This is a genomic window from Celeribacter indicus, assembly GCF_000819565.1.
GTDB lineage: Bacteria > Pseudomonadota > Alphaproteobacteria > Rhodobacterales > Rhodobacteraceae > Celeribacter > Celeribacter indicus.
This window is the reverse complement of the sequence record NZ_CP004393.1, coordinates 1,600,474-1,656,746: the sequence shown is the minus strand read 5'-3', so window position 1 is coordinate 1,656,746 and position 56,273 is coordinate 1,600,474. Positions and strand designations below refer to the sequence as shown.

Genomic DNA, 56,273 nt, shown 5'->3' with positions numbered 1-56,273 from the left:
GATACGGCGGCGGCGCTGGCCGCAGGCTGTCCGGTCGTGGTCAAAGGCCATGGGGCACACCCCGGCACCGCGGAGATCGTCGCTGAGGCAATCCACGCCGCAATCGCCAAATGCGCCATGCCGAAAGGCGTGTTCTCCCTCGTGCAGGGCGGCGACCGCAGCGTCGGACAGGCGCTCGTGCAGCACCCGCTGATCAAGGCGGTGGGCTTTACGGGCTCGCTTGCGGGAGGGCGTGCCCTTTTCGACCTCTGCGCGCAGCGCCCCGAGCCCATTCCGTTTTTCGGCGAACTCGGCTCCGTCAACCCGATGTTCATGCTGCCCGAGGCGGTTGCCGCGCGCGGCAAGGATCTCGGGCGCAGCTGGGCGGCATCCCTTTCCATGGGCGCGGGACAATTCTGCACCAATCCTGGCATCGCGGTGGTGATCGGCGGGACTGATGCCGACGCATTCGTCGAGGCCGCCCGCGCGGCGCTGTCCGAGCAGGGACCGCAGGTCATGCTGACCGACGGCATCGCCGAGGCCTATAGCGCTGGCGCGAAAGCGATCGGCGCGCAATCGGGCGTTCAGGATCTGCTCACCTCAATGTGCGACCGTCGCGAGGCCAGACCGTTCCTGTTCAAGGTCGCAGCCCCCGACTGGCTCGGCAACCACGCGCTTTCCGAGGAGGTGTTCGGCCCGCTCGGACTCGTGGTCGTCGCGAAGGACGCAGCCGAGATGGGCCGCGTGGCGCGCAGCTTCGATGGTCAGCTCACTGCAACGCTGCACATGGAGGCGGGCGATACCGACCTGGCGCGCCGCCTGCTGCCTGTCCTTGAACGCAAAGCCGGCCGCGTGCTCGCCAATGGCTTCCCGACCGGCGTGGAGGTCTGCGACAGCATGGTCCATGGCGGGCCTTATCCCGCGTCGACGAACTTCGGGGCAACCTCGGTCGGCACCCTTTCCATCCGCAGATTCCTGCGCCCAGTGTGCTACCAGAACCTCCCCGACGGCGTGCTGCCGGATGATCTGGTACAGCTTTGAGGACCGCGGCCGCTTAGACGTCCCGCGATCTCCGTACTGCCCATGATAGCACCGCTGGTTCTCCTGCTGCGACCTTTTCAGCGACAGGAGACCAAAGGGCATGAGGGAGGGATCATCGTCACCGGCGGCACGCTCGACAAGGGTCACGATATGCAAGGGGGGCTGGGCTTTGCGCCGTCCGGCGCAAGTCATATCCCCCCGGCTCCTCGAGCAGGCCCGGTGCTTTTTCGCAACCGACCGAGTGAGGCCGCCTGCCCGACGGCACGAGTTCACGCGGTCGCACATCTATGGGTGGCGACGGGACCTGAAGAAGCGGGGCCTGTGGGCTCCGGATCGCGGTGCGGACTTCCTGCCAGCCCAGGCAGAAGATCATCTTGTTGGCTTCGCCCGAGACAGTCGCAAACAGGCGGTCGAAATCGGCGCGGCTTTTCAAGATCTTTGCGACTCCGCGCTGCACAGGCACGGGCGGGTCTGCCGGATGATGGCACAAGGTCACCCCCGCTGCCGCGGCGACGGGAGAGACTTGTTCCAGAAAGGCGAAGGTGTCGGACCAGACTTCCTCCTCGCTGACCGGCGCGATTTCGGCCGGATCGGCCGTGCGGGCCACGGCCTCGCTGTATCGGACCATCTGCGCGCCACCGCGCCCTTCAACAACCGACGTTCTCCAATGGTTCAGCCCGAAGGGGCTCGCGATTGCCGGCCCGGCAAAGCCGCGCGAGCCTCCGCTATACTGGGGAATGCCGACTTCGCCCATGTTCAGGATGGATCGTTTCACGTTCTCGATGGCCTCTGCGTAACCGGGCTCACCCGGCCGCAGGCGAACGCGCCTGGCAAAATTGAGACCCATGATCGAATAGAGCCGCAGACCGTAGCTTTCGACCCACTGCTTGAGCGCTCTAAGGTCCTTGAGCTCGAAATAGTCTGTATGGCGCAACCCGGAGGCCGGGGACTCGTACCATGCCGGCTCGGCACCGTAATTCTTGTCCCACTCCTTGATCATGATGCCGAGATCGGTCACGCCGAGCTGGCGCAAGAACTTCATGTCCCGGTCGAGGTCAACGAAATCGAGATTGACGCGTTCAGCAACTCTCACGTCGCCTCTCCCGCCAAATGCTCGCCAAGCGTCCGAATGATCAGGTAGCCGGACCAGGCACCGGGATCCATGGTTCCGACGCTGCGATCCTGGAACCAGCGCGCCCGCCCGACCGACGAGGTCAGCGAAACCGTGGCGTCAGCTCCCTTCTTGGCCGCTTCAGCCGCATTCCGGGCGGCAGACGCGACGTCGGTGCATTCGGCACTGGATTTGAGGGTTTCCAGTGCGGGAGCAAGCGAATCCAGTATGGTTTTCTGGCCCGGCCTGGTTTTTCCACCAGCCGTCGGGCTACACCGAACCCCTGCTCCACGCGGCGCGGCGCCGCGTGAAACATGCCGCGTGACGGCGGGCAGACCAATATCAGGAAAAGGATCCGACATGCGCACGATCAAAAGCCTCGACATTCAGGACGCCCGCACGCTCATTGCAGGTGCGCGCCAAAAGGCCGCCGAAATCGGAGTTCCGATGTGTATCGCGATCACCGACGAAGGTGGCAATCTCGTTGCCTTTGAACGGATGGACGGCGGCAAGGTCACGTCGATCACGATCGCGATCGACAAGAGCTTCACAGCGTCCGGCGCGAAGAAGGCGACCCATGAGTACGGGACGGCCAGCCAGCCCGGCGCCCCTGCCTATGGAATTGCTGCCGCCATCGGCGGGCGCCTCATGGTCGTCGGCGGCGGACTTCCGGTCATCTTCGAGGAAGAGGTCATCGGAGGCATCGGTGTGTCGTCGGGCACGCCCGATCAGGACCGGGCGGTTGCGCAGGCGGGGATCGACGCCTTTCTTGCTGCCGTCGCGATTTAGGTCGTGGATCCCAGGGATTGATGTGGGGCATTCCATTCGCCGCCATGAAACATATGAAGCTCTGATGCAGGCTGAGGTGGTCAGTCGCGCTGCGCAGCAGTCAGGCTGACCATGACATCATCGCAGCCCCGCGCGAGCGTTTCCAGCATCATGTAACGACCGCGCCGGACGGTCCATTCCTCAATCTGCTCCATCAGGATCGCGCCCATCAATCCGCGGATCGAGGGCCTCGTTGGGGAAGATGCCGACGACATCTGCGCGCCGTCCGCGACCAGCCGCCACTGGGTCTTTGCCGCGGCGTAGTCCGGCTGGGCAAAGACCGTGGCGATGAAGGCCGAGACCACTCTCCGGCTGCTCTTGCCCGCATGGGCCAGAGCATTGCGCTGGAAATGCACCCGACAGCGCCGCCAGGTGGGGGACAGCACCCGCGCCGTGGCTGCTTTGATGCCCTCGATCACCAGTTTTACGCCAGAGAGGCCACGGCGAACGAGATCTCGCAGAAACTCCGTCCAGAACGGCACGGCCTCGGAAGCACCGATCGCCATCGAATCTTCCTGAAGAACGAGGCGGCGCGGCGAGCACACGCGCTTCTCGCCCCCAGTAAAGACGTGCTTCTCAAGATCGCAAACGATCTGATGGAGCGGCGAGATGGATGCCGCTGAACTTGCCCGCCGGCTCGCTGAAACGGTTTCCTCCCGGCGAAACCGTCTGTTCCCCATGGGTGGCGTTACACCGCCGCCACGCAGCTGGCGGATGCCGGCCTCGACAGACGCGACATCCAATCCGTCACAGGACGCAAAACGCTTGCAATGGGGCAGAAATATACTGCGCATGCCAGCCAGAACGCGGCGTCCAGGAGGGCGCAGATGGCTCGGGAACAGACCAAAAACATAACGGGAAAGTGCTAACAAAGTGCTAAACGCAGCCGAACCTCCGTCCAGAGCCGGCGCCGCGATGGCGATTTTTCCTTTAAGGTCAAAGTGGTGCGGGTGGAGGGACTTGAACCCCCACGCCTTGCGGCGCCAGAACCTAAATCTGGTGCGTCTACCAGTTTCGCCACACCCGCATCGGGTCCGTGGATAGCAAACGGGCAACGCCTGTGCCAGACGGAAAGTGTCGGTCACAAAAAATCCTACGCGTTAACCCGATCTTGCCATATTCTGCCGAAAATACTGAGGCAGACAGTCAGAGGCCCCGACATGACCGAGAACGGCAGCGGGCACGGGAAGGCGACGAGGTGCGGGCGCAGGGCGCCGGCGGCGTTTTCCGTGCAGGATATCCTTGCGAATTTCACCGGCGGCCTGCCCGTCGGGACCGAGGTGATGACCGCGGAGGGCTGCCTTCCGGTCGAATATCTCGAACCGGGGGATCGCGTGGTCACCCGCGGCGGGTTGCGCGTGCTGCGCGACATCGACACGCCCGCGCCGGGGCGGTTCAGGCTCGTTTTCGACCGCGCGGAGGTCGTCTATGCGGGCGGCATCCAGGTGATGAGCGACAGCGGCCTGCCCTTTGCCGCGTGAGCGGCCGCCTTTTGCGAGGGTGATGCGTGAAAATGCGCGCGAAGCCGGCCCGAGAAAGGGGCGTGCAGGCGCCGGGCGTGGCCAGGCGGGTGGGAGGCCACGCGCGGGGCGCCGGGCGGGACTGTGTTTTCGAGTATTTGGGGCAGCAAAAAGCCTGTGGCGGAGGGTCAGAGGCCGAGGGTGCGGAAGACGGTCGGCAATTCCTCGGGCAGGTCTTCGGCGATCAGGCCGGGGCCGAAGCTGTAGGCGGCTTCGACATGGAGCCAGGCGGCGGTTTCGGCGGCGTGATCCGGGGCGAAGCCGCGTGCGAGGAGGCCCGCGATCAGCCCCGCGAGCACATCGCCCGTGCCCGCCGTGGCGAGCCAGGGCGCGGCGCGGTCATAAACAGCGGCGTTGACGGAGCAGCGGCCATCGGGTGAGGCAATGACCGTATCGGAGCCCTTGAACAGCACCGGACAGCCCGCACGTCTGGCGGCGTCGCGCGTGGCGTCCACCTTGCTATAGGCCGGGCCTTTGGTTGGCGGCTCTGCGAGCCTGGCGGCGATGTCGGGGAACAGGCGCTCGAATTCGCCCGCATGGGGGGTGAGCACGCATCTGTCATGAAGGGCGGCAAAGGCGGTTTCGCCTTCCGCGAGTGCCGTGAGCGCGTCGGCGTCGAGCACCGTGGCGCGATGGGCGGCGAGCACACAGGGCAGGAATTCCCGCGCGCGGTCGATGCCGAAACCGGGGCCGAGGCAGAGCGCGGTGAGGCGTTGGTCGGCGAGCACGCGGGTAAGGGTTTCCGGCGTGTCGATTTCCCGGAGCATGATGGCGGTGAGCTGGGCGGCGACCTCGGTGACGGCCGCATGCGGTGTGCCGAGGGTGACGAGTCCCGCGCCGACGCGCAGAGCCGCGCGGGCCGCGAGACGGGCGGCGCCGGTTTTGCCGGAAAGACCGGAGAGGATCAGGGCGTGGCCGTGGGAATATTTGTGTTGATCTGCGCGTTTTCCGACGTCGGGGCGCAGCCCGTGCCCCCTCAGGACGGCGGCATCGACCTGCCGAACGGGCGGCGCGCCCGTGACGCCGCCCCACAGACCGATATCGGCCACGACGAGCTTGCCACATAGCTCCGGCCCCTCCCCCAGATACTGCCCGAGCTTGGCGCGGTGGAAGGTCACGGTGAGATCGGCGCCGAAACAAACGCCGCTGCGTTTCGTGGGGTCGGTCTCCTCCGCGCCCTGGGCCGAGAGAACCCGGCCGCTGTCGGCACAAAGGCCGCTCGGCACATCGACGGCGACGATCCTGTCGATATAGGGGGCGCGCGCCCCTGAGAATATGTTGTTGTATGCCTCCAGCACATAGGCGCCGAGCGCCTCGGCATGGTCGTCGTCGAAAGGCCGTGTGAGCCCGGTGCCGAACAGGGCATCCACGCAGAGATCCGCCTGAAGGAGGGGCTCGACCCAGGCGCCGGTCTTTCGAAGCTCGCTTACGGAGCCCAACTCCGCCCAGCGCCCGTAATTCACCGTCGCATCCGGCGGGAGCTTTGCCGGATCGCCATAGAGAAACACCTCCACCTCCCAGCCGCGTTGTTTCAGCAAACGCGCGATGACAAAGCCGTCGCCGCCGTTGTTGCCGGGACCGCAGAGGACAGTCGCCCTATGAGAAGAGCGGGCAAGTTCGGGCCATTCCTCGAAAACCGCGTCAACGACGCCCTGTCCTGCGCGCTCCATCAGGTCGAGCCCGGTGACCGCTCCGCGGTCGATCACGGCGCCTTCGATGGCGCGCATTTGGGCGCTGGTCAGCAATTCTGCCATGTCTTGCCTCTAAAGTTTTCATTTCGCCCCTTATCACGCCACTATGCACAAATTATAATCACATCGATGCGAATCCCGTGAGCGTTTCCGGCTGCGCCAGCCTAGCTGATTGTCGCCGGAAATGAGAAATGGTCTGACGGGTCGCGAACAGAGACTAGGGAGTCGAAGGTCCATGAAAAAGATCGAAGCGATCATCAAGCCCTTCAAGCTCGACGAAGTGAAAGAGGCATTGCAGGAAATCGGCGTGCAGGGTCTTTCCGTGGTCGAGGTGAAAGGGTTCGGGCGCCAGAAGGGGCACACGGAGCTGTACCGCGGCGCGGAATATGTCGTGGATTTCCTTCCGAAAGTGAAGATCGAGGTGGTGCTTGCCTCCGATCAGGTCGACGGCGCGATCGAGGCGATCATCGCCGCCGCGAAGACCGACAAGATCGGTGACGGCAAGATCTTCGTCTCGCCTGTCGAACAGGCGATCCGTATCCGCACGGGCGAGTCCGGGCTGGACGCGCTGTAAGGGACGGCGCGGGATCCGGGAAACCGCTGCCGCCCGCGCCGAAATCAAAACACTTAAATCAAAGGGACCAGGTCAGAAATGAGCATCCAAGACGTTCTCAAGACCATGAAAGACGAAGATGTCCAGTACGTCGACGTCCGCTTTACCGACCCGCGCGGTAAGTTGCAGCACGTGACGCTGCGCCACACCGAAGTGGATGAAGACTTCTTCGAGGAAGGCTTCATGTTCGACGGCTCGTCCATCGCCGGCTGGAAATCCATCGACCAGTCCGACATGAAACTGATCCCGGACCCGGACAGCGTCTATATCGACCCCTTCTATGCCGAAAAGACCCTCTGCGTGCATTGCACCGTGGTCGAGCCCGACACCGGCGAGGCCTATGACCGCGACCCGCGCGGCACCGCGCAGAAGGCCGAGGCCTATCTGAAGTCCTCCGGCATCGGCGATGCGTTCTACTGCGGCCCGGAAGCCGAATTCTTCCTGTTCGACGACGTCCGCTTCTCCGTCTCGATGAACAAGGTGTCCTATGAGGTGGACGCGCTCGACGCGGCCTGGAACTCGGACACCGAATACGAGATGGGCAACACCGGCCACCGTCCCGGCATCAAGGGCGGCTATTTCCCCGTGAACCCGATCGACGACGGCCAGGACATCCGCGGCGAGATGCTCTCCACCATGGCCAACATGGGCATGAAGGTGGACAAGCACCATCACGAGGTCGCCTCCTGCCAGCACGAGCTGGGCCTGATCTTCGGCACGCTGACCAAGCAGGCCGACGAGCTTCAGAAATACAAATACGTCATCCACAACGTCGCCCAGGCCTATGGCAAGTCCGCGACCTTCATGCCGAAGCCGATCGCGGGCGACAACGGCACCGGGATGCATGTGAACATGTCGATCTGGAAGGAGGGCAAGCCGCTCTTCGCCGGCGACAAATACGCCGACCTGTCCGACGAGGCGCTGTGGTTCATCGGCGGCATCCTGAAGCACGCCAAGGCGCTCAATGCCTTCACCAACCCCTCGACCAACTCCTACAAGCGGCTGATCCCCGGCTTCGAGGCGCCGGTGCTGCGCGCCTATTCCGCCCGCAACCGCTCCGGCTGCGTGCGTATCCCGTGGGCGGAATCGCCGAAGGCGAAACGCGTCGAGGCCCGCTTCCCGGACCCGTCCGCGAACCCCTACCTCTGCTTCGCAGCGCTGCTGATGGCCGGTCTCGACGGCATCAGGAACAAGATCGATCCGGGCCCCTCGTCCGACAAGGATCTCTACGACCTGCCGCCGGAAGAGCTCGCCCAGATCCCGACCGTCTGCGCCTCGCTGCGTGAAGCTCTCGAAGAGCTCGAGAAGGACATGGACTTCCTCACCGCCGGTGACGTGTTCACGAAGGACCAGATCGAGGGTTACATGGATCTCAAGTGGGAAGAGGTCTATGCCTACGAGCACACCCCGCACCCGGTCGAGTTCAAGCTCTACTACTCCTGCTGATCCGCAACGGTGCGACGACCTTGCGAAAGGGCTCCCTCGGGGGCCCTTTTTGCTGTCGCGGCAGGTTACGGCGCGGGAGGGGAGCGGCCGGCGCCAGGGCCTCTCCCCCGACGGCGGCACGGGCGGCGACAGGCTTCCGCCGGGTCAGGCCCCCTCGCGGCTGAACCGCGTCACGCTGAGATAGTCCTTGCGCGGGCCCCGCACCCGCCAGCGCGCGTGCCAGTCGGGCCAGAGCGAGAAGTCGTAGCGCACGTCATAGCGGTCGGGCGCGCAGTCATGCCCCGCCTCCGGCTGCGCCTCCTCCGGCGCGAAGCTGTGGAAATAGCCCCCGTCCGCGAAGAACACGTCGATCCGCCGCCCCTCTTCGCGCCAGAGATACCGCCGCGCCGCCTCGAAGGGACGCGCCGCGTCCGGCATGTGCAGGAGGCCGCGCTCCTCGACGTCGAGCCCCGTGCCGTCGGGGCGAAAGGCGCAGGTGCCGTACATCCGCGCGCGTCCTCCGCCCAGGTGGTCCTCGATCTCGCGCTCGAGGCGCCAGATCCCGCCGAAATCCGTCAAGCCGCGTGGCATCGCATCCCTTGTCCTGTCTGCCCTATTCCGTCCCGCCCGGCCCCGTCCCTGTGCCGCGGGCGGGAGCGGCCCGTGTCTCCGCCATCTCGTCGAGACGGCGGGCGGCCGCGCGCATCGTGTCGATCTCCCAGTCTTCCCAGACGCGGGCATGGATGTCGACCAGGGCCAGGACGCCGATCACGCGCCCCTCCGCATGATAGGGCATCCCGACATAGGAGGCGACCCCGCACCCGGTCACCGACACGCTGTCGCGCACGAGCGGATGGGCGAAGGCATCGTCGATGATCAGTTCGCGGTCCATCTCGACGACATGATGGCTGATCGTGTCGCCGGGCGCCACCTGCTCGCCGAAACTCCATCCGAGCGGGTTTCCCGTGCTCGCGAGAACCTCGATGACGTCCGGCCGCGCGCGCACGATCACCACCCCCGCGGGGGACAGCGCGGCATGGAGATCCCTCGCCAGTGCCACGAGGACCGGATCGGCGAAATCGAACATGGCGGTCCTCCCGGAGAGCCAGCCTCTCAAAGCTCCGAGATTAGCACAGCCGCCCCGTCGGAGAAACGGGTTTCCGCCCGGTGTGGCCCCCGGTTCCGGTCGTGCCGGGCTTGCTCTGGCGTCGCCCAGCGCGTATGAGGCGCGCGACATGTTTCCGTTTTGAAAGGTCCGCCGATGATCCCCCGCTACGCCCGCAAAGAGATGGTCGACATCTGGGAACCCGCCACGAAATTCCGGATCTGGTATGAGATCGAGGCCCATGCCTGCGACGCCCAGGCGAAGCTGGGCGTGATCCCGCAGGAAAACGCGGATGCGGTGTGGAAGGCGAAGGATGTCGAATTCGACGTGGCGCGGATCGACGAGATCGAGGCGGTGACGAAACATGACGTGATCGCCTTCCTCACCCATCTGGCCGAACATGTCGGCGCGGAGGAGGCGCGGTTCGTCCATCAGGGCATGACCAGCTCGGATGTCCTGGACACCACGTTCAACGTGCAGCTCGTGCGCGCCGCCGACATCCTTCTGGCCGACATGGACAAGGTTCTCGCCGCGCTGAAGACGCGCGCCTACGAGCACAAGGACACGGTGCGCATCGGCCGCTCGCACGGCATCCATGCCGAGCCGACCACGATGGGCCTGACCTTCGCGCGCTTCTACGCCGAGTTGGCCCGCGGCAAGGCACGGCTCGAAGCCGCCCGCGCGGAGGTGGCGACGGGCGCGATCTCCGGCGCGGTCGGCACGTTTGCCAATATCGACCCGGCGGTCGAGGAACATGTCTGCGAGAAGATGGACCTGCGCCCCGAGCCGATCAGCACGCAGGTCATCCCGCGCGACCGCCACGCGATGTTCTTCGCCACGCTGGGCGTGATCGCGTCGAGCATCGAGAACATCGCCATCGAGATCCGCCACATGCAGCGCACCGAGGTGCTCGAGGCCGAGGAATTCTTCTCGAAGGGCCAGAAGGGCAGTTCCGCCATGCCGCACAAGCGCAACCCGGTGCTGACCGAGAACCTGACCGGGCTCGCCCGTCTCGTGCGCATGGCCGTGGTGCCGGCGATGGAGAACGTGGCGCTCTGGCACGAGCGCGACATCTCCCACAGCTCGGTCGAACGCGGCATCGGCCCGGACACCACCGTGACGCTCGATTTCGCGCTGAACCGTCTGGCGGGCGTGATCGAGAAACTCGTGGTCTATCCCGAAAACATGCTGAAGAACATGAACAAGTTCAAGGGCCTGGTGATGTCCCAGCGGGTGCTGCTGGCCCTGACGCAGGCCGGCGTGTCGCGTGAGGACGCCTATCGGCTGGTGCAGCGCAATGCGATGAAGGTCTGGGAAGAGGGCAAGGATTTCCGCGAGGAATTGCTGGCCGACGCGGATGTGCGCCGCGCGCTCTCCGAGGCGGAGATCAACGAGAAATTCGATCTCGGCTACCACACGAAACATGTGGACACGATCTTCAGGCGGGTGTTCGGCGAATAAAGGCCGACAGGCGGCGTCCGGCCTCGGGACCGCTCAGGACCGCACCGATTCCGTGCTATGCTCTCCCGACAGCACATGCTTTCGGGAGAGTTTTCATGAAACGCATCATCGTTGCACTGGCCTGCCTCACCTCCTTCGCGTCCGCCGCCTCGGCCTATGACTGCCCCAGCCGGACCTCCGCCGCCTCCTGCGCGGACGGCTATGTCTGGGATGCCGACAAGGGCGCCTGCGTCGAGCAGGTCCTCGGATAACGCCGCGGCAGAGCGCTTTTTTCGCGCCGGCGGTCACCTTGCGTTAAGGCTCCTGCGCCATGCTGGGCCGGATCGCATGTGATTCACCGAAGGACCCCGGCGCGTGGACGGACAGCCGCAGTTTTCGCAGGAGCCCGGAGCGGCGGGAGAGGCCGGAGGAACCGGCTTTCCCGCCCGCCTGCCCCGCATGCCTGCGCGCCTGTCGAAAAAGGCGAAGGCGGCGATCATCGTCCGCCTTCTCGCCGCGCAGGAGGTGAAGCTGCCGCTCGCCACCTTTCCGGAGGAGATGCAGGTCGAGCTCGCCCACCAGATGACCGGCCTGCGCTATATCGACAAGGCCACGCTCGCCGCCGTGGTGGAGGAATTCCTGGCCGAGCTGGAGGCGATCGGCCTGTCCTTCCCCGGCGGCCTGGAGGGCGCGCTGAGCGTGCTCGACGGCACGATCTCCCCCACCACCGCCTCCCGGCTGCGCAAGAATGCCGGGGTCTCGCTGACCGGCGACCCCTGGGAGCGGGTCGCGGAGGTCGACGTGAGCCGGCTCCTGCCCATCCTCACCGAGGAAAGCGTGGAGATCGGCGCGGTGCTTCTGTCGAAGCTGAAGGTCGCGAAGGCCGCGCAGCTCATGTCGATGCTGCCGGGCGAACGCGCCCGCCGCGTCGCCTATGCGATTTCCCTCACCTCCGGCGTCTCTCCCGAGGTGGTGCAGCGCATCGGCATGTCCATCGCCGCCCGGCTCGAGGCCCAGCCGGCGCAGGCCTTTCCCGACGGCCCGCCCGAACGCGTCGGCGCGATCCTCAACTTTTCCTCCGCCACCACCCGCGACGGCGTGCTCGAGGGGCTCGCGCAGACCGACAGCGACTTTGCGGAGGAGGTGCGCCGCAACATCTTCACCTATGCCAACATCGCGACCCGCGTCGACCCGCGCGACATCTCGAAGATCGTGCGCGGGGTCGAGCAGGACGTGCTGATCCGGGCGCTCGCCGGCGCGCAGGGCGAGGCCGCGGCGGCGAGCGACTTCATCCTGTCGAACATGTCGAAACGCATGGCCGACAGCCTGCGCGAGGAGATCGAGGCGCTCGGCCAGGTGAAGGAGAGCGAGGCGGAGGAGGCGATGAACGCCGTGGTCGCCGTCGTGCGCGACCTCGAGACGCGCGGGGAACTCTTCCTGCTGACGGGGGAGGATTGATCGAGAGGATGCGGGGCAGGAGCGAGAGGATTGGCCGGGCGGACTCTCCGGGCCCACTGATCCCTCGAGGAGCGAGACCGGGCGGAAGGGCCCGACTGGAGATGGCGGAAAGGAAGGGCGGACAGGAGAGGAGTAACTGGCGACGGCTGACTTGCGACGAAGGATACCTGACTGGAAACGGCCGACCGGCGGCGGCTCTCAAGGGCGGTCGAGCGGGGAGGACCGACAGGGGACGGCTGAACAGGGCGAGTGGCCGAAGGCGACCGGCAGGGCACGACGACTGAAAAGGCTGAGGAGAGCACTGGACCGGAGAGAACCGACGGGAGACGACCGTCCGCGAGAGCCGGCCGGGAACCGGCCGACAACTGACCGGGCACGGCTGACCGGCGTCGATCAGCAGCGGACGTCCGACAGCGGCCAGCCGACCGGGGCGACTGGCCGGGCAGGACCGGCAGGGGGCGGCCGACTGGAAACGACGAACTGGGAAGACCGATTGGAGACTGCGGACCGGAGAGAACCGGCCGGAGACGAGCGTCCGCGAGAGCCGGTCGGGAACGTCTTACTGAAGCCGACTGACCGGGCACGGCTGACCGGCGACGATCAGCAGCGGACGTCCGACAGCGGCCAGCCGACCGGCGCGACTGGCCGGGCAGGACCGGCAGGGGACGGCCGACAGGGACGGTCGACTGAAAACGGCCAACAGAGCATGACCGACAAGGAAACAACCGACAGGAAGACAGCCGACCAACGACAGCCGACCGGCAACGGCAGACAGAGCGACAGCCGACGGAAGACAACCATCCCGCCACGCCCCCCCTGCAACACCCATCCGCCACAACGGGCAACCGGCGGCCACCCCGCGACAAGCGACTGCGAAAGCCGCACACCCCGCCCCGCGCGGCTGACCGTGGACAAGCCCTGTCGCCGCCAGTAGCGTCGCGCGATGACCGCCTTTGCCCGCCTTCCCGCCCAGACCCGCGGCATACTCTGTCTCGTCGCCGCGGTGACGGTGTTTTCGCTGATGGATGCCACCGCCAAGCTGCTGAGCGCCCATATCGACACGACCCAGATCCTCTGGGCGCGCTATGGCGGGCAGCTCGTGCTGCTCTCGGTTCTCTTCGCCCCGCGCCTGCCCCGGATCCTGCGCACCGACCACCCGCGCCTGCAAATCGCGCGGGGGCTGATGCAGCTCACCGCCGCCTTCTGCTTCTTCACCGCGCTGCGGGACCTCGGCCTTGCCGAGGCGACCGCCATCGCCGATCTGGCGCCGCTGCTCATCACGCTCGGAGCGGCCGTGTTCCTCGGCGAACGGGTCGGCCTGCGCCGGGTCGTCGGCATCCTGCTCGCCCTCGCCGGGGCGCTGATCGTGATCCGTCCCGGCAGTTCCGTCTTCTCCCCCGCCTCGCTCTGGCCGCTCGGCACCGCCGCGAGCCTCGCGGGCTACGCGCTCGCCACGCGCCATATCGGCCCGAAGGAAAGCCCCCTCACCGGGCTGATCTATTCCGGGCTGATCTGCACCGTGATCATGAGCGCCATCATTCCCTTCCGCTGGCTGCCGCCGCCGCCCGAGGCCATCGCCATGATGCTCGGGATCGGCTGCATCGGCGCGCTCGGCCAGTTCCTGATGCTGCGCGCCTATGCCATCGCGGAGGCCTCGGTGGTCGCGCCCTTCACCTATGCCGGGCTCCTCGCCGCCGCCGGATGGGGGCTTTTGCTGTTCGGACAGGTGCCCGATCGGCCGACGGTCCTTGGCGCCCTTGTGATCGTGACGGCGGGCCTCTATGTCTGGCATCGCGAACGGGTCGCGGGCAATCCGCCGCCCGTGCCACCGGGAGAGATGGGGCAACCATGAAGATCAGGCGCGGAGAGATCGAGGGGCCGCTCGGCCATTACCTTGAGGACCTCGCCGTGCGGGCGCTCCTGCGCCTCGCGCTCGCCCTGCCCTACGAGACGCGCGTGCGGATGATGGGATGGCTCGTGTCGCGCGTGATCGCGCCGCTCGCGGGCTATGACCGGCGGGTGCGCGACAACCTCGCCCATGTGATGCCCGAGCTGCCGGAGGCGGAGGTGCGGCGGCTGATGCGCGCGGTGGCCGACAACGCCGGACGCACCCTGATCGAGATCTATTCGGGCCGGGATTTCATCGCCCGGATGAAGGACGTGGAGTTCGACGGGCCGGGCGTGGCGGTGCTGCGCGAAGCCCGCGACACGCGCCGTCCGGTGATCCTCCTGACCGGGCACTTCGGCAATTACGACGTACCGCGCGCGGCGCTCATCGCCGATGGCTACGACGTCGGCTCGCTCTACAACCCCATGCGCAACCGCTTCTTCAACGCCCATTACGTCGCCGCGATCTCCAAGATCGGCCAGCCGATGTTCCCGCGCGGGCGCAAGGGCTATGCGCAACTGCTCAAGCACCTGAAATCGGGCGGCATGATCGGCTTTCTCGTCGATGTCTACATGCCCTCCGCCCCGATCCTGTCGTTCTTCGGCAAGCCCGCGCGCACCGCGCTCTCCGCCGCCGAGCTCGCGCTCAAGTACGACGCGCTGCTCGTGCCGATCTACGGGGTGCGCCAGCCCGACGGGCTGAGCTTCCGGGTGCAGGTCGAGGCGCCGGTGCCGCACGGCACGCCGGAGGAGATGACCCAGGCGCTCAACGACAGTCTCGAGGCGATCACCCGGCAGCACATGGAGCAATGGTTCTGGATCCACCGCCGCTGGAAACCGGAGCGGATCGCGAAGGCGCTCGCGCGCGAGGCGGCACGGGCGGAGGCGGAGGCGGCGGAGCTCGCGGCGGCCGAGGCGGAGATCGACCGCGACCGCGGCTGAGCCTGCGGGACCGGTGAGCCTGCGGGACCGGACCGGCGCCCGGCCGGCGGATCAGTCGGCGCGCACCGCCGCGACAATCGGCCCGACGCCCCCGGTCTGGAGGATGACCGCCGTACGGTCCTCTCCCGGCAGCTCGAGGCTTGCGGAAAACGGACCCTTGCCGTTCCAGTCGGCAATCGGCGCCCATTGGGTCACGATGTTGAAATAGTCGAGCACCCGCCCCGCATTCTCGCCGCGACCGATCTCCACCCGCTCATGCGGATCGAAGCGCACGAGGTGAAAGCGCAGGTTGCCGGGCAGAGGCCCCATCGGGATCGCCGTCACCACGAGCCGGCCGTCCTTGCGCTCGGCGCGCAGCGTGACCGGCGCGGCGGCGCCGTCGGCATGGGCGCGGATCAGGTCCGCGAGCCGCATCGGCTTCGTCCCCACGAGCGTCTCCTGCCCCTGCACGATCATCTGCGGCGTGTAGACGGTCCGCTTTCCCGCGGCATGGGCATAGGCTTTCTGGCGCTCGGTGAACTGCGGCTGCGCGAAGCCGTCGCGCCAGCCGATGTAATCCCAGTAGTCGACATGCAGCGACAGCGGCAGGACATCGTCGCGCGTCGCCAGTTCGGCGATCATCGCATCGGCGGGCGGGCAGGACGAGCAGCCCTGCGAGGTGAAGAGCTCGACGATGACCGGGCCGGTTGCGTGCCCCCTGGCGGGCGCCGCGGCATCCGCGGCAAGGCCCGCGGGCACGATCCCTGCACTCGTCGTCAGGATCAGCCCCGCCAGACCGCCTCGCCACGTCGTCAGCATACACCCCTCCGATGCCTGTTCCCGCTCCTGAATACCTCTCCCGAAACACCGGGGCCAATCAAGGTTTTGCGAGAAAGCGTTACACGTATGCGCCATTTTCGCACCGCCTGCGGGTCCGCCGGGGCCGCTTAAATCCGACTGTTTTTCTAGGATAAAAAGGGTTTTGCGGGGAATTCCGCCCGGCGGGCAAAAAATTGTGTGCAATGGTATACATATTTGCGCCTCCCCCCTTGAATGGACTCGGGCAATAGGTCAAAAGCGGGGCAGCGTAACCCTGTTCCTGATAAAGGGAGGCCATTCCCCATGACTGTTGTTGTCGGTCAAGATACCGCCAAGACCCGCCGCGAACTCTCCGTGAACGGAAAGACGTTCGCCTATTACTCGATCCCTGCCGCGCAGGAGGCGGGCTTCGGAGATTTCTCGAAGCTCCCCGCGTCTCTCAAGGTGGTGCTCGAAAACATCCTGCGTTTCGAGGATGACGGCTTCTCCGTGTCGACCGACGACATCAGGGCGTTCGGCGAATGGGCCGCGCAAGGGGGCAAGAACCCGCGCGAGATCGCCTATCGCCCGGCCCGCGTGCTGATGCAGGACTTCACCGGCGTGCCCGCCGTCGTCGACCTCGCCGCGATGCGCGACGGGATCAAGGCGCTCGGCGGCGACGCGAAGAAGATCAACCCGCTCGTGCCCGTCGATCTGGTGATCGACCACTCGGTGATGATCGACGAATTCGGCAATCCCCGCGCCTTCCAGATGAACGTGGACCGCGAATACGAGCGCAACATGGAGCGCTACCAGTTCCTCAAATGGGGCCAGACCGCGTTCGAGAACTTCCGCGTCGTGCCGCCGGGCACCGGCATCTGCCACCAGGTGAACCTCGAATACCTCGCCCAGACGGTCTGGACCGACACCGACCAGGACGGCGTCGAGCTGGCCTATCCCGACACGCTCGTCGGCACCGACAGCCATACCACCATGGTCAACGGCGCGGCCGTGCTCGGCTGGGGTGTCGGCGGGATCGAGGCGGAGGCGGCGATGCTCGGCCAGCCGATCTCCATGCTGATCCCCGAGGTCGTGGGCTTCAAGCTGACCGGCTCCATGATTGAGGGCACCACCGGCACCGACCTCGTGCTCAAGGTCGTCGAAATGCTCCGCAAGCACGGCGTCGTGGGCAAGTTCGTCGAATTCTACGGCGAGGGCCTCGACAACCTGCCGCTGGCGCAGCGCGCCACCATCGCCAACATGGCGCCCGAATACGGCGCGACCTGCGGCTTCTTCCCGATCGACGACGAGACCCTGCGCTACCTGCGCCAGACCGGCCGTGACGAGGACCGCATCGCGCTGGTCGAAGCCTATGCCAAGGAAAACGGCTTCTGGCGCGGCGCCGATTACGCGCCGATCTATTCCTCCACGCTCGAGCTCGACATGGGCGACATCGTGCCCGCGATCTCCGGCCCGAAACGGCCGCAGGACTATCTGCCGCTGACCCAGGCCGCCCCGGCCTTCATGAATGTCGTGAACGAGTATCGCGGCATCGACACCGGCGCGGCCGCCGAGGCGATGGAAGCCGAGGGCCCGACCCCGGCGGAGGACGAATGCAACGACCCGCGCAAGTCCCAACCGGTCAAGGGCCAGGACTACGCGCTGCGCGACGGCTCGGTGGTGATCGCCTCGATCACCTCCTGCACCAACACCTCGAACCCCTATGTGCTCATCGGCGCGGGTCTCGTGGCGCGCAAGGCGCGCGCCCTCGGCCTTGACCGCAAGCCCTGGGTCAAGACCTCCCTCGCCCCCGGCTCGCAGGTCGTGACCGAATATCTCGAGGCGGCGGGCCTTCAGGAGGATCTCGACGCCATCGGCTTCAACCTCGTGGGCTACGGCTGCACCACCTGCATCGGCAACTCCGGCCCGATCGCGCCGGAACTGTCCGAAGCCATCGCCGAGGGCGACCTGATCGCGACCTCGGTGCTCTCGGGCAACCGCAACTTCGAGGGCCGCATCTCTCCCGACGTGCGCGCCAACTACCTCGCTTCGCCGCCGCTCGTCGTGGCCTATGCGCTCGCCGGCGACATGAACATCGACCTGACCTCCGAACCGCTCGGACAGGACAGGGACGGCAAGGACGTCTTCCTCAAGGACATCTGGCCGACCGATGCCGAGATCGCGGAACTGGTCGACCGGGTCGTGACCCGCGAGGCCTTCCTCAAGAAATATGCGGATGTCTTCAAGGGCGACGAGAAATGGCAGGCCGTGGACGTCTCCGGCGGGGAAACCTATGACTGGCCGCCCGCCTCGACCTATATCCAGAACCCGCCCTATTTCCAGGGCATGTCCAGGGAGAAGGGCGAGATCCGCGATATCGAGAACGCCAAGGTGCTGCTGATCCTCGGCGACATGGTCACCACCGACCACATCTCCCCGGCCGGCTCCTTCAAGGAAAGCACGCCTGCGGGCCGGTATCTGGTCGAACGCCAGGTGCCCGTGCGCGAGTTCAACTCCTATGGCTCGCGCCGCGGCAACCACGAGGTGATGATGCGCGGCACCTTCGCCAACATCCGCATCCGCAACGAGATGCTGGACGGGGTCGAAGGCGGCTACACGAAGGGTCCGGACGGCCAACAGACCTCGGTCTACGACGCCTCGATGGCCTATCAGGATCAGGGCACCCCGCTCGTCGTCTTCGGCGGCGAACAATACGGTGCCGGCTCCTCGCGCGACTGGGCCGCGAAAGGCACGGCGCTCCTCGGCGTCAAGGCCGTGATCGCGGAGAATTTCGAACGGATCCACCGCTCCAACCTCGTCGGCATGGGCGTCATCCCGTTCGAATTCACCGACGGCGACACCCGCAAGTCGCTCGGCCTCACCGGCGACGAAACGGTGACGATCACCGGGCTCGACACGGTCAAGCCGCTCGAGGTCGTGGAGTGCCACATCACCTATGGCGACGGCACGCAGAAGACGATCAAGGTCAAGTGCCGCATCGATACCGCGCCGGAGATCGAATATATCGAGAACGGCGGCGTGCTGCATTACGTGCTGCGCAACCTCGCCAAGGCGTGAGTCCCGCCCCGTGAAACAGAAAAGCCCCGCACATCGCGGGGCTTTTCTTTTGCCGTCCGGCCTGCGCCCGGTTCAGAGCACGTCGCGCACCGCCTCCGGCGGACGACCGAGCGCGACGCCCTTCTCCGTTTCCACCACCGGCCGTTCCATGAGCCGGGGATGCGCCGCGATCGCGTCGAGGATCGCCTCGGGATCGGAGGCCTTCGTGAGGCCGATTTCCTTCGCCTCCGCCTCCTGCGGGCGCAGGAAATCGCCTGCGGGACGCCCCGAGCGGGCAACGAATTCCGCGAGCTTCGCGCGGCTCGCCGGCGTTTCGAGATAGAGCACCACCTCGGGCTCCACCCCCGCCTCCTCGAGCAGTTTCAGCGTCTCGCGCGACTTCGTGCATCGCGGATTGTGATAGATCGTGACCATCGCCTTCCCTTTCGGCACCGCCCGCCCCCGCGGGCCTTCGCCGGCCAGCATGGGCGCAGAGGGGGCGCGAGGCAATGAGAACGAAAGCGAAACGGACCGTTTCCGGCCGCAAACCGCCGCGCGCAACTTTTCCTTTACCCGTTCCGGGCTAGATCCGGTCACATGAAACGCACCTCGCCTTCCGGCCCCCTCTCCCGCCTGCCGCTGCCCGTGACGGAGCTCGTGCTCCTCCTCGCCTTCTTCGTGCTCCTGATCGGCGCGGGGTGAGCCGCGCTTCGCCTCCGGCTCATGAAGATCATGCCCATGACGACCGTTGAACGGCGCGGGCTTGCGGCGTAGGGTCCGACGGACGAGACGTCAGGGAGGCTCAGATGACGGAAAAGACACTCGGTTTCGACACGCTCCAGGTCCATGCGGGCACGGAGCCCGACCCGGCCACCGGCGCGCGGCAGGTGCCGATCTACCAGACCACCGCCTATGTGTTCCGCGATGCCGATCACGCCGCGAAACTCTTCAACCTCGAGGAGGTGGGCTATATCTATTCGCGCCTGACGAATCCGACCGTCGCGGCGCTCCAGAACCGCATCGCCGCGCTCGAGGGCGGCGCCGGCGCGATCTGCTGTTCCTCGGGCCATGCCGCGCAGATCATGGCGCTGTTCCCGCTGATGGCGCCGGGGCGCAATATCGTCGCCTCCACCCGGCTCTACGGCGGCACGCTCACGCAGTTCACCCAGACCTTCAAACGCTTCGGCTGGACCGCGAAGCTCGTCGATTTCGACGATTTCGACGCAGTGCGCGCGGCCATCGACGAGGACACGCGGGCGATCTTCTGCGAAAGCCTCGCCAACCCGACCGGGGCGATCATGGATCTCGACGCGCTGGGGGAGATCGCCGGGAACCACGGCGTGCCGCTCGTCGTCGACAACACCTCCGCCACGCCCTACCTGTGCAACCCGATCCGGCACGGGGCGACGCTCGTGGTCCATTCGACCACGAAATACCTCACCGGCAACGGCACGGTGATGGGCGGCGCGATCGTCGACAGCGGCACGTTCGACTGGTCGGCCTCCGACAAGTTCCCCTCCCTCTCCGAACCCGAGCCCGCCTATCACGGGCTCGACTTCCACGAGACCTTCGGATCGCTCGCCTTCACCTTCCACGGCATCGCCGTGGGGCTGCGCGACCTCGGCATGACGATGAACCCGCAGGCGGCGCATTACACGCTTCTGGGGATCGAGACGCTGTCGCTGCGCATGGCGCGCCATGTCCAGAACGCGCGCGAGATCGCGAGCTGGCTCGACGGCGACGACCGGATCGAGAGCGTGACCTATTCCGGCCTGCCCGCCTCCCCCTATCACGACCGCATGACCCGCATCTGTCCGCGCGGCGCCGGCGGGCTGTTCACCGTCGCGCTCAAGGACGGCTACGATGCCTGCGTGGAGGCCGTGTCGAAGCTGAAGCTCTTCAGCCATGTCGCCAATCTCGGCGACACGCGCTCGCTGGTGATCCACCCGGCCTCCACGACGCACCGCCAGCTCGAGGAAGCCGAACAGATCAAGGCCGGCGCCGCCCCGAACGTGCTGCGCCTGTCGATCGGGATCGAGGATGCGAACGACCTGATCGCGGATCTCGACCAGGCGCTCGGCTGAACGTCAGCCCGGCGAAAACGCGAAACCCGCCGGAAACCGGCGGGTTTTTCGGGCATCGCGACTTGCACCCCTATAAAACACGCTCCGCGGCGAATGCCTATTCCCCGGCCGCCCTGGCGATCTCCGGCCGGATGTATTTCTCCATGATCTCCACCGTGATCGGCCCGGCGAAGCGGTACCGGATCCGCCCCTCCCCGTCGATCACATAGGTTTCCGGCACGCCATAGAGCCCCCATTCGAGCGCGGTGCGCCCCGGCTCGTCCTGCGCCACGGCCGCAAAGGGATTGCCGAGCTCGTCGAGGAACTTGAGCGCGGCGGGGGCCTCGTCCTTGTAGTTGATGCCGTAGATCGTCACGCCCTCCTCCGAAAGCGTCTCGAGCTGGGGATGTTCGGCCCGGCAGGGCGCGCACCAGCTCGCCCAGTAGTTCACGAGCTTCACCCCGCCCTCGCGCAGCATCGGATCCTCGAGCACCGGCAGATCGCCCAGCGGGGTGACCGCGGCAATGGAGGGCGCCTCGCGTCCAATCTGCGAGGAGGGAAGCTGTTCGGCATCCTCGCGGCCCATCCCGAAGATGAACAGCGCGGCAAGCCCGACGAAGGCGATCGGCGGCAGGGCGACGAGCGGAGAAATTCTAGCCATTCCTGCGGCGCTCCTCGGCCTCTTTGAGAAGGCGCTTCATCTTCGCCCCGCGGGCGAGCGAGCGCCAGATGAGCACGGCGAGCAGGAGCAGCGTCACCCCATAGGCGGCGAGCACGTCGCCTGCGTATTTTCCCAGATCGGGCATCATTGTCCGGCCACCCTTTCGCGCATTTCGAGCGCGTGCAGCCGTCGCGCCCGGATTTCCGTTCGGGTGCGCAACAGCACCAGCGTCACGAACAACAGGATGAATCCCGCAATGCACACGAGCGCGGGATACCAGTAGACATCGGCCACGTTTTCCTCCGCATCCATCGACAGCGACGCGCCCTGGTGCAGGCCCTGGTTCCAGAACAGCACCGCATAGCGCGACAGGATCGCAAAGACCGAGCCGACGAGGCACAGGACCGAGGTCAGGTCCGCCGCCGTGTCGGGATTCTCGATCGCGTCCCACAGCGCCATGTAGCCGACGTAGAACAGGAAGAGGATGAGAAAGGAGGTCAGCCGCGGATCCCATTCCCAATAGGTGCCCCACATCGGCTTGCCCCAGATCGCGCCGGTGACCAGCGCGATCAGCGTCATCGTCGCGCCGATGGCGGCGGCGGATTTCGCGGCAAGGGCGGAGACGTGGTGGCGGCGCACGATCCAGATCAGCGAGGCCACGAGCATCATCGCCCAGATGTTGATCGCCATCATCGCGGAGGGAACGTGGAGGTAAAAGATCTTCACCGTCGCGCCCTGACGGTAGTCGTCGGGCGTGAAGAAGAATCCCCAGACGAGCCCGCCCACGAAAAGGCAGGCGGCCAGCGCCGCGATCACCGGCAGCGCCCTGTCGGTCCAGTCCATGAACTTGCGCGGGTTGGCCCATTCCCAGATAGATGCCATGTCGGTGTCTCTCTCCCGATTTTCCGCCGTCACATTACGGGCAAGTTTCGCCCTGCTCAACTCACCTTAGGGCGACTCTCAGCGCCGCAGCCGCGGCAAAAGGCAACAGGGCGACCGCCCCCGCCGTGATCCCCGCCTGCATCGCGAGCGGTGTGCCCACGAGGAAGCCCTCCGCCCCGCGCCGCACCACCTCCGCGCCGAAGATCAGCGTCGGGATGTAGAGCGGCAGGACGAGAAGGCTCATCAGCAGCCCGCCGCGTTTCAGCCCCACGGTCAGCGCCGCGCCGAAGGCCCCGATGAAGGACAGCGCCGGCGTCCCGATCAGCAGCGTGACCACGAGCCAGCGATAGGCCGCCCCGTCGAGATGCAGCAGGAAGCCGAGCGCCGGCGCCGCGATCACCAGCGGCAGGCCGGTGGTGATCCAGTGCGCGAGCGCCTTGATCGCCACCACGCCCTCGAGCGGGATCGGCGCGGTCGCCAGGAGGTCGAGCGATCCGTCCTCGAAATCGAGCGCGAAGAGCCGGTCGAGCGACAACAGGCAGGCCAGCAGCGCCCCGACCCAGAGGATGCCCGGCGCAATCGTCTCGAGCCGGGCGCTGTCCGGGCCGACGCCGAAGGGCACGAGCGTCACGAGGATGAGGAAGAATCCGAGCCCCAGGCCGAAGCCCCCGCCGGAGCGGAAGGCGAGCGTGATATCGCGCCAGAACAGCCGGATCACAGGAAGGCCTCGTCGAAGCTCCGGTCGAAGTCGTCGCGCACCACGTCCTGACGCGCCTTGTAGGGGGTGACGTCGAACACCGTCTCCTCGAACCCGAGGTGGATATGCGTCGCGATGATCGCCGCGCCGCCCGCACCGACATGGGCGCGCACCGCCGCCGCGAAGAGCGCGACGGAGGCGGCATCGAGCGACACGGTCGGCTCGTCGAGCACCCAGACGGGGCGGTTGGTGACCATGAGCCGGGCAAGGCCGAGCCGGCGCTTCTGCCCGGCGGACAGGTTGCCCGCGGGCCGGTCGCGCAGGCTCCCGAGGTTGAAATGCGCCAGCGCCGGTGCGATCGGTGCGCCGCCATAGACGCCCGACCAGAAGGCGAGGTTCTCCGTCACCGTCAGCGTCGCCTTGAGCCCGTCGGCATGGGCCGCGTAGGCGACCGCCTCGGGCGCGGCCTCGACCGTGCCGGCATAGGGTTTCTGAAGCCCCGCGAGCGTGCGCAGCAGCGTCGTCTTGCCCGCCCCGTTCGGCCCGCGCAGCACGAGCACCTCCCCCGGCGCGACGGCGAAGCTCATCCCCTCGAGGACCGGGACGCCGCCACGGGAGACGGCGAGATCTGAAACGGAAATCAGGCTCATGAGGGTCAGCTTATAGCGGGATTCGCGCGCGGGAAACTGACACGGATCAAACCGGGAGGAGCGCGACCGCGACCCGGCGGCCTTCGGAGGCGAGAACGTTGTAGGTGCGCGCCGCCGTGGCCGAGGCCATCGGTTCGAGGCCGATCCCCGCCGCGTCGAACACCGCGCGGAAGGCGGCGGGCAGATGGGTCATCTCCGCCCCGGTGCCGACGATCACGAAATCGACGCGGCCCCGCGCCTCCATCACCGTTTCCGTATCCGCAAGCCCGCCCCAGGGCAGGACCCGCTCGCCGCAGAGGAAGACCGGGCCCTCATGGACCTTGCCGCCGATCCGGAACATGCCCGGCCCGTAGCCGTCCACCGGGATCGCATCCTCGAAGGGCATTTCGTTGAACTGCATGGCGCTCTCCTTTCCGCTCGGATTGTGGCGTGCGCACACCCCCGCGCGCGAACGCGCGGAGGCCTTCCCGTGACATCAGGGCACGCCGGCGGTCAGCTCGCGGTTTCGCCGGACTGGATGCCCTTTGCGGGATCCTTCTTTTCCCAGTCGCGCTTCACCCCGAGCCAGAGCAGGATGTTCGAGGCGACGAAGACCGAGGACCAGGTGCCAACGACGATGCCGAGCGTCATCGCGAAGACGAAGCCGCGGATCACGTCGCCGCCCAGCACCAGCAGCGCGATCAGCGCGACAAGCGTGGTGCCGGAGGTCATCACCGTGCGCGACAGCGTCTCGTTGATCGACAGGTTCAGCACGCCCGACAATTCGAGCTTCTTGTATTTGCGCAGGTTCTCCCGCACCCGGTCGAAGACGACGACGGTATCGTTCAGCGAATAGCCGACGATGGTCAGCAGCGCCGCGATGATCGTCAGGTCGAACTGGATGCCGAACAGCGCGAAGACCCCGATGGTGATCGCGACGTCATGGACGAGCGCCACCACCGCGCCGAGGGCGAACTGCCATTCGAAGCGCAGCCAGATGTAGAACAGCACGCCGACGATGGCCGCCGCCACCGCCTCGACCGCGGTCCAGATCAGCTCGCCCGACACTTTCGGCCCGACGGATTCGACCGAGGGGAAGGTGATCGAGGGATCGACGCCCTGGAGCGCCGCCTCCACCGCGTCGATGGTCTCCGGCGTGATCGCCTCGACCTCGTCCTGGGCCTGGATGCGGACCATGGCGACATGCTGTCCGGCGTCGAAATTCGGATCGAACACCTCCGTGATCGACACGTCGCCAAGCCCGAGGCCGGAGAGCGCGTCGCGGTATTCGCCCACGTCCACGGCGCTTTCCGACTGGGTGCGGATCGTGGTCCCGCCCTTGAAGTCGATGCCGAAATTGAGCCCGAGCGCGACGAAGGCCACCAGTGCCGCCGCGACCAGCGTGGCCGAGAACCCGAAGGTGACCTTTGCCCGCCGGAAGAAGTCGATGGAGGTCTCCGCCGGCACGAGCGACACGCCCCTGAGCGTCCAGCCCTTGCGGTTCCTGCGCCCGTACCAGATCACGACCATCGCCCGCGTGACGTAGATCGCGGTGAACACCGAGGTGATCAGGCCGAGCGTGAGGGTGACGGCAAAGCCCTTCACCGGGCCGGAGCCCATGACGAAGAGGATCGCGGCGGTGATGAAGGTGGTGATGTTCGCGTCCACGATGGCCGAGAGCGCCTTCTCGTAGCCGAGCTCGATCGCCCGGCCGGTCGATTTCGCGTTCTTCAGCTCCTCGCGGATCCGCTCGAAGACGAGCACGTTGGCGTCCACCGCCATCCCGACCGTGAGCACGATACCCGCGATCCCCGGCAGCGTCAGCGTCGCCCCGATCGCCGACAGCAGGCCGAAGAGGAGCCCGACGTTGATCAGCAGCGCGAGATTGGCGAAGAGGCCGAAGAGCCCGTAGGACAGGCCCATGAAGAGCAGCACCGCGGCAAAGGCGACGAGCGTCGCGACCTTTCCCGCGTCGATGCTGTCCTGCCCGAGCTCCGGCCCGATGGTCCGTTCCTCGAGGAAGTTGATCTTCGCCGGCAGCGCGCCCGCGCGCAGCAGCACCGCGAGCTCGGTCGACTCCTCGACCGAGAAGGAGCCGGTGATCTGCCCGGAGCCGCCCCGGATCGCCTCGTTGATCCGCGGCGCGGAGATCACCTCGTTGTCGAGCACGATGGCAAAGAGCGCGCCGACGTTGTTGGCGGTGTAATCCCCGAACTTGCGCGCCCCGGTCGGGTTGAAGCGGAAGGTCACCGAGGGCCGGCCGTTCTGGTCGAAGGCGGGCTGGCTGTCGGTCAGCTCGTCGCCGGAGACGACCGGCGTCTCCTCGAGCACGTAATAGATCCCCGCCTCGTTCAGCGAGGGCAGGACCATGTTGCGCGCGCCGGGCGCCTCGTCGGGATTGCTGGTGCGCCCGACGACCGGATGGAAGGTGAGCTTCGCCGTGGTGCCGATCAGCGACTTGAGCTCGGCGGCCGAGCCGATGCCCGGCACCTGGATCAGGATGCGGTCCTCGCCCTGCCGCTGGATCGTCGGCTCGCGCGTGCCGACCTCGTCGACACGGCGGCGGATGATCTCGAGCGACTGCTGCATGGTGCGGTCATCGGTCGCGGCCTTCTCGGCCTCCGAAAGCTGGACGGTGAGCACGTCGTTGCGCGCTGAGACCGCGATGTCGCGCTCTCCCGCGGAGGTCAGCGACACGACCGGAGAGCCGAGCGCCCGCACCGCCGAGAGCGCGGCCTCCATGCCCTCGGGCCGGGAGACACGGACCCGCAGCTCGCCGGCCGGCGCATCGACCCGGCGGATCGTCCCGATCTGGTCGCGCAGGTCGCGCAGCGCGTCGCGCACCTCGGGCCAGAGCGCGTCCATGCGCGCGGCATAGACCTCCTCGACCTCGACCTCGCCCAGAAGATGCGCCCCGCCCCGCAGGTCGAGCCCGAGGTTGACGAGGTTCGAGGGCAGGAAGGAGGGCCAGGCGTCGCGCGCGGCGATCCGCTCGTCCGTCTCCCCGGCCGCCTCGATCGCGGCCACCGCGTCGTTATGGCCCTCCACCCGCGGGTAGAAGGCGTTCGGAAGCGCGGCGATCAGCCCGAGGGCGACGAGGCCCCAGATGACGATCCGTTTCCAGAGAGGGATTTGCAGCATGATACGAGCCCGAGCGAGTGGTCTTCAAATGGGAAAGGCCCGCGTCGCGCGGGCCTTCGGTCTGTCGCGTGCGCCTCAGGAGGCGGCGGGTTCGGTCTTCGACACGACGCCGGCGAGGGTGCCTTTCTGGACGCGGACCTTCACGCCCTCGGCGATCTCGATCTCGACCAGCCCGTCCTCGCGCACCTTCGTGACCTTGCCGAGGATGCCGCCCGAGGTCACCACCTCGTCGCCGCGCCGCACCGCCTCGATCATCGCCTTGTGCTCCTTCATCTTCTTCTGCTGCGGCCGGATCATGAGAAAATACATGATCACGAAGATGAGGATCAGCGGAAGGAACTGAAGGATCGGATTGGCGGCGCCTCCGGCACCTGCGGCCTGAGCGTAAGCTGGGGTCACGAACATCTGTTGTTGGTCCTTTTCCTGGGTCAGGGAGCGGCCCCTCGCCGCCCCCGAAGTCGCCGCGCACCCTATAGGGGGCCGTGCGGCTTGGCAAGCAAGCCGGCACCGCTTTCACGCGGCTGTCAACGGCGGCGCACCGGGCCCCGGCCCGCCGCCTCAGGCAAAGCGCCCGCCGCGCTCGATCACCTTGATTTTATAGCCGTCGGGATCGGAGATGAAGAAGAACTTCGCGACGCGCGCACCGGCAGGGGCGAAATCCACGATCCCGCCGGGCTCGAGCCCCGCCGCCGTCATGCGCGCGTGCTCCGCCGCGAGATCGGCGACCGAGACCGCGAAATGCCCGTAGCCGTCGCCGAGGTCATAGGGCGCCTGCCGCCCCTTGTTCACCGTCAGCTCGAGCTCGAAGCCGCTCTCCGCGTTCGACAGGTAGATCAGCGCGAACTCCGGGAAGTCGAGCTTTTCGGCCACGGTGAGCCCGAACGCCGCCTCGTAGAACTGCCGCGAACGGGTCTCGTCGAGGACGCGGATGCAGGAATGGATGGCCTTGGCCATGGCGGATCTCCCTCTGGAACGCTGCGCCCCGCAGGATGCCACACCCGCCGCGCGGCGCAAGGGGGCGGCGCAATCTCCCCTTCCCCTCCCCCCGCGTTTTCGGCCATAACGCGCGCGACGGACCACCCACAGACCAGCCAACGAGGACGAGACGAGATGCACGACATCAAGGCCATTCGCGAGAACCCGGACGCATTCGACGCCGCCATGGCGCGGCGGGGGCTGTCGGGCGTGTCCTCCGAGGTGCTCGCCATCGACGAGGCGCGCCGGGCGCGGATCCAGGCCGCCGAGGAGGCGAAGGCCGACCAGAACAGGGCCTCCAAGGAGGTCGGCGCGGCAAAGGCACGGGGCGACGAGGCCGAATTCGAACGGCTGCGCGCGCTCGTCGCCGCCAAGAAGGAGGAGGTCGCCCGCCTCGGCGAGGAGGCGAAGGCGGAGGATGCCCGCCTCACCGGGCTTCTGATGGGCCTGCCGAACGTCATGTATGACGACGTGCCCGAGGGCGCGGACGAGGAGGACAACGTGGAGATCCGCCGCTGGGGCGAGCCCCGCCGCTTCGATTTCGCGCCGAAGGAGCATTACGAGATCGCCGGCGTCAGACCCGGCATGGATTTCGAGACGGCGGCGAAACTGTCGGGCGCGCGGTTCGTGCTCCTGTCGGGGGCGGTCGCGCGGCTGCACCGGGCGCTGGCGCAGTTCATGCTCGACACCCATATCGACAAACACGGGCTGACGGAGACGATGACCCCCGTGCTCGTGCGCGAGGACATGCTCTATGGCACCGGACAGCTTCCGAAATTCGGGGAGGACAGCTACCGGACCACGGACGGCTGGTGGCTGATCCCCACCGCCGAGGTCACGCTGACCAATATCGTCAACGACGTCACCGTGGATGAGGACGACCTGCCCCGCCGCTACGTGGCCGACACGCAATGTTTCCGCTCCGAGGCGGGCAGCGCCGGGCGCGACACCGCCGGGATGCTGCGCCAGCACCAGTTCGAGAAGGTCGAGATGGTCTCCGTCACCCGCCCGGACCAGAGCGAGGCGGAACATGCCCGCATGACCGACTGCGCGCAGAACATCCTCGAGGCGCTGGAGCTGCCCTATCGCACCGTGGTGCTGTGTTCGGGCGACATCGGCTTCGGCGCGAAACGCACCCATGACATCGAGGTCTGGCTGCCCGGACAGGACAGGTATCGGGAGATCTCCTCCGTCTCGACCTGCGGCGATTTCCAGGCGCGGCGGATGAACGCGCGCTTCAAACCGAAGGACGGCGGCAAGCCCGAATTCGTCCACACGCTGAACGGCTCCGGCCTCGCGGTGGGGCGCACGCTCATCGCGGTGCTGGAAAACGGCCAGAACGCGGACGGATCGGTGCGCCTGCCCGCGGTGCTCGCGCCCTATCTCGGCGGCAAAACCACGCTCACCGCGGAGGGCGCGCTCGCCTGAGCCTGCCCTCCCCGTCCGGCCGCGCGGCCGGACGGCAGGACAGGCGGCGTCCCGCACGGAGGCCAGCCGCATTTTCCGTGAACCATTTCAGGCGCCGCGACGTTGATTTTGCAACGAAAGGACCACGCATGCGCATGAAGGCCATTTTCGCGTTTGTCGCCGCCCTCGCGTTCGCCGTCGCAGGGCCGCTGCTAGCGCCCGATTTCCGCGGCTATCGACCGCACGACTTCCCGGTTCCCCAGCTCAACGCCCCGATCCAGCCCGCGCGCTATGCCTTCGCCATCTGGGGCGTGATCTATGTCTGGCTCGTCGTCTCCACGGGATTCGGCCTGCTCCGGCGCCACAGCGCGGAGGACTGGGACGCGCATCGCTGGCCGCTCATCGCCGCGCTCGTGATCGGCACGCCCTGGCTCACGGTCGCGACCCTCTCGCCGCTGCTGGCGACGATCATGATCTTCGTCATGCTGGTCTGCGCGCTGGTCGCGCTGGAGAAATCGCCCGTGCTCGATCCCTGGCTCGCCCGCGCGCCGATCGCCCTCTTCGCAGGCTGGCTCACCGCGGCGGCCTTCGTCTCCCTCTCGCTCATCGGCTCGGGCTACAAGATCATCTACGGCCAGATCGGCTGGGCCTATTTCGGCATGCTCGGCGCGCTGATCTTCGCCGTCGTCGGCTGCCGGATGCGGCCCGACGCGCCGCTCTATCCGGTGGGCGTCGCATGGGGGCTCCTGGGCATCGCGGTCAACAACTGGAACGACCGCTGGGGCATCGTGGCGGTGGCGCTGCTCTCGGTGCTCTGGCTGCTGGCCTACGCGCTCCGGGGCTGGCGCCGGCACGAGATGGAGCCGTTTCACGGCTGACCGGATTCCGCGCCGGGAGCGCCGCCCGCGACGCCGCGCAGCGCGGGGGCCTGTTCCCGCACCATCCGCCGCCCGTCGACGATCGCCCGCTCCGCCTCCTGGAAATCGAACACCGTCATGTCCCGCAGGTTGGCCGAGAGGAGCACCTGCGGCGGCTCCCCGGCGAGGCGCGCGCGGCGGATGTGGTCGGTCATGATGTCGATCGAGGCGGAGAGCACCTCGAGATAACCCGGCCCCTGCGGCTTTCCGGTCTCCGGCGGCGGGGCGAACAGCGCCCGCGCCGCCTCCGGCAGATAGGCCTGGAACCCGCTGAGGCCGTCGGACCGCTCGGGCGGTTCCGGCGCGCGCCAGAACCGGCCGTCGAGCCGGGCGTTGGGGTTGGAGGCGATGATCGCCTCCGCGCCGAGCGCCCGCGCAAGGCTCACCGGCACCGGATTGACCATGCCCCCGTCGATCAGCCAGCGCGACTGATGGTAGAGCGGCGCGATCACCCCCGGCATGGAGACGGAGGCACGCACCGCGAGCGCGAGCGATCCCTCGCGCAGCCAGACTTCCCGCCCGGTCTCCAGATCGGTCGCGACCGCGGCGAAGGGAACCGGCAGGTCCTCGATCCGCTCGGGCAGCCCGATCTCCTCGAGCAGCGCGAGGATTTCCCGCCCCTGAATGAGGCCGCCGCCGGAAAACCCGAGATCGAGCAGGGCCAGCCGCGAGAAGGAGCGGCGCGACACCGCGCGCATCCACGCTTCGAGCTGGTCGAGCCGTCCGGCGGCCCAGGCCGCCCCGACGAGCGCGCCCATGGAACAGCCCGCGACGAGGCCGGGCACGATGCCCATCTCCTCGAGTTCCCTCAGCACCCCGATATGGCACAGGCCGCGCGCGCCGCCCGAACCGAGCGCGAGGCCGATCGTTCCCCGGTTGTCCGCTGTCATTGCCCCGGATCTCCCTCTTCCCGCGCCAGCGCGCGCCCGGCCAGTTCGAGCACCTGGTCGGAACGGGCGCATCCGGCAATCTCGGCCTGGGTGAACCACCCCGCCTCCAGCGCGTCATCGCCCGCCGCCACCGTTCCGTCAAGATAGCGGCAGGCGACGGCGACGAGAAGGAAATGATGCGTCACCCGCCCCTCCTCCTCCCGCGCGATCACCTCCACATGGTCGAGGATGCCGCCCGCCGCGCCGCGCACGCCGGTTTCCTCCGACAGCTCACGCTCGGCGGCGCGCGCCAGCGGCTCGCCCCATTCGACATGGCCGCCCGGAAAGCCCCAGAGCCCGGCGTCGGGCGGGTTGGCCCGGCGCACCAGCAACAGCCGATCGCCTGCGCGGCAGACGGCGAGCACCGCGAGCTTCGGACGCGCGCTCACTCCGCCGCCCGGCGTTGCGCGGCCTTCTCGAGCATCGGGCGCAGGTAGCGTCCGGTATGGCTCGCCTCCACCGCCGCGACATCCTCCGGCGTGCCGGTCGCCACGATCCGCCCGCCGCCGTCGCCGCCCTCCGGCCCGATGTCGATGATATGATCGGCGGTCTTGATCACGTCGAGATTGTGCTCGATCACCACGACCGTGTTGCCCTGCTCGACCAGCTCGTGCAGCACCTCGAGCAGCTTGCGCACATCCTCGAAATGCAGGCCGGTGGTGGGCTCGTCGAGGATGTAGAGCGTGCGCCCCGTGGAGCGTTTCGACAGCTCCTTGGACAGCTTCACCCGCTGCGCCTCCCCGCCCGACAGCGTCGTCGCCTGCTGCCCGACCTTGATATAGCCGAGGCCCACGCGCATCAGCGCATCCATCTTCTCGCGGATCGAGGGCACCGCCTTGAAGAACTCCTGCGCATCTTCGACCGTCATATCAAGAACGTCGGCTATGCTCTTGCCCTTGAACTGGATTTCCAGGGTCTCGCGATTGTAGCGCTTGCCCTTGCAGGTCTCGCATTCCACATAGACGTCGGGCAGGAAATGCATCTCGATCTTGATCACGCCATCGCCCTGACAGGCCTCGCAGCGCCCGCCCTTGACGTTGAAGCTGAACCGCCCCGGCTTGTAGCCCCGCGCCTTCGCCTCCGGCAGGCCGGCGAACCAGTCGCGGATCGGGGTGAAGGCGCCGGTATAGGTCGCGGGGTTCGAGCGCGGCGTGCGCCCGATCGGGCGCTGGTCGATGTCGATCACCTTGTCGAGATGTTCGAAGCCGCGGATCGTCTCGCAGGGCGCGGGCGTCTCCCGCGCGCCGTTCAGCTTCATCGCGGCGTTCTTGTACAGCGTCTCGATGGTCAGCGTAGACTTGCCGCCGCCCGATACCCCGGTCACCGCCACGAATTTCCCGAGCGGGAATTCCGCCGTCACGGTCTTGAGGTTGTTGCCGGTCGCCCCCACCACGGTCAGCACCTTGCCATTGCCCGCGCGGCGTTCGGCGGGCACCGCGATCTCCCGCGTGCCGGCGAGGTACTGCCCGGTGAGGGAGGCAGGATCGGCCTCGATCTCTCCCGGCGTGCCGCGCGCGACCACGACGCCGCCATGCACACCCGCGCCGGGGCCGAGGTCGAAGACGTAATCGCTTTCGCGGATCATGTCCTCGTCATGCTCGACCACGATCACCGTGTTGCCCTGGTCGCGCAGGTTCTTCAGCGTCCCGATCAGCCGGTCGTTGTCACGCTGGTGCAGCCCGATGGAGGGTTCATCGAGCACGTAGAGCACGCCCTGCAAGCCGCTGCCGATCTGGGAGGCGAGCCGGATGCGCTGGCTCTCCCCGCCTGAAAGCGTGCCCGCGTTGCGGCTCATCGTCAGGTATTCGAGGCCGACGTTGTTGAGGAACCCGAGGCGTTCGCGGATCTCCTTGACGATGGCGCGGGCGATCTCCTGTTTCTGCGGCGTCAGGCTGTCCATCACGCCGAGCGTCCAGGCATAGGCTTCCCGGATCGACTTCTCCACCACCTGACCGACATGCAGCAGGCTGTCCTCTCCGCCTTCGGCAGAGCCGATCTTCACCGCCAGCGCCTCCGGCCGCAGGCGATAGCCGTGGCAATGGCCGCAGGGGCGGTTGTTCTGGTAGCGCTCGAATTCCTCGCGCACCCAGCTCGAATCGGTCTCGCGATAGCGGCGCTCCATGTTGGGGATCACCCCCTCGAAACTGCGCGTGACCTCGTAGACGCGGCCGCCGTCGTCGTAGCGGAATTTGATCTCCTCCGGCCCGGAGCCGTGGAGGAACACCTTCTGCACCTTTTCCGGCAGCTTGTTCCACGGCGTCGAGACCTTGAACCCATAATGTTTCGCCAGCGCCTCGATGGTCTGGAGGAAATAGGGCGTCTTGCCCTTGCGCCAGGGCGCGATGGCCCCGTCCGCGATCTTCAGCGCCGCATCCGGGACCACGAGGCGTTCGTCGAAGAACAGCTCGACCCCGAGCCCGTCGCAATGCGGACAGGCCCCGAAGGGCGCGTTGAAGGAAAAGAGCCGCGGCTCGATCTCCGGGATGGTGAAGCCCGACACCGGACAGGCGAAGTTTTCCGAAAACGTGATGCGCTCCGGCTCCCCCTCCCCCTCGCGCGGCGCGGTCTCGAGGATGGCGATGCCGTCGGCAAGGTCGAGCGCGGTGCGCAGGCTGTCGGCGAGCCGCGTCTCGAGCCCCTCGCGCACCACGATGCGGTCCACCACCACGTCGATGTTGTGGCGGAACTTCTTGTCGAGCGTGGGCGGTTCGTCGAGCTCGTAGAAGGCGCCGTTCACCTTCACCCGCTGGAAGCCCTGCTTGCGCAGCTCGAGGAATTCCTTGCGATATTCGCCCTTGCGGTCGCGCACGATGGGGGCGAGCAGGTAGCCGCGCGTCCCCTCCGGCAGCCGCATGGTGATGTCCACCATGTCCTGCACCTGCTGCGCCTCGATCGGCAGCCCGGTCACGGGGGAATACGGCGTGCCGGCGCGGGCGAAGAGCAGGCGCAGGTAATCGTAGATCTCCGTCACCGTTCCGACGGTCGAGCGCGGGTTCTTCGAGGTGGTCTTCTGTTCGATGGAGATGGCGGGGCTGAGGCCGGAAATGTGGTCCACGTCCGGCTTGCCCATCATGTCGAGGAACTGGCGGGCGTAGGCCGAGAGGCTCTCGACATAGCGGCGCTGGCCCTCGGCATAGATCGTGTCGAAGGCGAGCGAGGACTTGCCCGACCCCGACAGGCCGGTGATGACCACAAGCTCGTCGCGCGGGATGTCCACATCCACGCCCTTCAGGTTGTGCTCGCGCGCGCCGCGCACCTCGATGAATTTCAGCTCGGCCATTCTGGACCACCCCTTGTCTGCGGGCCGGGGCCGCCCCGGTCCCGGCAGTTCCTATCTAGTCGAGCGCCTGCGCCGATCCAACAGGAAAATGAGAACGGAACGGGAACCCGCCCACCCCCGCCCGATTTTGCGGCAGGGCCGGGCCGGACCGCGCCGGACGGCGGGAGGACGTCGCGGAGGCAAGACGCCGCCGGGGTGCCGGACAGGCCGGGCGAAAGCCGGGGCGACGCCCGGTTTGCCGGGAAGCGGCGGGGAAGGCGCGTGCCGATCGGGCTGCGCGACAGGGCGGCAACGGGATCCTTGCGGAGGCCGGCGCCGGGCGCCTATTCCGCCGCCTCGGAGACCGTGCCCTCGAATTTCGCGCCGTCCGGGCGGGTCACCGTATCGGCGGAGGAGGCGTCGGGCCCCATGTAGAAGCGCCGCCGCGCCGTGAAGCGACCGGCGATGAAGCGCATGAATTCCGTGACGCGCGGCACATGGCGCAGGTCGGGATGGGTCAGCACCCAGATCGGGACGTGGTCGGTCAGCGCAAGCTCCGGCACGCGCACGAGGGCCGGATCGCTTTCCCCGAGGAAATGCGCGGTGCGGACCATGCCGACCCCCTGCCGGGCGAGCGCGAGCGCGGTCACCATGTCGTCGGTGCGCATCGCGACGCGGCAGTTCGGCAGGTCGGAAAACAGCCCGGCCGGATTGGTCGAGGCCCAGGCGAGAAAGGCGATATAGGGCAGCCGGGTCTCGTTGTCGCGCCCCTCGAGCACGTCGCGATATTCCTCGATGAAGGCGGGGGAGGCGAACCATCCGGCCCGCTGCTGCGTCACCATCCGGCCCCAGAGGCTTTCCTCCGGCGAATGGGTGACCCGGATCGCCACATCGGCCTCGCGCCGGTGCAGGTTGAGCACTTCGGTCGCGCCGAGGATCTGGAGGTCGATGGCCGGGTGCAGTTCCTTGAACGCCTTCACGTCCTCGGCGAAATGGTTCTCCGCGACGAGCGGCGGGATCGTGACCTTCAGCTCGCCCTCCTCGGTCTCGTCGCGCGCGGCGAGCGCCATGTCGAGCGCGACCATCCGCGCCTCCACCTCCTCGGCATGGGCGATGGCGACCTGCCCCGCCTCGGTCGGCTGGAGCCCGGAGGCGAGGCGCGTGAAAAAGCGCACGCCGGCGGCCTCCTCGGCCTTCGCGAGCTGGCGCGAGACGGTGGCATGGTTCACGCCCAGCACCCGCGCCGCGCCCGACAGTCCGCCCTCGCGCGCCACGGCGAGGATATATCTCAGAGAATCCCAGTCAGTCATGCCGCGCAGATTACATGACCTTCATTTTCGCACAAGAGGGGCGCAGATAATATCACCCATGCAGCAGGCGACGGGGCTGCGGGTCATCTGTGCGCGGATGCGGAGCTCAGGCGGCGGGGGCCTCCACGCGCCAGCGCGGGAAGGTGGCGTTCATCGGCATGGGAACGGCGCCGAAGAGCAGCGAAACCAGCACGAGGACCACGACCGCCGGCCCGCGAAAACGCAGCCGGTGGACGGGCGCGATGCCTTCGAGCAGCGCCGCCGCCTCCTCCCGCCGGGACAGCGGCACGCAGACCGGCATGCCGCCCAGCGCCACGGCGAGATGCGGCACATTGCGGTGATGCTGGCTGTGCAGCAGGACGAGCGGGATGTCCGTCGCTCCGAAGGCGGCCTCCAGCAGGGCCACATCGGCCGCCCCCATGGCGCGGCCGATCTCGACGAGCGGCTCCCGCCCGGAACGGCCATCCCGCGTCACCGCACCGGACATGCCTCAGATATGCAGCGCCCGGCCATAGGCGGCGAGCACCGCCTCGTGCATCATCTCCGACATGGTCGGATGCGGGAAGACCGTCTCGATCAGCTCCTCCTCCGTGGTCTCGAGCGTGCGGCCGATGACATAGCCCTGGATCATCTCCGTCACCTCCGCGCCCACCATATGCGCGCCCAGAAGCTCGCCGGTCTTCGCGTCGAAGACGGTCTTCACCAAGCCCTCGGCCTCGCCCATGGCGACCGCCTTGCCGTTGCCGATGAAGGGGAACTTGCCGACCCTGATCTCATGGCCCGCCTCGCGCGCCTTCTCCTCCGTGAGGCCGACGGAGGCGACCTGGGGATGGCAATAGGTGCAGCCCGCGATGCTGCCCGGCTTGATCGGATGAACCTTTTCCCCGGCGATCAGCTCGGCCACCATCACGCCCTCGTGGCTCGCCTTGTGCGCGAGCCAGGGCGCGCCGGCGATGTCGCCGATGGCATAGAGCCCCTCGACGCCCGTGCGGCAATAGTCGTCGGTGACGACATGGGTGCGGTCGATCTTCACCCCCGCCTCCTCGAGCCCCAGCCCCTCGACATTGCCGACGATGCCGACGGCGGAGATCACCGTGTCGAATTCCTCCGTCGTGGTCTTTCCGCCCGCCTCGAGATGGGCCGTGACCTTGCCCTTCGCCCGGTCCAGCGTCTTGACCGTGGTCTTTTGCAGGATCTTCATCCCCTGTTTCTCGAACTGCTTCTTCGCGAAGGCGGAGATGTCCTTGTCCTCGACGGGAAGCACGCGGTCCATCACCTCGACCACCGTCGTGTCGGCGCCGAGCGTGTTGTAGAAGCTCGCGAATTCGATGCCGATCGCGCCCGAGCCGATGACGAGCAGCTTCTTCGGCATCCGCGACGGTTTCAGCGCGTGGCGATAGGTCCAGACGAGATCGCCATCCGCCTCGAGCCCCGGCAGTTCCCGCGCCCGCGCGCCGGTGGCGACGATGATGTTCTTCGCCGTCAGCGTCTCCGTGCCCTTGTCGGTGCGGACCTCGACCCTGCCCTTGCCTGCGAGTTTCGCCTCGCCCATCACCGCCGTGACGCCGTTCTTCCTGAACAGCGACTTGATCCCGCCGTTCATCTGCGCGGCCACCTTGCGCGAGCGGTCGACCACGGCATCGAGGTCGAAGCCGATCTTCTCCGCCGACAGGCCGAATTCCTTCGCCCTGTGCATCATGTGAAAGACTTCGGCGGAGCGCAGCAGCGCCTTGGTCGGGATGCAGCCCCAGTTGAGGCAGATCCCGCCGAGGCTCTCGCGTTCGACACAGGCGACCGTCAGCCCGAGCTGCGCCGCCCGGATCGCGGCGACATAGCCGCCGGGGCCGGACCCGATCACGATGAGGTCGAAGTTCCTGTCTGCCATGAGATCCTCCCGCAGGTCCCGGATTGAAATTAGTTTGACACTAAACTATCCCGAATTTCGGGGCAACGGGAAGGCGGAGGAATGTCCGAAAGCCTGTGTCCCGCGCAGCGCATAGCTAGCCCGGACACAGGGTCGTTCAAGCGGCGGAGGCTCAGGCGGCCTCGGCCTCGTTGAGGGTCTTCAACAGCGCGTCATACCCGCCCCCGTCGAGGAATTTCACCTCGAGCGCGGTGCTGTGCCGCGTCAGCGCATCGTTGCGGTAGGGGAAGCGGCCGAACTGGCGGATCACCTCGCGATGCGCCCGCGCGTGGCGCAGGTTGTCGCCCTGCCCCGGCAGGCGGTCGTGCATGAGCCGCACGCAGCGGTCCTGATCCGTGAGGCATTCCGAATGCATCAGCGGCAGGTAGAAGAACTGCCGCGCCGGCGGGTCGATGCGCATGTCCCAGCCCTTGTCGATCGCGGCCTTGGCGGCGGCGAGCGCCTGGCGGTCGGAGGCAAAGGCCCTGCCCTCGTCGCGGAACATGTTGCGCGGCATCTGGTCGTTGAGGATGACATAGGCGAGCGCCCCGGACGGATAGGTCAGCCAGAGCGAATAGGCCCCGTCCTGCGCCTTTTGCCATGTCGCGAGAAATCCGTCGCGGATGCGCCGGTCGAGCGCCGCCTCCGCCTTGTACCAGTTCGCCGGGCCGAGCTCGTCAAGCCAGAAGGCGAGAATCTCCTCCGGGGATTTCTGCGTGTCGAGAACCTGCGGTTGCGCCATCATATGCTCCTCTGGACGGCCTTGCCTTTGACAAAACGGTTACACCCATGATCGGTGGGCGCAAGTAAATTATCCGAAACTGCGACGCGATTTTACATTTGTTGCGCGCTAACGTCATACGCTAACATCACGCGAGGTTACCGTTCTGAAGCATCGCTCGCCTCGTCGGCGCGTTCGATGGCGACTTCCTGCGCGACCTCCGCGGCCACCGGAGAGGCCGAGGGCATGATCGGCACATAGGAGGACGTGTCCTCGACCGGCACGGCGGCGCGGCGGGTCATGCGCCAGAGCGCGTAGAGCGCGACGGCGCCCATCAGCACCGCCTGCATCAGCCAGTAGCCGCGCGGACCCACGGCGCCCAGCAGCCAGCCGGCGACGATCGGTCCGCCCACCGCGCCGACACCGTTGATGAACAGCAGCCCGCCGGAGGAGGAGGCCATGTCCTCGGGGTTCAGATAGTCGTTCGTATGCGCGATGAGCAGGGAATAGAGCGGGTTGGCCATCCCGCCGGCGATGAAGGCGACGCCGAGCGCGAGATAGTAGGAACCGGGCAGCAGCATTCCCCCGACGCAGGCCAGCGCCCCCACGCCCGCCGCACCGAGGATCACCTGGCGGCGGTCCATATGGTCGGAGATCCAGCCGATCGGGATCTGGAAGGCCACCGCCCCCACGTAGATCGCGGCGATGAAGCTCGAGAGCTGCGGCAGGCTGAATCCGGCCTGCGAGGCATAGACCGAGGCCATCGCCATCTGCGCGGCGAAGACACCGCCCATGAGGAACATGCCGACACATCCCAGCGGCGAGACGCGGAACAGCTCCCGGAGCGTCATCGGCTTGGAGGTCTCGAAGGCGGGCGTCGGCGTCACCGACAGCAGGATCGGCGCGATGGAGACGGAGACGAGGACCGAGGGCACGATGAACAGCACGAAGCCCGAGGGATCGCCCTGCGACAGGATCCACTGTGCGAGGATGATGCCGGACATCTGCACGAGCATATAGGCCGACAGCGCCTTGCCGCGCACCTCGTTGGAGGCGGCGTTGTTCAGCCAGCTCTCCGAGGTGACGTAGACGCCGGAGAAGCAGAAACCCAGCAGCACGCGCAGCGCCGTCCAGATCCACGGATCGGTGACCACCGGAAAGAGGATGAGCGCGGCGGAGATGAAGGAGGCGAGTGCCGCGAAGACCCGCACATGCCCGACCCGTCGGATCAGGATCGGCGCCATGCGCGACCCGCCGAGGAAGCCCGCGAAATAGCCCGACATGACAACCGAGATCTCGAGCGTCGAGAATCCCTCGAGCACCCCGCGCACACCGAGCAGCGAGCCCTGAAGACCGTTGCCGATCATCAGCAGGAGGATGCCCGCGAGCAGCGGCGCGGAGGATCTGAGAACCTGGTTCATGATCCTGCCCTGCCAGATTCGCGGAGAGGGGGAAAGCCGGAGCGGACCGTCCGGTCAAAATTCGGCCGGGCGCGGCCGCGCTCACGCCCCCTGCGGCAGGAGCAGGGAGGAATCGCCATAGGAGAAGAAGCGGTATTTCTCCGCCACCGCGTGATCGTAGACCTCCCGCATCCGCTCGCGCCCCATCAGCGCCGAGACGAGCATCAGGAGCGTCGATTTCGGCAGGTGGAAATTGGTCATCAGCGCGTCGGTCATGCGGAACGTGTAGCCCGGCGTGATGAAGATGTCGGTCTCCCCCAGGAAGGGCGCGATCCGCCCCGGCTCGGGCGCGGCGCTCTCGATCAGCCGGAGCGCGGTGGTGCCGACGGGGATCACCCGCCCGCCCGCGGCCTTCGTCGCGTTGATCTCGGCGGCGGCGCGCTCCGTCACCTCGCCCCATTCCGAATGCATCCGGTGCTCGGACACATCGTCGACCTTGACGGGAAGGAAGGTTCCGGCCCCGACATGCAGGGTCACGTAGGTGAACTCCACCCCCATCCGCGCCAGCGCCTCGAGGAGCGGCTCGTCGAAATGCAGCGACGCGGTCGGGGAGGCGACCGCGCCGAGCGTCTTCGCCCAGACCGTCTGGTAATCCACCTTGTCCTGGCTGTCGGCCTTGCGCTTCGCCTCGATATAGGGGGGCAGCGGCATGGATCCCGCCTCCGCGAGCGCGCGATCGAAATCCCCGCCCGCGAGGTTGAAGGCGACCACGGCCTCGCCGTCCTCCTTCGCGACCAGCACGGCAGAGAGAGCGTCGGAGAACCGCACCGTCTCGCCCTCGCGCAGCTTCTTCAGCGGCTTGACGAGCACCCGCCACTGTCCCGCCTCCGCCTGCGGCTCCAGCAGCGTGACCTCGATCCGCGCCTCGCGGTAGCCTTCCGCCGTGTCGCGCCCCCGCGTGCCGGTGAGCCGCGCCGGCAGCACCTTCGTGTCGTTGAGCACGAGCCGGTCTCCGGGCCGGAACCAGCGGGTGAGATCGGTCACCGTCCCGTCATGGATCGCATCGGGCGTGGCGACCAGCAGCCGCGCGGAGGAACGCGGCTTCGCGGGCCGGGTCGCGATCAGCGCCTCGGGCAGGTCGAAATCGAAATCGGACAGTTTCATGGACGGCGCCTCGCCTCATCGGGGTTGTCCGGCGGGCTTCCTGCGGAAGATGTCCCGCATCGCGCCGGGGGTCAGGATCGAGAGCGGATTCACTCCGACCGACGGGGCCGTCGCCGGTCCCGTGAGCGTATAGGTGAAGCCGAACAGCCCCTCGCCCCTGCGCGAGACGATCTGACCGAGCGCGTTGAGGAAATAGACCGGGGAGATGACCCCCTGGAAGTCCACCGTATTCGCGGCCGTGTCATAAAGCCCTTCGAGCGAAATGCCAAGCGACGGTCCCTCCGCCGTGACGCCGCGCAGCGAAAGCCGCCCCGACAGGAGCGTGAAGTCGCCCTGGATGCGGGTGAAGAGGATGCCCCCGCCGCCTGCCATCTGGTCGATGAGCCCGACGACCGAGACGGCGGAGAGCAGTTCGGCCAGCGTCGGCGCGGAATGGACGCGCAGGTTGTCGATCACCACGCGCCCGTCATATCCGGCCTTGCCCGGAAGCGCGGTGAGCGCGGCATAGAGCCGGCCGCCGGTGGCGCGCTCGATCACGCCCGAGGCGGAAATCACCGCGCCGGCATCCTCCGCGCCGAGCGTGATCGTCGGCCCGTAGGTGCCGGGTGTCAGCGTGCCGTTCAGCGTCGCCCGCCCGTTGAGCGCGCCGGTGAACGAGCCGGTGACGCCGCCCTGCGCCGACAGGCGTGCCGAGACGTTGCGCAGCTCCTGCCCCCTGGCCAGGGTCACGCGGTCGAGCCGCGCGGAGATCGGGATCGCCGGCGTCCCGCCGCCGCCCGCGCCGCCGCCGAAGGTCGCGCGCGGCAGGTCGAGCCGCCCGCCCGTCACCTCCACCGCCACCGCTTTTCCCTTGCCCTGCCCCACCACGGCCCCCGCGACGTCGAGCCAGGAGCCGAGCGCGAAGCGTTCGAAGCTCAGCCGGTCGAGCCCGCCGTCCGCGCCGAGGCTCACGCGCCCGCCCTGCGCCTCGAGCCCCGCGCCGCTGAGGCTCAGCTCGGAAATCTCCGGCCGCTCCCCCGCCAGTCCGGCGAGGGTCAGCTGTCCGCGCGTGCCCGGCGGCTTGCCCCAGCCGAGCGGCGGGAAGCTGAGGCGCAGCCCGGCAAGGTCCGAGGTGATCTCGAACCGCGGCGCCTCGCCCTGCCTCAGCGCGACGGAGAGCGCGCCCGCCGCCTCGCCCGCCACCATCCCCTCGGGCAGCACGATCCCGAAGGTGTCGAGCAGCGCCTGGTCGATCGTCACGCGGCCGGCGACATCCGAGCGGCCGCGCTGGTCGGGACCGAACCGCTTGCGCCATTCGCCCGTGACCGCTGCCGTCCCGACCCGTGCCGCGCCCCCGATCGACAGCCCCTCCGGATCGACGTCGAGCGCGAGGCGCTCCGCGCTCAGCACCTGTCCGGGCATGAGCCGGTCGGAGGAGACGTTCTCGAGCGTGCCTTCGAGCGCGAAACCGACATCGGGAAGCGTCAGCTTCTGCACCAGCGGAAAGGCGATGTCGCCCCGGATCTCCGCCGTCCCCTCGGCCACGTCCGGGCCGAAGGGCGCGGCGCGGAGGATGGAAAAGGGCGGTTCGGCCATGAGCGAGAGCCCCGCCTCGATCCGCGAGCGCGTGTGCAGGCCGATCTCCATGCGCGCGGGTTTCGCGGTGATGTCGGGAATGCGCAGCACCGTGCCCGCCACCTCGACCGGACCGCCCTGCGGCGGGGTGATCGTGCCGCCGTCCATCGCGATCGTCATCGCGTTGCCGAAGATCGTGCCATAGCCCCGCCCCTCCGCCACCGGCGGCTGGCTGGCCATGAAGCGCATGTCGAGCCCGTCGAAATCCCAGTCGAGCGCGAAGACCGGGCGGCTCTGTCCCGGCGAGAGGCGCAGCGCGAGGTCGAGGTCGCGATAGGTGGCCGCCGCGATGTTCTGCGCCATCCAGGCGCGGGTCTTCGCGATGGCGGCGGGCGGCCAGAGGCCCAGGAGCTGCGCATTGGTGATCTCGTCGACGGAGAGGTCGAGCGCGGCGTCCCATCCCTCCGGCCCGGCCGCCGCGCGCCCCGACCCCCTGAGCCACAGGTCACCGCGGCCGAGATCGAGCGTGCCCAGGTCGAGGCGGAAGGGCGCCAGCCGCATGCGCACATCGGCAAAGCCGCGGTCGAAGGTCAGGGGCTCGGAAAACAGCCCCTCGGGTGCGACCCGGATCCGGCCGAAGCGCCATTGCCCGGTGAAGCTGCGCGGCCAGACGCCGTCGAACTCGCCCAGCAGGATCTGGCCGCTGCCCTCGATGTCGAGCGCGTCGGTCGCCAGCGTGAACTGCGGGAAGGAAATCCGCTCGCGGTCGGGATCGTAGTCGAAATATCCCTTCGCCCCCTCGAAGGCCAGCGGCGGCGCGCCTTCCTCCGCGACGATCCGGCCGGCGCCGATCTCGAGCGAGCCGGTGTAATCCTCGAGCAGGCCGGTCGCGCCGACCCGGCCGCGCATGCTGGCCGACACCGGCGCGTCCACGACCGACAGGAACGAGAGCGCGGGCGCCTGGAGCGCGAAATCGCGGGTCGGCGCATCCTCCACCGACAGCGACATCGTGGTGGCGAGCGAGCCCTTCTGGGAGGTGAAGCCCATCGCGACGCGGGACAGCTCCTCGGTGCCGTTGAACAGCTCGAAATCGAGTGTGATGTCAATGTCCTGCGGCGTGTTCCTCAGGCTCGCGCCCGCATCCGTCGCCGACCAGATCCGGCCGGAATGCGCGTCCTCGAGCGTCACGGTGATCTCCCGCAGGTCGACGCGGGCGATCGTGGAGAGCGGCTCGGTCGAGAACGCCCGGTCCACCGCCTCGAGCACCTCGGCGGCGGAGCCGACGGAGCCGCGCGCCCCGCCGAAATCGAAGGCGAAGGAACCGTCCGCCCGCCGCCGCACCGTGATCTGCGCCCCCGACACCCGCAGCGCGTCGGGCCGCAGCCGCCCCGCGCGCAGCGCCTCGCGCGACAGAATCGCGCGCAATTCGTTGAGCCGGGCGATCTCCGCCCCCGAGGCGTCGATCAGCCCGACGTTGCGCGCCGTGACGCGGGGGACGAGATTGCGGTCGACCATCGCGACGATCCGGCCGATGGAGACGCGCGGCCCGTTCAGATCGCGGTTGATCTTCGCCTCGATCCGTTCCGTGACGGCATTCGGCAGCACGATGGTGCGCCCGGTCACCGCGAGCACGGCGAAGATCATCGCCAGCGCGAGGATGCCGGCCACCGCCAGCGTCCAGAGGCCGATGCGGTGGGCGCGGCGCCGGCGCGGCCGCGCGGCCGTCCCGCCCTCCGCCGCCCGGTTCCGGGCGCCGGTCTCCCGCTGGTCCTCCTCGTCGGGGTCGATCATTCTTGCCGCTCGTGTTCGTGGGTCGGTTCCATCTTCTCCGAAAGCGGCCTAGAACGAAACCGAAAGCCTGCGCAACGCGTAATGCGCCGGACACCCAACCGAGGAGATGACTTATGCTTGAACCCGGCTCCCCCGCCCCCGATTTCACCCTGCCGCGCGATGGCGGCGGCGAGGTGACCCTCTCCGGCCTGCGCGGACAGAAGGTCGTCCTCTATTTCTATCCCAAGGACGACACGCCCGGCTGCACCACCGAGGCGCTCGACTTCACCGCGCTGAAGGACGAATTCGCCGCCGCCGGCGTCGCGGTCTTCGGCGTCTCCAAGGACAGCGTGACGAAGCACGAGAGCTTCTGCCGCAAGCACAGCCTCGGCATCCCGCTCCTCTCCGACGAGAACGGCACGGTCTGTGAGGACTACGGCGTCTGGGGCGAAAAGCAGATGTACGGCAAGACTTTCATGGGCATCACCCGCGCGACCTTCCTCGTCGACGAGGAGGGGCAGATCGCGCAGGTCTGGCCGAAGGTGAAGGTCACCGGCCATGCCGAAGAGGTGCTCGCGGCGGCGCGCGGATGAGCCAGACGCTGGCGGCGATGGCCGAGGAGGTGCTGCGCACCGCCGACGGGCGCGAGAAGACCGCGCTCTCCCATCGCCATGCCGCGCGCTGGCAGGAGGCACGGGCGGCGGGCACGCCGCCCGCGATCGGCCACGCCGCCCCGCCCGACCGGCCCGCCCGGCCGGCGCGCCCGGACCTGCTCGACCCGCGCGACGTGCCGCGCCGCCGTCCCGGAAGCCCGGAGGGGCGGATCGCGATCCTGCACGCCATCGCCCATATCGAGCTGAACGCCGTCGACCTGCACTGGGACATGGTCGCGCGCTTCACCGGCCTCGACCTGCCCCCCGGCTTCTACGACGACTGGGTGAAGGCGGCCGACGAGGAGAGCAAGCATTTCAACCTCGTCTGCGACCGGCTCGAGGCGATGGGCTCGCACTACGGCGCCCTGCCCGCCCATGCCGGCATGTGGCGCGCGGCCGAGGACACGGCAAAGGACATCATGGGGCGGCTCGCGGTCGTGCCGATGGTGCTCGAGGCGCGCGGGCTCGACGTGACGCCCGGCATGATCCGGATCTTTCAGGGCGCGAAGGATCCCGAGACCGTCGCCGCGCTCGAGGTGATCTATGCCGAGGAGGTCGCCCATGTCGCCTATGGCGCGAAATGGTTCAACTTCCTCTGCGGCCGTCGCGGCATCGACCCGACGGCGGAATTCCACGCCCTCGTGCGCCGCTATTTCCCCGGCGGGACCAAGGCGCCCTTCAACGAGGAAAAACGCGCCGAAGCCGGGATGCCGCCCGACTTCTACTGGCCGCTCGCCGACACGCTTCCGGCCGCGTGGAGCTGAGCGCCACCTGCGGCAGCCTGTCGCACCGCGGGGGCCCTCACCCGATCTCCTTTTTGCGAAAACGGATCAAGACTCGGCAGAAATCTGCCCATTTCATGTGAATTCCGCCAAATCTCCGCCTGTCCGGCCCAGGCGGGGGCAAAAGCGTTGCCCCATGGGGAATCGTCCGGTAACAGGGTCGCGACCGCTTGGGGACGAGGGTCCGGCGCCGCGACAGACGGCGGGGGATCCGACGGGTAATCAAGAAACTCAACGACAACTCCATGCGGATCGGGAACGGGAATTGAGGACGGTTTCAGCCCAGCCATGATGAGAAAGCTCAACCACTTGCTTGAGCGCAGTTTCCCCGAACGCCGGGTGTTTCTGCGCTCCGACAACGACACCCGCTATCTGCGACTGACCCCTGTCACGCAAATCGTCGCCGTCACCGGCACCACGGTCTTCGCGGCCTGGATGATCATCGCCTCGGCGATGCTGCTGATGGACAGCATCGGATCGGGGAACCTGCGCGAACAGGCCGGGCGGGATCTGGTGCTCTTCGAGTCCCGCCTTGCGGAGCTCGCCCACGAGCGCGACATGCGCGCCGAGGAAGCCGCCGCGGCGCAGGCCCGCTTCACCACCGCGCTCGAACAGATCTCCGCGATGCAGTCGCAGCTCCTCGCCTCCGAGGAACGCGTGCGCGAGCTCCAGAAGGGCGTCGACGTGGTCCAGGCCAACCTGCTCGAGACGATGGACGAGCGCGACGAGGCGCGGGCCGCCGAGGCCACGCTCCAGGCCCGGCTCACCGGCGAGGGCGAGGGCGCGGGCGGCATGAGCGCGGACGACATGGAGGATACGGTGGACGTGCTCACCGCGGCGCTCGCCGACACCGCCTCCGAACGCGACGAGATGGCCGTCCATGCCGAGCAGGCGATGAAGATGGCCGAGGTGCTCGAGACCGACCTGAAGCTGATGGAAGAGAAGAACGATCGCATCTTCTCCCAGCTCGAGGATGCGGTGACCGTGTCCGTCGCGCCGCTCGACAAGATGTTCAAGGCCGCGGGCATGGACCCCGACAAGCTGATCGCCACGGTGAAGAAGGGCTATTCCGGCCAGGGCGGCCCGCTCACGCCGATCACCTTCTCCACCAAGGGCGGCATGGTCGACCCGGATTCGATGCGCGCCAACGCGATCATCGAACGGATGGACGCGCTCAACCTCTACCGCATCGCCGCGCAGAAGGCCCCGTTCTCGCTGCCGCTCAAGAACAGCTTCCGCTACACCTCGGGCTTCGGCCCGCGCTGGGGCCGGATGCACGAGGGCACGGATTTCGCCTCCGCCTACGGCACGCCGATCTACGCCACCGCCGACGGCGTCGTGACCTTCGCCGGCTGGCAGTCGGGCTATGGCCGGCTGGTGAAGATCCAGCACGAGTTCGGCATCGAGACCCGCTATGCCCACCAGTCGCAAATAATGGTGAAAGTGGGGCAAAGGGTCTCGCGCGGAGAGCAAATCGGTGCTATGGGAAATTCCGGCCGTTCCACCGGCACGCATCTTCATTACGAAATCCGCGTGGGTGGCAAGGCCGTCAATCCGATGATCTATATTAAGGCTGCCAACGATGTTTTCTAAAAGCAGAATCAACGAGCCCGGTCCGAAGCAGGGTGAAGAGGCGAAGAAACCCGAGGCAGCGGCGTCCAAGCCCCCCCTGCCGAAGTCTCCGGCCCCCGATTTCGCGCAATCCGCGCCGAAGGCGAAGCCGCCGGCATCGGTTCTGTCGTCCGACCTGACCGTCGTGGGCAACCTCAAGACCTCCGGCGACATCCAGATCGAGGGCACGGTCGAGGGCGACATCCGCGCGCATCTGCTGACCGTCGGGGAAAGCGCCACGATCAAGGGCGAAGTGGTCGCCGACGACGTCGTGGTGAACGGTCGCATCGTCGGCCGCGTGCGCGGCCTCAAGGTCCGCCTGACCTCCACCGCGAAGGTCGAGGGCGACATCATCCACAAGACGATCGCGATCGAGAGCGGCGCCCATTTCGAGGGCTCGGTGCAGCGCGCCGACGATCCGCTCGGTGGCGCGAAGGCGGCGTCGGCCGCGCCGGCCTCCGCAACCGCACCGCAAGCCGAGTGAGCCAGGCGCATTCGCAGCATGAGAGGCGGCCCCACGGGTCGCCTTTTTCGTTCCGGAGAGACAGACACAGATGACGGCCGAAGCCCTGCGCCAGCTCGAGAAGGTCCAGAACCTCTACATGTCCGATTTCCGCATGGGCCGGAGCAACGAACGCCGCCTCACCGCCGTGTTCGACGAAGGTGTCGCGGGCGAGCCCGAGCAGCTTCTGACCGGGAATTCGGTGATCGATGGGCTGCTCGGCGGCGCGAATGTCATCGAGGTCCGCCCCGGCTCGCGCCGCTTCACCCTGCGGTTCGACGAGTACGTGTCCTTCAAGATCACCGAAGAGATCTTTTCGCGCCACGAGGACACGCCCGCCCCCGCGAGCCTGTTCCGCGAGAATCCCTCCGCCGTCTTCCTGCGCCATGTGAAGGAATGGACGATCTACGAGGATTACCACGAGGATCGCCTGCACCATTATTGCGTCGCCGCGCTCAACCATGTGCTCGAGGTGGTGACCACCGTGCCGCCCACCGTACAGATGCGGATCCTCACCGAGGACGACCTGCGGGAGTGACATCCACCCCTCTCCCGGCGTCGGACTTTCGTCGGATCGACCTCGGCGCCGCGTCGGACCCTCTTCGGGCGTCCCTGCGCCGCCGCGACCGGCCCTGACGCCTGCCGGCCACCCGGCCCGCGCCCTCCCGGCGCACCGCCCCGGCCTTCCCCTCCGCGCCGCCCGCGCTGACGCCCCCTCCGTCCGACCCGCGCCCTGCACACCCGTCTCCGCGCCGCGGCATTCCTGTCCGACGGTCGCCCCGCCCCTGCGCTCCGCCGCCTTGTGCCCGGCCGCCGCCTTCGCCATTCTGGCGCCACGCCCAACCGGACCCAGGATGCCCATGCCCACACCGTCCTCCCCATCCGCCGCCGCCCCCGGCCGGTCCGGCCCGCTCCAGGCGGGCAATTCCGGCGGCATCCTGTTCATGGTGCTCGCCATGGCCTGTTTCGCGCTCGAGGACATGGCGGTGAAGCGCATCGCCGAAACCCTGCCCGTGGGCGAGCTGCTCGTGCTCTTCGGCCTCGGCGGCATGGCGGTCTTCGCCGCCCTCACGCGGGCCCGCGGCGAGCGGCTCCTGCATCCGGCGATGCTGTCGCGGGTGATGCTCCTGCGCGCGGTGTTCGAGGTGGCCGGGCGGCTGTTCTTCACCCTCTCGCTCGCGCTCGCCGCGCTCTCCACGACCTCGGCCATCCTCCAGGCGACGCCGCTGGTGGTCGCGGCCGCCGGGGTGGCGTTCTTCGGCGAACGGGTCACGCCCGGCCGCTGGGCGATCATCGCGCTCGGCTTCGCGGGCGTCCTGCTGGTGATCCGGCCGGGGCTCGACGGGTTCACGCCGCTTTCCATGCTGGCGCTGCTCGGCATGTTCGGCTTTGCCGGCCGCGATCTGGCCACGCGCGCGGCCCCGCCCATCCTGTCCTTCGCCCAGCTCGGGATCACCGGCTTCGCCGCGCTCGTGGTCGCGGGCGCGCTGGTCTCGCCCTCCGGCGACGCCTGGCTCATGCCCTCGCCGGCGGCGCTCGGCTGGCTCGGGTTTGCCATGGCGGTGGGCGTGCTCGCCTATACCGCCCTCACGCTGGCGATGCGCATGGGCGAGATCTCCGTCGTCGCCCCCTTCCGCTATATCCGGCTGCTCTTTGCGATGATCCTCGCCGCGCTGGTCTTCGGCGAACGGCCCGACGCGGCCGAGCTTCTGGGCGCGGCGGTGATCGTCGGCTCGGGCGTGCTGCTGCTCGTGACCTCCCGGCGCCGCCGCTGAGGCTCAGAGCAGCGCGCGGCGGTAGAGATGCCAGGTCGCGTGGCCGAAGACCGGAAGCGCGACGAACAGCCCGAGAAACAGCGGCGCGACGGCCAGAAGCGTCGCCCCCGCGATCAGCGCCGCCCAGAGCGCCATGACCCCCGGATTCTGCCGCACCACGGCGACGGAGACGATCATCGCGGTGACGAAATCCACCTCCCGGTCGAGAAGATGCGGCAGCGAGGTGACGGTGAGCGCGAAGAGCAGGAAGGCGAGCCCGCCCCCCACGGCGAGCTCCGCCGCGATCATGCCGAGCCCCTGCGAGGAGAGGAAGACCTCGTGGCTCGTCGTGATATTCGTCATCACCGACAGCCCCATGAACAGGGCAAAGATCATATGCGCGAGGAAGGACCAGAACAGCACGTAGATCGTGAGGATCGCGCCCATCCACGGGATCTGGCGGTCCTTCTCCGCCTTCACCACGCCGAGGATGCGCGTCCAGTCGAGCGCCGCCCCCGCCTCCATCCGGCGCGAGACCTCGTAGAGGCCGACCGCCGCGAAGGGCGCGAAGAGCGGGAAAGCCAGCGAGAGCGCAAAGGTCCAGAGCACCGTCCCCGCCCCGCTCAGCACGAAGCCGAGGCCGATGGCGACATAGACGGCGGAAAAGAACAGACCGAAGCCGGGCGCGCGGCGAAAATCCTGCCATCCGAGGCCGAGCGCGTCACGCAGATCCGCGAGGGTCAGCTGAGCGATCACCGGAAGCGGCGCCGCCGCGACCGCCTCGGTCTGTTCCATGGGTCTCCTCCCTGCCGGCTCGAGCCGGTCTCGTGGGAGGAATGATGACAAAATGTCGCACCCTGTCAAGCCCCTGACGTCATGCCGCCCGGCGCGGCAGGGGCGGCGTCAGCGGGTGAGGAGGTAGCTCAGCGGCACGATGGAGACCGAGGAGGCCCGCGTCCCGATCGCCCATTCCGCCAGGGCCCGCAGCGTGTCGGGCTTTGCCCGGCCGACGAGCACCACCTTGCCGTCGATCCCGGCGTGGAAGGCGGCCTGGTCGAGAAACCGCTTCATCGCGTCCACATCCTGTCCGCGCCCGTCGAAATCGCGGAAGACCAGCGCCATCGGCGCCTCATCCGCGCGCTGCGCCTCCTGTTCGAGGGCGTTGAGCCCGCGCGGGAAGCTGACGATGCCCCGCCCGCTCTGCCCGGCGCTGGCGACCACCTGGGCCGCGACCTGACGCGAGCTCTGGAAGCTGGCCGAGGGGACGTCGAGAAACCCGATGGAGACCGGCACGAGATCGGCGGCCTGCGACAGCGTCACCGCCGCGTCCTGCGGCGAGGCGCCTTCGGGCAGCGCGACCATCGACAGCACCTCGAGCCCCGCCCCGCGATAGGCCAGCGCGCCCGCGCCCGCCCCGGCCCCGACCGCGTCCACGGCAAGGGCGACCGGGAACGGCAGGGAGGCGAAGGCCGGATCCTCCGGCTCGAGACGCGCGATATCGACGAGGATCACGCTCATCATCGGCCCCTCCGGCGCGCCGGAGAAATCCGCCGAATAGGCGGTGAGCGCGGGCAGCTCGTCGGCGAGCACCACCGGCGCGCCCGTGCCTCCCGCCGCCTCGCCGCCGATCGCCGGCAGGCGTGTCGAACGGCGGCTGTCCTCGCGGTCGGTGAAGGAGCCGGCGCGCTGGCCGATCCTCCCCTCCGGGCTGTCCTGCGCCTCCTGCGTCTCGACCCGGCCCGGACGGTCCGCGGCGCCCACGCCCGGCATGGCGGTGACGCGCGGGCCGGTGGCGGGCTCCTCGGGCATCTCGGTGCCGGGAACCACGGCCTGCGCCGGCGGCGCCTCCGTGCCCTCCGGCGCGGGCGCGCGGCCCGGCAGGTGCTCCTCGACCGAGGGCAGGGCATCGGGCGCGGCGGCTTCGGGCGCAACCGATTGCGGCGGGGTCAGCACCGGGCTCTGCCCGCCGATGGCGCCCATGTCGAGCCCGCCGGCCTCCTCCGGCGTCTCGCGCGGATCCACCGGGGAGACCTCCGGCGCGGCGGCGGGGGAATCCTCGGCCGCGGGCGCCGTCTCGGAGCTGGCCTCGGGGGCGGTCACCTCCGGCAGGCCGCCGGTCCGCGCCGCCTCGCCGGCGGGCAGGTCCGGGGCGAGCGCCGGCGCCTCGTCGGCCTCCGGCGGCGCGAGATCCGCGGGTCTCTCGAGCTCCGGCGCGGGCGTCGCGCTGCCGGGGGCGCCGGTCCCGGCGGGGGCGGGTTCGGGCGCGGCATCGGGGGATCCGGCCTCGGGGTCGGCCTCGGCCGTCCCGGCCTCGGGAGAAGCCGCCTCCGGGGTCGCGGAACGCGGCGGCGCCTGCGGTCCGGGGGCTTCGGAGATCACGGAGCCGACCGGCGCCACGACCTCGTTGGCAAAGACCAGAATGGCGAAACCGACCACCGCACCCCACACCAGCCCCGTGAATATTCCGCGCCCCATCTGTCTCCCGGTGCTCCTTGCCCTGCTTGCCCTGCGTGCCCCGCGCGTCGGGGACGGGCCTGCGCCCGCGCTCCCGGCCCGGTCAGAGGCCCGATATTGTTGCCGCCGGCACAAGGCCTGCCCTTGACCCCCGGCGGTGCTTGTGACCATGTATAGCGCGGCTTTCAACCGGGATCATCCCCCTTTGACGCCGCCACCCCCATCCGGCGCGCGGCTGCGCCCGCCGCGCCGGCTTTCCCGACCCGAGGGTGCGCGCCCGCGCCCCTCCCAGCCCCGCGGGACATCCCGCCACAGGACCGCCACAGGACAAGGCCATGCTGCTTCTGATCGACAATTACGACAGCTTCACCTACAATCTCGTCCATTACATCGGCGAGATCGGGTGGCGGGCCGAAGTGGTGCGCAACGATGCGCTGAACGTGCAGGAGGCGATGGCGCTGAACCCCGCGGGCATCGTGCTCTCCCCCGGTCCCTGCACCCCGCGCGAGGCCGGGATCTGCATCCCGCTCGTCCATGCCGCCGCGGATGCGGGCATCCCGCTCTTCGGCGTCTGCCTCGGCCATCAGGCGATCGGCGAGGCCTTCGGCGGCGAGGTCGTACGCTGCCACGAGATCGTCCACGGCAAGATGGGCGAGATCCTGCACCACGGCACCGGCGTGTTCGAGGGTCTGCCCTCCCCGCTCCGCGCCACGCGCTACCATTCGCTCGTCGTCGACCGCGCCACCCTGCCCGACTGCCTCGAGGTCACGGCGGAGCTCGCCGACGGCACGATCATGGGCCTGCGCCACAGGACGCTGCCGATCGAGGGCGTGCAGTTCCACCCCGAGAGCATCCGCTCCGAACATGGCCATGACATGTTCCGCACCTTCCTGAAGACGCTCGAGACCCGCGAGGAGGCCCTGGCATGAGCGATGCGATGAAACCCCTGATCTTCGCCGCCTCCGAAGGCCCGCTCAGCCGGGCGCAGGCGCGCGAGGCCTTCCGCATCCTGTTCGAGGGCGAGGCGACCGACGCCCAGACCGGCGGCTTCCTCATGGCGATGCGCGCGCGCGGCGAATCCGTGGCCGAATATGCCGCCGCCGCGCAGGTGATGCGCGACAAATGCGTGCCGGTCACCGCCCCCGAGGGCGCGATGGACATCGTCGGCACCGGCGGCGACGGGCTCGGCACGCTCAACATCTCGACCGCCACCGCCTTCGTCGTCGCCGGCGCCGGCGTGCCGGTCGCCAAGCACGGCAACCGCAACCTGTCGTCGAAATCCGGCGCGGCGGACGCCCTCTCGGTGAGCGGCATCAACGTGATGGTCGGCCGCGACGTGGTCGAGGAGGCCCTGTCGGAGATCGGCATCGGCTTCATGATGGCGACGGTGCACCACCCGGCGATGAAACATGTCGGCCCGGTGCGGATGCAGCTCGGATGCAAGACGATCTTCAACATCCTCGGCCCGCTCACCAATCCCGCCGGCGTGAAGCGCCAGCTCACCGGCGCCTTCGCCCCCGACCTGATCTGGCCGATGGCGGAGACGCTCCAGATGCTCGGCTCGGAAAAGGCCTGGCTCGTCTACGGCCACGAGGGCATGGACGAGGTCTCGATCACCGGGCCGACCTCGGTCGCGGCACTCGAGAACGGCGACATCCGCAGCATGGAGATCCACCCCGAGGACGCCGGCCTGCCGGTGCACAAGCTCCGCGACATCCTCGGCGGCACGCCCGAGGAGAACGGCGCGGCGATGCGCGCCGTGCTCGAGGGCGCGGAGGGCGCCTATCGCGACGCGGTGCTGATGAACGCCGCCGCCGCCTTCGTCGTGGCCGACCGTGCCGCGACCCTGACGGAGGGCGTGGAGATCGCGCGGGAGAGCATCGCCTCGGGCGAGGCGCTCGGACGGCTGACCGCGCTCGCGGAACTGACCTCGCGCCACTGAGCCGCGCGCCACTGAGCCCGGCGCCGCTGCGCGCACGGCACCGCTCTCGCGGCATTGCGCTTTTTGCTGCTCCAAATACTCACGGCGCGCCTCCGGCCAGGGGCGCGCCGTTTTCGAGTATTTCCGGCAGCAAAAAGCAGGGCGCGCACCAGGCCGCCCCGCCCGGTCAGCGCGTGATGATCTCCGGTCCCATCAGCGAGGTCGGCAGATAGGTCGAGAGCCAGGGCACGTAGGTGACGAGGATCAGGAACACGAAGAGGATCGCGAGGAAGGGAAGTGCCGCGCGCACCACCGCGATCATCGGCATCCCGGCGACGCCCGAGGTCACGAAGAGGTTGAGGCCCACGGGCGGCGTGATCATCCCGATCTCCATGTTCACCACCATGATGATGCCGAGGTGGATCGGATCGACGCCGAGTTCGATGGCGATCGGGAAGACGAGCGGCGCGACGATCACGATCAGGCCCGAGGGCTCCATGAACTGCCCGCCGATCAGCAGGATCACGTTGACCATCACGAGGAACATGATCTTGCCGAAGCCCGCCGACAGCAGCGCCCTGGCGATCTGTTGCGGGATCTGTTCGTCGGTCAGCACATGTTTCAGGATCAGCGCGTTGGCGATGATGAACATCAGCATGATCGTGAGCTTGCCCGCGTCGAACAGCGTGCGGCGCGTGTCGCGGTGCCAGAAGGCGGTCAGCAGCGCGTAGGGCTTCCTGACGAGCGGCACCGGCCCCTCTGCGCCCGCAAGCGGCCCCATGTCGCGATAGACGAAGCAGGCCACGAGGAAGGCGTAGACGGAGGCGACGGCGGCCGCCTCGGTCGGGGTGAAGATCGCGCCGGTGACGCCGGGAATGCCGTAGATGCCGACCATGATGATCACGATGAGCATGAGGCCCCAGAAGGCGTCGCGGAAGGAGGCGCCGACCTCGCCCCAGCCCTGCCATTCGCCCTTGGGCAGGCTTCTGACCCGCGCGATGACATAGATCGCGAGCATCAGCATCGCCCCCGCGAGCAGGCCCGGAATGACGCCGGCGAGGAACATGCGCCCGACGGAGACATCGGTGGCGGAGGCGTAGACCACCATCACGATGGAGGGCGGGATGAGGATGCCGAGCGTGCCGGCGTTGCAGATCACCCCCGCCGCGAAATCGCGCGTGTAGCCCATCTGGCGCATCGCCGCGATGACGATGGAGCCGATCGCGACCACGGTGGCGGGGGAGGAACCGGAGAGGGCGGCGAAGATCATGCAGGCGAAGACGCCCGCGATCGCGAGCCCGCCGTGGAAATGCCCGACGCAGGCGATGGAGAAGCGCACGATGCGTTTCGCCACGCCGCCGGTCGACATGAAGGAGGAGGCGAGGATGAAGAAGGGGATCGCGAGCAGCGTGTAATGCCCGGCCATCGCCTGATAGAGCGACTGCGCCACGGAGGCGAGCGAGGTGTCCGAGAACAGGAGCAGGAAGATCATGGAGGACAGGCCGAGGGAGACCGCGATCGGCACCCCGATCAGCAGCAGGCCCACCACCATCACGAAAAGGAACAGCACGTCCATGGGAATTAGTCCTCGTATGCGCCGCGCGCGGCGCGTTCGACATCGTCCTCGGCCTCGTGCGACACGATGAGGCTGGCCTGTCTGCCGGCCACGATGCGGACCGTCGCCTGGAGAACCCGCAGGAGGATCAGCGCGGCGGAGACGGGAAGGATGACATAGGGGATGACGCGGGGCAGCTTGTCATAGGCCTCGCCGTAGTTGATCAGGTCCTCGAGCCAGCGGAAGATGCCGAGCATCGGCACCTGGTCGGTGACGTAGAAGGCGCGGTCGCGGGCGTTCTCGGTGAAGCCGAGCGGGAACCAGCGGCCCGCCGTGGGCTGGAGCCCGGCGAAGGGCGCCCAGTAATCCCACGCGCCCTTCATCAGCAGCGCCGCATAGGCGATGCAGACGAGGGCCGAGAGGATCGCGAGCACGCGCCGGCCGCGATGCGGCAGCACGTTCACGAGCGCGTCGACGCCGAGGTGCGAGGTCTTCTTGAACCCGTAGGAGATGCCGAGCAGCACGAGCCAGGCGAAAAGGATCAGCACCACCTCGAGGCCCCAGATGAGCGAGCGGTTGAAGCCGTAGCGCAGCACCACGTTGACGAAGGTGATGAGGGTCATCGCCCCGAGGATGAAGGCGATCAGGTTTTCCTCGAGCGCGTCGAAGACGCGGGAGACGGGCGTTCCCGTCGGAATGTCGTGAGGCTCTGTCATGGTGCGGGACCCCTCTTGCCGCGGGTGCGCGGCGGGTTGCGGCGGGTTGTCGTGAGGCGGGCGGCAGGG

Annotated in this window: 53 protein-coding genes, 1 tRNA gene and 1 pseudogene (1 of these 55 running past the window's edge); 23 read left to right on the top strand and 32 right to left on the bottom strand. The window is 68.1% G+C overall.

The features are described from left to right. On the top strand, positions 1-1,020 hold the 3' portion of the coding sequence (locus P73_RS08355) for an aldehyde dehydrogenase (NADP(+)) (RefSeq protein ID WP_043869258.1). It extends 501 nt beyond the left edge of the window; 1,020 of the gene's 1,521 nt are visible here — the last part of the coding sequence; the start codon falls outside the window, past its left edge; the stop codon is at positions 1,018-1,020. A 118-nt stretch (positions 1,021-1,138) separates the two neighbouring features. Here the strand turns inward: P73_RS08355 and P73_RS24310 are convergent, their stop codons facing one another. After that, positions 1,139-2,113: a mannonate dehydratase gene (locus tag P73_RS24310; RefSeq protein WP_052453118.1), complete on the bottom strand. Its 975-nt coding sequence runs from the start codon at positions 2,111-2,113 to the stop codon at positions 1,139-1,141. Then, positions 2,110-2,517, bottom strand: a complete 408-nt coding sequence (locus P73_RS24845) for a DAK2 domain-containing protein (RefSeq protein WP_082033353.1) — start codon at positions 2,515-2,517, stop codon at positions 2,110-2,112. Before P73_RS24845 ends, P73_RS24310 begins: the two co-directional genes overlap by 4 nt. Here P73_RS24845 and P73_RS08345 point away from each other — a divergent pair. Continuing rightward, positions 2,492-2,920, top strand: a complete 429-nt coding sequence (locus P73_RS08345; protein WP_043869257.1) for a GlcG/HbpS family heme-binding protein — start codon at positions 2,492-2,494, stop codon at positions 2,918-2,920. The two genes, P73_RS24845 and P73_RS08345, sit on opposite strands and share 26 nt — an antisense overlap. Before the next feature lie 80 nt (positions 2,921-3,000). Here the strand turns inward: P73_RS08345 and P73_RS08340 are convergent. Then, positions 3,001-3,492: pseudogene (locus tag P73_RS08340) on the bottom strand (transposase); the annotation flags it as partial. 174 nt (positions 3,493-3,666) lie between these two features. Here P73_RS08340 and P73_RS24840 point away from each other — a divergent pair. Further along, the gene (locus P73_RS24840) at positions 3,667-3,828 is read left to right on the top strand and encodes a hypothetical protein (RefSeq protein ID WP_082033156.1); all 162 of its coding nucleotides are present in this window, start codon (positions 3,667-3,669) and stop codon (positions 3,826-3,828) included. Positions 3,829-3,901: 73 nt separating this feature from the next. Here the strand turns inward: P73_RS24840 and P73_RS08335 are convergent. Then, a tRNA-Leu gene (locus P73_RS08335) sits at positions 3,902-3,986 on the bottom strand. 133 nt (positions 3,987-4,119) lie between these two features. Between P73_RS08335 and P73_RS08330 the strand changes: the two genes are divergently transcribed. Next, positions 4,120-4,440, top strand: coding sequence for a Hint domain-containing protein (locus tag P73_RS08330; RefSeq protein ID WP_043869256.1), 321 nt, complete (start codon positions 4,120-4,122; stop codon positions 4,438-4,440). 167 nt (positions 4,441-4,607) lie between these two features. On the opposite strand, the gene P73_RS08325 is transcribed toward P73_RS08330, so the two are convergent. Continuing rightward, positions 4,608-6,233 (bottom strand): bifunctional ADP-dependent NAD(P)H-hydrate dehydratase/NAD(P)H-hydrate epimerase, encoded by a 1,626-nt coding sequence (locus P73_RS08325; RefSeq protein ID WP_043869255.1) that lies wholly within the window; start codon positions 6,231-6,233, stop codon positions 4,608-4,610. A gap of 172 nt (positions 6,234-6,405) precedes the next feature. On the opposite strand from P73_RS08325, the gene P73_RS08320 reads away from it, so the two are divergent. Then, complete coding sequence (locus P73_RS08320; protein ID WP_043869254.1) at positions 6,406-6,744, top strand: P-II family nitrogen regulator; 339 nt, start codon at positions 6,406-6,408, stop codon at positions 6,742-6,744. Between the two features lie 78 nt (positions 6,745-6,822). Continuing rightward, a complete protein-coding gene (gene glnA, locus P73_RS08315) occupies positions 6,823-8,229 on the top strand; it encodes a type I glutamate--ammonia ligase (RefSeq protein WP_043869253.1) in 1,407 nt (468 codons plus the stop codon). 144 nt (positions 8,230-8,373) lie between these two features. Here the strand turns inward: glnA and P73_RS08310 are convergent, their stop codons facing one another. Further along, complete coding sequence (locus P73_RS08310; RefSeq protein WP_043869252.1) at positions 8,374-8,799, bottom strand: DUF6314 family protein; 426 nt, start codon at positions 8,797-8,799, stop codon at positions 8,374-8,376. Between the two features lie 22 nt (positions 8,800-8,821). Continuing rightward, on the bottom strand, positions 8,822-9,295 hold the full coding sequence (locus P73_RS25930) for a GAF domain-containing protein (RefSeq protein ID WP_043869251.1): 474 nt from the start codon (positions 9,293-9,295) through the stop codon (positions 8,822-8,824). A gap of 174 nt (positions 9,296-9,469) precedes the next feature. Between P73_RS25930 and purB the strand changes: the two genes are divergently transcribed. The 5 genes from purB (at position 9,470) to P73_RS08285 (ending at position 15,040) form a co-directional block, all read left to right on the top strand. Next, the gene (purB, locus tag P73_RS08300) at positions 9,470-10,774 is read left to right on the top strand and encodes an adenylosuccinate lyase (RefSeq protein ID WP_043869250.1); all 1,305 of its coding nucleotides are present in this window, start codon (positions 9,470-9,472) and stop codon (positions 10,772-10,774) included. Positions 10,775-10,869: 95 nt separating this feature from the next. Next, the gene (locus tag P73_RS25925) at positions 10,870-11,025 is read left to right on the top strand and encodes a hypothetical protein (protein WP_158401923.1); all 156 of its coding nucleotides are present in this window, start codon (positions 10,870-10,872) and stop codon (positions 11,023-11,025) included. A gap of 103 nt (positions 11,026-11,128) precedes the next feature. Further along, entirely contained in the window at positions 11,129-12,211 is a 1,083-nt protein-coding gene (locus P73_RS08295; RefSeq protein ID WP_245629250.1) for a flagellar motor switch protein FliG, read from the top strand. Between the two features lie 943 nt (positions 12,212-13,154). Further along, complete coding sequence (locus P73_RS08290; RefSeq protein ID WP_043869249.1) at positions 13,155-14,063, top strand: DMT family transporter; 909 nt, start codon at positions 13,155-13,157, stop codon at positions 14,061-14,063. Beyond that, positions 14,060-15,040: a lysophospholipid acyltransferase family protein gene (locus P73_RS08285; RefSeq protein WP_052453116.1), complete on the top strand. Its 981-nt coding sequence runs from the start codon at positions 14,060-14,062 to the stop codon at positions 15,038-15,040. Before P73_RS08290 ends, P73_RS08285 begins: the two co-directional genes overlap by 4 nt. A gap of 51 nt (positions 15,041-15,091) precedes the next feature. Here P73_RS08285 and P73_RS08280 read toward each other — a convergent pair whose 3' ends face one another. After that, complete coding sequence (locus P73_RS08280; protein ID WP_052453115.1) at positions 15,092-15,838, bottom strand: DUF1223 domain-containing protein; 747 nt, start codon at positions 15,836-15,838, stop codon at positions 15,092-15,094. Between the two features lie 303 nt (positions 15,839-16,141). On the opposite strand from P73_RS08280, the gene acnA reads away from it, so the two are divergent. After that, complete coding sequence (acnA, locus tag P73_RS08275) at positions 16,142-18,895, top strand: aconitate hydratase AcnA (RefSeq protein WP_043869248.1); 2,754 nt, start codon at positions 16,142-16,144, stop codon at positions 18,893-18,895. 72 nt (positions 18,896-18,967) lie between these two features. On the opposite strand, the gene arsC is transcribed toward acnA, so the two are convergent. Beyond that, positions 18,968-19,309: an arsenate reductase (glutaredoxin) gene (arsC, locus tag P73_RS08270; RefSeq protein ID WP_043869247.1), complete on the bottom strand. Its 342-nt coding sequence runs from the start codon at positions 19,307-19,309 to the stop codon at positions 18,968-18,970. Between the two features lie 371 nt (positions 19,310-19,680). Between arsC and P73_RS08265 the strand changes: the two genes are divergently transcribed. Continuing rightward, positions 19,681-20,958 (top strand): O-acetylhomoserine aminocarboxypropyltransferase/cysteine synthase family protein, encoded by a 1,278-nt coding sequence (locus tag P73_RS08265; protein WP_043869246.1) that lies wholly within the window; start codon positions 19,681-19,683, stop codon positions 20,956-20,958. A 97-nt stretch (positions 20,959-21,055) separates the two neighbouring features. On the opposite strand, the gene P73_RS08260 is transcribed toward P73_RS08265, so the two are convergent. The 9 genes from P73_RS08260 to P73_RS08220 form a co-directional block, all read right to left on the bottom strand. Next, on the bottom strand, positions 21,056-21,598 hold the full coding sequence (locus tag P73_RS08260) for a DsbE family thiol:disulfide interchange protein (protein WP_043869245.1): 543 nt from the start codon (positions 21,596-21,598) through the stop codon (positions 21,056-21,058). Then, positions 21,591-21,746 carry a heme exporter protein CcmD gene (ccmD, locus tag P73_RS08255; protein WP_043869244.1) on the bottom strand — a complete coding sequence of 52 codons (156 nt, stop codon included), beginning with the start codon at positions 21,744-21,746 and terminating at the stop codon, positions 21,591-21,593. Before ccmD ends, P73_RS08260 begins: the two co-directional genes overlap by 8 nt. Further along, complete coding sequence (locus tag P73_RS08250) at positions 21,743-22,480, bottom strand: heme ABC transporter permease (protein ID WP_043869243.1); 738 nt, start codon at positions 22,478-22,480, stop codon at positions 21,743-21,745. The genes ccmD and P73_RS08250 overlap by 4 nt, the downstream gene beginning before the upstream one ends. A 61-nt stretch (positions 22,481-22,541) precedes the next feature. Continuing rightward, positions 22,542-23,198: a heme exporter protein CcmB gene (gene ccmB, locus P73_RS08245; protein WP_043869242.1), complete on the bottom strand. Its 657-nt coding sequence runs from the start codon at positions 23,196-23,198 to the stop codon at positions 22,542-22,544. Continuing rightward, on the bottom strand, positions 23,195-23,827 hold the full coding sequence (gene ccmA / locus P73_RS08240) for a heme ABC exporter ATP-binding protein CcmA (protein ID WP_043869241.1): 633 nt from the start codon (positions 23,825-23,827) through the stop codon (positions 23,195-23,197). The genes ccmB and ccmA overlap by 4 nt, the downstream gene beginning before the upstream one ends. A 46-nt stretch (positions 23,828-23,873) precedes the next feature. Beyond that, entirely contained in the window at positions 23,874-24,227 is a 354-nt protein-coding gene (locus tag P73_RS08235; protein WP_043869240.1) for an Mth938-like domain-containing protein, read from the bottom strand. A 92-nt stretch (positions 24,228-24,319) separates the two neighbouring features. After that, positions 24,320-26,947, bottom strand: a complete 2,628-nt coding sequence (gene secD, locus P73_RS08230; RefSeq protein WP_043869239.1) for a protein translocase subunit SecD — start codon at positions 26,945-26,947, stop codon at positions 24,320-24,322. Positions 26,948-27,022: 75 nt separating this feature from the next. After that, positions 27,023-27,352 carry a preprotein translocase subunit YajC gene (yajC, locus tag P73_RS08225; protein ID WP_043869238.1) on the bottom strand — a complete coding sequence of 110 codons (330 nt, stop codon included), beginning with the start codon at positions 27,350-27,352 and terminating at the stop codon, positions 27,023-27,025. Between the two features lie 153 nt (positions 27,353-27,505). After that, positions 27,506-27,901 (bottom strand): VOC family protein, encoded by a 396-nt coding sequence (locus tag P73_RS08220; protein ID WP_043869237.1) that lies wholly within the window; start codon positions 27,899-27,901, stop codon positions 27,506-27,508. Positions 27,902-28,057: 156 nt separating this feature from the next. On the opposite strand from P73_RS08220, the gene serS reads away from it, so the two are divergent. After that, on the top strand, positions 28,058-29,350 hold the full coding sequence (gene serS / locus P73_RS08215) for a serine--tRNA ligase (protein ID WP_043869236.1): 1,293 nt from the start codon (positions 28,058-28,060) through the stop codon (positions 29,348-29,350). A 134-nt stretch (positions 29,351-29,484) separates the two neighbouring features. Next, positions 29,485-30,207, top strand: coding sequence for a hypothetical protein (locus P73_RS08210; RefSeq protein ID WP_043871509.1), 723 nt, complete (start codon positions 29,485-29,487; stop codon positions 30,205-30,207). Here the strand turns inward: P73_RS08210 and P73_RS08205 are convergent. The 10 genes from P73_RS08205 to P73_RS08160 form a co-directional block, all read right to left on the bottom strand. After that, a complete protein-coding gene (locus tag P73_RS08205) occupies positions 30,198-31,136 on the bottom strand; it encodes a patatin-like phospholipase family protein (RefSeq protein WP_043869235.1) in 939 nt (312 codons plus the stop codon). The genes P73_RS08210 and P73_RS08205 overlap by 10 nt on opposite strands. After that, entirely contained in the window at positions 31,133-31,564 is a 432-nt protein-coding gene (locus P73_RS08200) for an NUDIX hydrolase (RefSeq protein WP_043869234.1), read from the bottom strand. The genes P73_RS08205 and P73_RS08200 overlap by 4 nt, the downstream gene beginning before the upstream one ends. Then, positions 31,561-34,455, bottom strand: coding sequence for an excinuclease ABC subunit UvrA (uvrA, locus tag P73_RS08195; protein ID WP_043869233.1), 2,895 nt, complete (start codon positions 34,453-34,455; stop codon positions 31,561-31,563). Before uvrA ends, P73_RS08200 begins: the two co-directional genes overlap by 4 nt. 323 nt (positions 34,456-34,778) lie before the next feature. Next, positions 34,779-35,744, bottom strand: coding sequence for a LysR family transcriptional regulator (locus tag P73_RS08190; protein ID WP_052453113.1), 966 nt, complete (start codon positions 35,742-35,744; stop codon positions 34,779-34,781). Positions 35,745-35,850: 106 nt separating this feature from the next. Continuing rightward, complete coding sequence (locus P73_RS08185) at positions 35,851-36,231, bottom strand: hypothetical protein (RefSeq protein ID WP_043869232.1); 381 nt, start codon at positions 36,229-36,231, stop codon at positions 35,851-35,853. 3 nt (positions 36,232-36,234) lie between these two features. Continuing rightward, entirely contained in the window at positions 36,235-37,629 is a 1,395-nt protein-coding gene (gene lpdA, locus P73_RS08180) for a dihydrolipoyl dehydrogenase (RefSeq protein WP_043869231.1), read from the bottom strand. Positions 37,630-37,780: 151 nt separating this feature from the next. Beyond that, positions 37,781-38,389 (bottom strand): DUF924 family protein, encoded by a 609-nt coding sequence (locus P73_RS08175; protein ID WP_052453549.1) that lies wholly within the window; start codon positions 38,387-38,389, stop codon positions 37,781-37,783. A 137-nt stretch (positions 38,390-38,526) separates the two neighbouring features. Beyond that, positions 38,527-39,789, bottom strand: coding sequence for an MFS transporter (locus tag P73_RS08170; RefSeq protein WP_043869230.1), 1,263 nt, complete (start codon positions 39,787-39,789; stop codon positions 38,527-38,529). 81 nt (positions 39,790-39,870) lie between these two features. Further along, entirely contained in the window at positions 39,871-40,932 is a 1,062-nt protein-coding gene (gene queA / locus P73_RS08165) for a tRNA preQ1(34) S-adenosylmethionine ribosyltransferase-isomerase QueA (RefSeq protein ID WP_043869229.1), read from the bottom strand. A 15-nt stretch (positions 40,933-40,947) separates the two neighbouring features. Then, positions 40,948-44,277 (bottom strand): AsmA-like C-terminal region-containing protein, encoded by a 3,330-nt coding sequence (locus tag P73_RS08160; protein WP_043869228.1) that lies wholly within the window; start codon positions 44,275-44,277, stop codon positions 40,948-40,950. Between the two features lie 113 nt (positions 44,278-44,390). Here P73_RS08160 and bcp point away from each other — a divergent pair, with 113 nt between their 5' ends. The 6 genes from bcp to P73_RS08130 all read left to right on the top strand — a co-directional run bounded on the left by bcp (position 44,391) and on the right by P73_RS08130 (position 49,579). Further along, positions 44,391-44,849 carry a thioredoxin-dependent thiol peroxidase gene (gene bcp, locus P73_RS08155; protein ID WP_043869227.1) on the top strand — a complete coding sequence of 153 codons (459 nt, stop codon included), beginning with the start codon at positions 44,391-44,393 and terminating at the stop codon, positions 44,847-44,849. Next, the gene (locus P73_RS08150) at positions 44,846-45,673 is read left to right on the top strand and encodes a ferritin-like domain-containing protein (RefSeq protein WP_043869226.1); all 828 of its coding nucleotides are present in this window, start codon (positions 44,846-44,848) and stop codon (positions 45,671-45,673) included. The genes bcp and P73_RS08150 overlap by 4 nt, the downstream gene beginning before the upstream one ends. A gap of 306 nt (positions 45,674-45,979) precedes the next feature. Next, a complete protein-coding gene (locus P73_RS08145; RefSeq protein ID WP_043869225.1) occupies positions 45,980-47,284 on the top strand; it encodes a M23 family metallopeptidase in 1,305 nt (434 codons plus the stop codon). Next, a complete protein-coding gene (locus tag P73_RS08140; protein WP_043869224.1) occupies positions 47,274-47,786 on the top strand; it encodes a bactofilin family protein in 513 nt (170 codons plus the stop codon). The genes P73_RS08145 and P73_RS08140 overlap by 11 nt, the downstream gene beginning before the upstream one ends. 70 nt (positions 47,787-47,856) lie before the next feature. Then, on the top strand, positions 47,857-48,342 hold the full coding sequence (locus P73_RS08135; RefSeq protein ID WP_043869223.1) for a hypothetical protein: 486 nt from the start codon (positions 47,857-47,859) through the stop codon (positions 48,340-48,342). Positions 48,343-48,760: 418 nt separating this feature from the next. Beyond that, complete coding sequence (locus tag P73_RS08130) at positions 48,761-49,579, top strand: DMT family transporter (protein WP_245629275.1); 819 nt, start codon at positions 48,761-48,763, stop codon at positions 49,577-49,579. Positions 49,580-49,582: 3 nt separating this feature from the next. On the opposite strand, the gene P73_RS08125 is transcribed toward P73_RS08130, so the two are convergent. Together P73_RS08125 and P73_RS08120 are read right to left on the bottom strand one after the other, a co-directional pair. Next, positions 49,583-50,353 carry a DUF2189 domain-containing protein gene (locus P73_RS08125; RefSeq protein WP_043869222.1) on the bottom strand — a complete coding sequence of 257 codons (771 nt, stop codon included), beginning with the start codon at positions 50,351-50,353 and terminating at the stop codon, positions 49,583-49,585. A gap of 108 nt (positions 50,354-50,461) precedes the next feature. Continuing rightward, on the bottom strand, positions 50,462-52,033 hold the full coding sequence (locus tag P73_RS08120; RefSeq protein WP_043869221.1) for a divergent polysaccharide deacetylase family protein: 1,572 nt from the start codon (positions 52,031-52,033) through the stop codon (positions 50,462-50,464). A 314-nt stretch (positions 52,034-52,347) separates the two neighbouring features. On the opposite strand from P73_RS08120, the gene P73_RS08115 reads away from it, so the two are divergent. Beyond that, positions 52,348-52,941, top strand: a complete 594-nt coding sequence (locus P73_RS08115; RefSeq protein ID WP_043869220.1) for an anthranilate synthase component II — start codon at positions 52,348-52,350, stop codon at positions 52,939-52,941. Continuing rightward, complete coding sequence (gene trpD / locus P73_RS08110) at positions 52,938-53,954, top strand: anthranilate phosphoribosyltransferase (RefSeq protein WP_043869219.1); 1,017 nt, start codon at positions 52,938-52,940, stop codon at positions 53,952-53,954. The genes P73_RS08115 and trpD overlap by 4 nt, the downstream gene beginning before the upstream one ends. Before the next feature lie 166 nt (positions 53,955-54,120). Here trpD and P73_RS08105 read toward each other — a convergent pair whose 3' ends face one another. Together P73_RS08105 and P73_RS08100 are read right to left on the bottom strand one after the other, a co-directional pair. Continuing rightward, positions 54,121-55,509 carry a TRAP transporter large permease gene (locus tag P73_RS08105; protein ID WP_043869218.1) on the bottom strand — a complete coding sequence of 463 codons (1,389 nt, stop codon included), beginning with the start codon at positions 55,507-55,509 and terminating at the stop codon, positions 54,121-54,123. 5 nt (positions 55,510-55,514) lie between these two features. Next, a complete protein-coding gene (locus P73_RS08100; protein WP_043869217.1) occupies positions 55,515-56,204 on the bottom strand; it encodes a TRAP transporter small permease in 690 nt (229 codons plus the stop codon). Between the last annotated feature and the right edge of the window lie 69 nt (positions 56,205-56,273).

Bases quoted from the DNA above. Each gene is read 5' to 3' on its own strand.
- P73_RS08345 (WP_043869257.1), top strand. From the start codon at position 2,492: ATGCGCACGATCAAAAGCCTCGACATTCAGGACGCCCGCACGCTCATT.
- P73_RS24845 (WP_082033353.1), bottom strand. From the start codon at position 2,517: ATGTCGAGGCTTTTGATCGTGCGCATGTCGGATCCTTTTCCTGATATT.
- P73_RS08330 (WP_043869256.1), top strand. From the start codon at position 4,120: ATGACCGAGAACGGCAGCGGGCACGGGAAGGCGACGAGGTGCGGGCGC.
- P73_RS08325 (WP_043869255.1), bottom strand. From the start codon at position 6,233: ATGGCAGAATTGCTGACCAGCGCCCAAATGCGCGCCATCGAAGGCGCC.
- P73_RS08320 (WP_043869254.1), top strand. From the start codon at position 6,406: ATGAAAAAGATCGAAGCGATCATCAAGCCCTTCAAGCTCGACGAAGTG.
- glnA (WP_043869253.1), top strand. From the start codon at position 6,823: ATGAGCATCCAAGACGTTCTCAAGACCATGAAAGACGAAGATGTCCAG.
- P73_RS08310 (WP_043869252.1), bottom strand. From the start codon at position 8,799: ATGCCACGCGGCTTGACGGATTTCGGCGGGATCTGGCGCCTCGAGCGC.
- P73_RS25930 (WP_043869251.1), bottom strand. From the start codon at position 9,295: ATGTTCGATTTCGCCGATCCGGTCCTCGTGGCACTGGCGAGGGATCTC.
- purB (WP_043869250.1), top strand. From the start codon at position 9,470: ATGATCCCCCGCTACGCCCGCAAAGAGATGGTCGACATCTGGGAACCC.
- P73_RS25925 (WP_158401923.1), top strand. From the start codon at position 10,870: ATGAAACGCATCATCGTTGCACTGGCCTGCCTCACCTCCTTCGCGTCC.
- P73_RS08290 (WP_043869249.1), top strand. From the start codon at position 13,155: ATGACCGCCTTTGCCCGCCTTCCCGCCCAGACCCGCGGCATACTCTGT.
- P73_RS08285 (WP_052453116.1), top strand. From the start codon at position 14,060: ATGAAGATCAGGCGCGGAGAGATCGAGGGGCCGCTCGGCCATTACCTT.
- P73_RS08280 (WP_052453115.1), bottom strand. From the start codon at position 15,838: ATGCTGACGACGTGGCGAGGCGGTCTGGCGGGGCTGATCCTGACGACG.
- acnA (WP_043869248.1), top strand. From the start codon at position 16,142: ATGACTGTTGTTGTCGGTCAAGATACCGCCAAGACCCGCCGCGAACTC.
- arsC (WP_043869247.1), bottom strand. From the start codon at position 19,309: ATGGTCACGATCTATCACAATCCGCGATGCACGAAGTCGCGCGAGACG.
- P73_RS08265 (WP_043869246.1), top strand. From the start codon at position 19,681: ATGACGGAAAAGACACTCGGTTTCGACACGCTCCAGGTCCATGCGGGC.
- P73_RS08260 (WP_043869245.1), bottom strand. From the start codon at position 21,598: ATGGCTAGAATTTCTCCGCTCGTCGCCCTGCCGCCGATCGCCTTCGTC.
- ccmD (WP_043869244.1), bottom strand. From the start codon at position 21,746: ATGATGCCCGATCTGGGAAAATACGCAGGCGACGTGCTCGCCGCCTAT.
- P73_RS08250 (WP_043869243.1), bottom strand. From the start codon at position 22,480: ATGGCATCTATCTGGGAATGGGCCAACCCGCGCAAGTTCATGGACTGG.
- ccmA (WP_043869241.1), bottom strand. From the start codon at position 23,827: ATGAGCCTGATTTCCGTTTCAGATCTCGCCGTCTCCCGTGGCGGCGTC.
- P73_RS08235 (WP_043869240.1), bottom strand. From the start codon at position 24,227: ATGCAGTTCAACGAAATGCCCTTCGAGGATGCGATCCCGGTGGACGGC.
- secD (WP_043869239.1), bottom strand. From the start codon at position 26,947: ATGCTGCAAATCCCTCTCTGGAAACGGATCGTCATCTGGGGCCTCGTC.
- yajC (WP_043869238.1), bottom strand. From the start codon at position 27,352: ATGTTCGTGACCCCAGCTTACGCTCAGGCCGCAGGTGCCGGAGGCGCC.
- P73_RS08220 (WP_043869237.1), bottom strand. From the start codon at position 27,901: ATGGCCAAGGCCATCCATTCCTGCATCCGCGTCCTCGACGAGACCCGT.
- serS (WP_043869236.1), top strand. From the start codon at position 28,058: ATGCACGACATCAAGGCCATTCGCGAGAACCCGGACGCATTCGACGCC.
- P73_RS08210 (WP_043871509.1), top strand. From the start codon at position 29,485: ATGAAGGCCATTTTCGCGTTTGTCGCCGCCCTCGCGTTCGCCGTCGCA.
- P73_RS08205 (WP_043869235.1), bottom strand. From the start codon at position 31,136: ATGACAGCGGACAACCGGGGAACGATCGGCCTCGCGCTCGGTTCGGGC.
- uvrA (WP_043869233.1), bottom strand. From the start codon at position 34,455: ATGGCCGAGCTGAAATTCATCGAGGTGCGCGGCGCGCGCGAGCACAAC.
- P73_RS08190 (WP_052453113.1), bottom strand. From the start codon at position 35,744: ATGACTGACTGGGATTCTCTGAGATATATCCTCGCCGTGGCGCGCGAG.
- P73_RS08185 (WP_043869232.1), bottom strand. From the start codon at position 36,231: ATGTCCGGTGCGGTGACGCGGGATGGCCGTTCCGGGCGGGAGCCGCTC.
- lpdA (WP_043869231.1), bottom strand. From the start codon at position 37,629: ATGGCAGACAGGAACTTCGACCTCATCGTGATCGGGTCCGGCCCCGGC.
- P73_RS08175 (WP_052453549.1), bottom strand. From the start codon at position 38,389: ATGGCGCAACCGCAGGTTCTCGACACGCAGAAATCCCCGGAGGAGATT.
- P73_RS08170 (WP_043869230.1), bottom strand. From the start codon at position 39,789: ATGAACCAGGTTCTCAGATCCTCCGCGCCGCTGCTCGCGGGCATCCTC.
- queA (WP_043869229.1), bottom strand. From the start codon at position 40,932: ATGAAACTGTCCGATTTCGATTTCGACCTGCCCGAGGCGCTGATCGCG.
- P73_RS08160 (WP_043869228.1), bottom strand. From the start codon at position 44,277: ATGATCGACCCCGACGAGGAGGACCAGCGGGAGACCGGCGCCCGGAAC.
- bcp (WP_043869227.1), top strand. From the start codon at position 44,391: ATGCTTGAACCCGGCTCCCCCGCCCCCGATTTCACCCTGCCGCGCGAT.
- P73_RS08150 (WP_043869226.1), top strand. From the start codon at position 44,846: ATGAGCCAGACGCTGGCGGCGATGGCCGAGGAGGTGCTGCGCACCGCC.
- P73_RS08145 (WP_043869225.1), top strand. From the start codon at position 45,980: ATGATGAGAAAGCTCAACCACTTGCTTGAGCGCAGTTTCCCCGAACGC.
- P73_RS08140 (WP_043869224.1), top strand. From the start codon at position 47,274: ATGTTTTCTAAAAGCAGAATCAACGAGCCCGGTCCGAAGCAGGGTGAA.
- P73_RS08135 (WP_043869223.1), top strand. From the start codon at position 47,857: ATGACGGCCGAAGCCCTGCGCCAGCTCGAGAAGGTCCAGAACCTCTAC.
- P73_RS08130 (WP_245629275.1), top strand. From the start codon at position 48,761: ATGGCCTGTTTCGCGCTCGAGGACATGGCGGTGAAGCGCATCGCCGAA.
- P73_RS08125 (WP_043869222.1), bottom strand. From the start codon at position 50,353: ATGGAACAGACCGAGGCGGTCGCGGCGGCGCCGCTTCCGGTGATCGCT.
- P73_RS08120 (WP_043869221.1), bottom strand. From the start codon at position 52,033: ATGGGGCGCGGAATATTCACGGGGCTGGTGTGGGGTGCGGTGGTCGGT.
- P73_RS08115 (WP_043869220.1), top strand. From the start codon at position 52,348: ATGCTGCTTCTGATCGACAATTACGACAGCTTCACCTACAATCTCGTC.
- trpD (WP_043869219.1), top strand. From the start codon at position 52,938: ATGAGCGATGCGATGAAACCCCTGATCTTCGCCGCCTCCGAAGGCCCG.
- P73_RS08105 (WP_043869218.1), bottom strand. From the start codon at position 55,509: ATGGACGTGCTGTTCCTTTTCGTGATGGTGGTGGGCCTGCTGCTGATC.
- P73_RS08100 (WP_043869217.1), bottom strand. From the start codon at position 56,204: ATGACAGAGCCTCACGACATTCCGACGGGAACGCCCGTCTCCCGCGTC.